We start from the raw sequence: 56,589 nt of genomic DNA on the forward strand, positions 1-56,589 counted from the left end.
AGCTAGGCTTTTATATTTCTATCTCAGGTATCGTAACCTTTAATAAGGCGACCGAGCTTAAAGAGGTGGTACGTCGTTTACCGCTAGAGCGCTTGTTGGTAGAAACTGACTCGCCTTATTTGGCGCCGGTGCCTTATCGCGGTAAGCAAAATCAGCCTGCTTATGTGCGGGAAGTTGCCGAGTATATCGCGCTGCTCAAAGGGGAAACGGTTGAGACGGTTTGTGATGTCACAAGCCGCAACTTTTTTGCGCTTTTTAGCGGCGCGAAAGCTAATTAATTCAAATAGCCCGGCAATAATGCCGGGCTTTTTCTTCTTTTGCCATTTCATTGGATATCGGGTGAGTAAAATAAAATCGTTTCACGCCGTATGATGCATGTAACCCACCTGACGACGTGCAGATACGGCTGTTATTTTTTGGTCAAAATCACGTCATATTGACGTCAAAGTGACCATGCCGACAATGTCGTTATCGATTTTTGATTTGAATCAATAATGCCATAAATGGTTGAAACTTAACAGTTAATAGGTGTTATTGCATCGCTATTACGCAATGTATTAATTCGTTACATAAAATTACTTTCCGCTTCGTTCTCACCGCACAGGTTGTACTTTTCCAATTTTTGCTTTTAAAAACAAAAAATACTTTTATATCAGTTTCTTATGGGTATTTTTGTTGATTTTGTCAGCATGTTTAATTGTGATCTATATTTACTTTTTAATCAGTAAAATCATCGTACGTAGGCAGGGTGATGATTCGCACCTTATAGTTTGGGTGAGTTCAATAATCACAAATCGCAATGACTCTCAGGCGTCCGACGTTTTCGGGCCACCTGTAGCGGGGGAGCCGAATGGTTAGCCACGAGAGCATGCATTGTTAACTTCCTTGTCAGGAGCAAGACTATGTCAAAAAACCTCTTTGCTAACCTGCAAAAAGTCGGTAAGGCGCTGATGCTACCAGTATCCGTGCTACCGGTAGCAGGTATATTGCTGGGTGTTGGTGCGGCCAACTTTAGCTGGATGCCAGATATTGTTTCTCATCTGATGGAACAAGCTGGTGGGTCTGTGTTCGGCCAAATGGCACTGCTTTTCGCTGTGGGTGTCGCGCTAGGCTTTACAAATAATGACGGTGTTTCCGGTCTGTCTGCGATTGTCGGTTACGGCATCATGGTGGCAACACTTAACGTGATGGCTCCTGTGATGGGCGCCGAAGAAATCAAGACGGGTGTACTCGGCGGTATTCTTGCCGGTGCTGTGGCTGCGTGGACGTTTAATCGCTTCTACACTATTCAGCTGCCTGACTACCTTGGCTTCTTTGCAGGCAAACGTTCGGTGCCAATTATCACCGGTTTCCTCTCTATCGCACTGGGTGTCATTCTTTCTGTTATCTGGCCACCAATCGGTGGTGCGATCGCTACCTTCTCTCACTGGGCCGCAGAGCAAAACCCTGTGACCGCATTTGGTATCTACGGTATCGTCGAGCGTGCATTGATCCCATTCGGTCTGCATCACATCTGGAACGTACCTTTCTTCTACGAAGCAGGTAGCTGTGTGAACAATGCAGGCGAGCAAGTGAATGGCATCATGACTTGCTTCTTGACCGCTAACGACGTGACTCGTGAAGCAGGCAACGGCTTCGGTCAGTTAGCCGGTGGTTACTTGTTCAAAATGTTTGGTCTACCAGCCGCTGCATTTGCGATTGCACACTCTGCAAAACCAGAAAACCGTGCCAAAATCATGGGTATCATGGCGTCAGCAGCACTGACTTCATTCCTAACGGGTATCACTGAACCTATCGAATTCTCGTTCTTGTTCATCGCACCTGTACTGTACGGTATTCACGCGGTGATGGCGGGCTTGGCTTATGTGTTGACCAACGCACTGGGCGTGGTACACGGCCATACTTTCTCTAACGGTTTCATCGACTTTATCGTACAAATGCCACGTGCTGAGAACGTGACCACATTGGTACTGCTTGGCCTGGGTTATGGTATTCTTTACTACATCGTATTCCGCGTGGTGATCCGTGCCCTTGACCTGAAAACGCCAGGTCGTGAAGACGAAACCACTGAAACCTCAACAGCGACTGGTTCTGAGCTAGCGGGTGACTTGGTTGCAGCCTTCGGTGGCAAAGACAACATCACAGGTCTGGACGCATGTATTACACGTCTACGTGTATCGGTGGCAGACACTGAAGTGGTTGACCAAGACAAGCTTAAGCAACTGGGTGCAGCGGGTGTTGTGGTTGTATCCGGTGGCGTACAAGCCATCTTCGGGACGAAATCAGACAACCTACGTACAGAAATGGATGATTGGATGCGTAGTCACTAACCAGTGACAACACCTTCCAAGAATATTAAGGAGAGCCGATGGCTCTCCTTTTTTTATGTGTATTTGCCCCGAGGAGAAAAGGTGAGGGGCGTTATGCGCCGAGGGAGAGAAAAAATAGCATTAGTACCGGAACCAACAGACTTAAAATAAAGCCGCTAACGATCGCAATCGGCACACAGCGAATCCCGCCAGTGCTTTGAATAATGGGCAAGGTAAAGTCCATCGCGGTTGCGCCACCATAGCCAATCGCCGTGAGTGGATAACGGCTAATAATCATGGGGATCAACATAATGGCTACCAGCTCGCGGGCAAGTTCGACAATAAATGAAGCGCCACCATAGACGGGACCGAGCCCATCCCCCATTAAGATCCCTGCCAATGAATACCATCCGAACCCGGATGCCATCGCAAGGCCGTGATGATAGGGCAGATCGAGTAACCATGCGGCCAATAAACCACCCGGCAGTGAGGTGATGACGATGAGCGCGGCGATCACCACGCCTTTTTTATTCAGCACAATTTGTTTAAGGGTCATGCCACTATTGCGTAATTGAATACCAATCAAAAACAGCAGAAGTAGCAGAATGATCTCGCTGGCGGTATCGACCCAAGATAAGTCCATTTCTACGATCAGGCCAACGGCGAGCCCCACGAAGACGGCGGCTATCAGTTTGCCAGATTCAGACATCATGGTACTTAGCTTTAGTTTGTGTTGATGGCCCTGCGTATCCGTCGGCCAGATTTTATCTAAAATCGGTAACGCGAGGAGGTTGGCTCCCCCAATACAGACAAAGAAGGTTGCCGCGTAGACACCAATAGTGGAAATGTTACTCCCTAGGTTGTCGAGAGCAGCTAAGCTCAGGCCCATCAGCAATAAAATCACGATCACCAGTCGGACGGTTAGCGTATTAACCCAATGAACATGCTGAGGCCGCTTAAGGGGTATGAGGTAGCCCACGATAAGGGGTAAAAAGATCAGTAACATCCCTGAGAACATCGATTTTGCTCACAATAAAGAAAGAGTCCATCGAGGTTATCAATCGGTTAATAGTCTGGTCAATAAAATCAGACAGCTGTGATATGGAATCACACCACAGCGTGATAGGCGTATTGATGTTAGATACTGCTCGCTTCGATGACAGCGTCAAGCTCACGGGTAAACTCCAACTCGTTCAAGTTAGACAGTTCATAAAGGGCTTCAGCCCCGGGCGCGGTGAGTTCAACGTCATGGTCGTCAATAGCGTCATCATGGTTACGGAACATGAGCAAGTGATTCGCCATGCGTGCAATATCTAAATAGGTAATGTCTGGGCGAGCCTGTGTGTATAGCTTGGTATTAATTGCCACTTCAATGTAATCACGCTCAAAGTGCCAGTTTTGAAGGATGAGTCGACTGCAATCGCCCGATAAGTTGAAGAATACTTGTTCGGCAATATCAAACTTAAGGTAGTGGCCTTCATCGAGAAAACGTTGGAATTCGCCAATGATGCTGTACAAACCAATATCAGCGAGTAGGCCAATGATTAAGGCTTTTTCTGGCTCAACCGACAAGGGCTCATCACAATAGCTATGGATTTTCTGAGTCACTAACGCCATAGCAGCCGCAAATTCACGGGATTTTTGCGCGCTTCGCTTCAAAATGTGATTGCACTGTGGGCCAAATTTGGCTTGGCTTTTTAATTGATAAATGGCTGCGGCGGTCACGATCCCTAGCACACGGTCGATTCCTAATCGGGAAACCGCGGTTTGGATATCTTTGCATTTGCCGGTGGCCCGCGGTGCAAATAAAGCGGAGTTTGCCGCCTTGAGTACCGCACCGCAGAGGCTAGGATCATCGATCAATAAGTTGGCAATGTCGCGCATCGTGGTATGAGGCTGTTTGCTGGCGCGCTGGATTGACAGAACGACATCCGGTAAAGGAGGAAGGGCAAGGCGATTGACACGGATGGTTTCAACGGCGCGTTTGTAAAACTCAGTTTCTATGCCGCGTAAGTATTTATCGCGATCGGGGGAGACCCAAAAGAATGACAGATGGTCCATAAGTCCTGATTCTATTTTTTACCGTCTTGTATGGTAATGCGGACGCACAGGAAAGAGAACCGCGAACACGTGGATTACTCGTTTTTTCCGTTCCTTTGTTGATACTTTGAACAACTTGGAGTGGGTGCTAGCGTTACTCGTCGTTTTCGAGCGGGTAACGTAGCAATTTATCGATAAACTCCGCGACCTGATTTGGGCTAGGTTGTGACAGCAATAGCTGTTTTTGTTTGACTTCAATAGGCAGCAGCTCGAGCCAACGCAAACACACCCATCCAAGTTCGTCATATTGCGCGAGGTTAAAATGGTGATGTAATGCAGGGTTGGAACGATAGTATTGCGCAAGTTTGTTGCTTAAATATTCATATTCCTGTGGTGTATTTTGCTGTCGCCATTGGGGGAGTGGCGAATACGTGCCTAGCTTTACGTCATTGTCACCCAGTGTAATCGATTCGACTTTTACACATTCGATGCCTTGCAGTGTTAGCGCCATATGATGGGTATCGTGGCGATCAAAATCCGCAACGTGGCAGAGGGTCACGATGGGAGAAATCGCACTGGGTGTCTCGAGCTCGCACCCTTCTTCTTGCATCGCAATCAGAAGTTCAGGCGGGTTACCCGCTTGCGATAGCACACTTAGGTAAAAGGCTTCTGGCACAATATAAGTGTGCAAGCCTCCGGGGAGTAAGTGACTGGTTTTAATTAATACGGGCTTCGTTGACATCGTATCCTCGAGTAGAAAACATCCTTTCTTTAAATTTAGCGCACTTAGCTAACTTGGTTAAGTCTTCATCACTATTCCTGTCTGTTTAAAACGAAATACGAATGCTTGTTAAAATACCCTTGATAATTCCATGTCTTTTTAGGGGTCAAATTTCTGTACAGTGATCTAATGCATAGAATTTCATATTCACATCATGCACTATTTCGCGTGTCGAATTATTAGGCTTGGTGACCGCGTTTTTGGTCACCACTTTTTCGCTCAGGAGAGAAATAGGAGTTACCGATGAGTGTGGTATTTAAAGCCCATATTGTTAAGTACTTGAGCAACTTCGGTGCAATGGAACAACGCTCAATGTTTGGCGGAACAGGGTTTTTCTACGACGGCGCGATGTTTATGTTGCTGACAGATAAGCGACTGTATTTGCGAGGCGGTGGCGCGTTATCAGAAAGACTACTCGATAAAACCTGTCGCAAATTTGTTCATGTCAAAAAGAGTTCAACCGCGGTTGTTAATTATTACGAAATTACCAGCTTATACATCCAAGACGATCCCGAATTAGGTCAGCTTGTCAAAACATCGATTGATATTGCCGTGGCAGATAAAAAACGCAAAGAGAGCTTAGAGAGCCGACGACTTCGCGACCTGCCTAACCTGCGATTGACCATTGAGCGCATGTTGAAGAAATCGGGCGTTGAAGATGTGCGCACATTTAATCAGCTTACGCCCGAGGAGCTGTTTCGTCGTGTGCAGATGACTCATGGCAAAGATGTGGACGTCAGTCTGTTGTGGAAATTTGCCGGCGCGCAACAAGGTTGTCACTGGAAGCTGATTGAAAAAGAAGAGCGCGATCGTTTACTTGCCGCTGTTTAATACCCATTTTTCGCGTACACAGCCGACCGAATAGGTCGGCTTTTTTATGTTTAGGGTCCAGCAAAGTGAGGCGGGTGGCGCGAATATACTCAGATTGTGCGAAAAATGTGACGCTTGGATAAATAATCGACGGTTAAACCATAAAAGTGCAATTTATACGTGACAGGCGAAAAAAGTTATGTAGAATTCAAACCACTTAGCCGAGAGGTGAAACGTAAAGGCGCGTTGGCAGAGTGGCTATGCAGCGGATTGCAAATCCGTGGACCTCGGTTCGACTCCGGGACGCGCCTCCATGCACTTGGCTAAAACAATACGGACGCGGGATGGAGCAGTTTGGTAGCTCGTCGGGCTCATAACCCGAAGGTCGTCGGTTCAAATCCGGCTCCCGCAACCAATTTTAGGTTGTAGAAATAGTTTGTCCGGTTGAAGTTTATTAAACACGACCTACGGTAGTCGCAATTGCATTGCGCGAATTGCATTCCGCGATAAATCCGGATACCGCAACCAGTTTTCTAAAGCGTTATAAAACGCTTGTTAAAAAGCGACATTAGCTCAGCTGGTAGAGCGCAACCTTGCCAAGGTTGAGGTCACGAGTTCGAACCTCGTATGTCGCTCCAAATTACAACAGTGGCGTAAGCGGCTGAAAGAATTGTGTGCCCCGGTGGTGGAATTGGTAGACACAAGGGATTTAAAATCCCTCGGCGTTCGCGCTGTGCCGGTTCAAGTCCGGCCCGGGGCACCATTAAAAAAGAAAACGGCGACCAGATTGGTCGCCGTTTTTGCGTTTAACGGACGGCGAGTTTGCACGCTGTGTTAAAAGCCCTATCCCAGTCACAATATTGTCTAAGTGATAAACATATCATCATTGAATTTGGATGCTTTTTTGCCTAAAATTTAACCATAACGAACGAGGGCAGTATGCACAGGCCAGTGATGCAAAAAAAAGCAAAACAAGTCACACAAAAAATGATTGATCGCGCGGTGGCAAGCTCGACGGCAATCGAAACGCAAGCAACTACGGAAGAAGTAGAAGCTAAATTAAAAGAAAACCGACAAAAGTACCAAGCGCTTGCATTGGCTGATTAGCCATTCACTGCAATAAGGATGGCGAGAAGCCAATGGTTATCGGCAATAGACGATGACCTTGTTAACCCTGTGGGGAGCTGGGTGGCAATATATCTTTTACCAAGCGTTCCATATGCTGGTAATCATGACCGACGCCCGCCTGAATAGCGGCAATATAAAAATCTTTGTTTTCCTCCCATAGTCGATAATCTAGCAACCCTATCCCTGCCTTTTGACACATCACATCAATCAATAAGCGAGAAATGCGTCCATTTCCCTCTCTGAATGGATGGATAAGAATGAATTCAACATGGCTTTGCGCTAAAAAGTGAATGAGCTCTGTGCGTGTCATCGTTGGTAAGTTGGGATAATCCGTTAAGTAATCTCGTTCAAACTGAGTGAGACAAGGACCAATTTGTTTCGGTGAAGTGAAGCGAAATCCCGCCTTGCTCAGTTCGACATTTCGCACCTGTCCGGCCCACAAATAGACGTTCCCGAGCCATTGCCGGTGCCAACTGGCCATAGTGTTAAAGCGCAGTGCGCGAGGAAAGTGTCCACCGGTAAAAACCCTTTCGTAGAGTTTAGACAAAAGCACTGCCTCAATATCTTCTATGTCGTGCAATTGTGTGATACCGAGTAAGTTACGCAAGACTTGCTCATTCGAGCCAGGTTGATATTGTGCCTCTGAGGCTTGCGTCTCATAACGTGTCATACCGGTCTTCCTTGCTTATCCACAACCATGAACGTTTGCCCTTATCCGCCCTGTTACGGTGGCGCCGGCTGTTATGCCATTGGCTTTAAGTATAGTGGATAGACAATGGGCTTTACGCTGGATACAGGAGTAAAAAAAGCAGCGTCGAAACGCTGCTTGAAAAGGGAAGGGGTTAGACCATGCTGAGGCAATGGATCTCATTGTGATGTGCCAAGCGATAATGAATATCGGCAGGATCCTGACAGGGGCACTGACGAACGATGGTCCCCCGTTTTATCCACGTTTCCATCATGGCGTCCACGCCGTCCGGGGTCAGACCATACTCTTTGGCAAGCGCCTCGGCACTAATGACACCCGCCTGAGTGACACTGGCTTTGAGCTTTTGCAGGATCATAATAGGTCTCCTTAAACCAATGAGGATGCTTACCGATGTAGCGCATTGCGGCAACTACCGCGATGAGTAGTGCCGAAATACCGCCAATATAGAGTGAAGCCGAAACCGGTGAAACACTGATCTGACTGAGTTGGAAGCATAGGGTCGCACCGCTGACGGCCAGTAACATTGACCAGCTGGCAATGAACATGGCGAAACGGCGACCAAACTCGCGAGTGTAAGCGCCCATCGCAGCCACACAGGGGGTATAGAGCAAAATAAACATCAAGTAGGCCAGCACGCTGGCGGTGGAGCTAAAGTGGTGATGCAGGTTATCGAATGTGGCGAGACTGACTTCTTGCTCTTCTGCCGCCAATTCGGGATTATCGATATCACCCACGCTCACCGCCAGTGGATCACTAAAATCAATATCAAACAAGTTGGCTGGAATGCTTTGTACCGCTTCTAGTAAGGCATCACCAATCGTGGTGGAGGCTTCCTCAACATCTGAGGGGGCGTAGAGGTTATTAAGCGTACCAACGACGGCTTCTTTGGCAAACAAACCGGTGACAAGGCCTACGGTAGCCGGCCAGTTATCTTCTTCGATACCAATCGGGGCGAGGGCAGGTGTCACGACTTGCGCGGCTTTAGACAGCACGGACGTGTCGCTGTCTTCGTGTCCAAATGTGCCATCTGTGCCGAGCGAGTTGAAGAAGGTTAAAATGGTTACCACCAGTACAATGGTTTTACCGGCACCCAATACAAAACGGCGTAGCTTCTGCCAAGTATTGCTCATTACATGGCGTAATCGCGGCAACTCATAGTCTGGCAGCGTCATGAGCAAGCTTTCACTGTGGCCGGGGTAAAGAGTGTGACGCAAAATCAGGCCGGTGATGATCGCCACCACAATGCCCAGTAAATAAAGGCCAAAAACCAAGTTTTGCCCTTGTTGTGGGAAGAACGCGGCCGCAAATAAAGCGTACACCGGCAGCCGTGCACCACAGGACATAAAGGTAGCCATGGTAGCCGCGGTTTTGCGCTCATTGATTTGTTCTAAGGTACGGGTTGCCATCACTGCCGGCACCGTGCAGCCAAAGCCCAGAATTAAAGGGACGAAGGCCTTGCCCGGCAAGCCGATCTTTTGCATCAAACCATCGAGTAAGAATGCGGCGCGTGCCATATATCCCGTGCTTTCGAGAACGGTGAGGAACAGGTACAAACCCGCAATGACGGGAATAAAGGTCGCGACAGTTTGTATCCCGCCGCCGAGGCCATCTGCGATAATGGTGACGATGGCGGTCGGAAGTACCCCATCCAGTAGCTGGTGGGTGCCATCGACGAGAATTGCGCCAGCGGCAATATCAAAAAAGTCGATAAATGCGCCGCCGATATTAATCGCAAACACAAACATGGCGTATAGCACGGCAAGCAAAATAGGCAGTGATAAGAAGGGGTTAAGAATAACCTTATCAAGCTTTTCAGTATTATTGCGACTTAAGTGGCGATGCTCACGACGGGTGTCATGCACCAAATCGCGGATATAGCTGTAGCGTGCATCGGCAATCAGAATATCGGTATCATGCTCGGCAAGCGATTGGCAGGCTTGCGCAAAGATATGTTGCTGCGCCTCGTTACTGCCATCAGGTAGGCGACCACGTTCGAGACATTCTAACAGGTGCGCGCGTTGGTTCACTTGTGCGGTTGCGGTACGAATAAAGCTGGCGCCAAGATGGGCTTGTATCCAAGCTTCGATGTGCTCACCATAGTTCAGTTGCATGGCGTCGCACTGAGGGATATCGCTCACAATATGGGACAGCTGGTGGCGAAACGTCGCGACGCTGTCGGCTTGGCACGCGGTGACGGTAAGGACAGGACAGCCTAACCACTCTTGCAGTTTAGCGATATCCAGTTGTTGTCCGTTCCGATCGAGCAGATCCATTTTATTGATCAGCACCACCATAGGCACACCGCGCTCGCGCAACTGCAGGGTTAAGTACAGCCCGCGCTCCAAGCTGTTGGCATCCAGTACGTTGATAATGACGTCACTGTCACGACTATCAATCGAAAAGGTAGCGATTTGCTCATCTAAACTCGCGTCAAAGCCAGCGTTTAGCGCGTATAGGCCGGGTAAGTCGGTGATCTCAGCCTCAGTATTATCGAGCGAGAGCTGGCCGACTTTTTTATCCACCGTCACGCCCGCCCAGTTGCCGACCTTTTGGCGAGAACCTGTCAATGCGTTAAACAAGGTGGTTTTACCACAGTTGGGATTACCGGCGAGAAGAATGCGTGTTTTACTCATGACATAGCCTCCACATCGATTAGCTTGGCGATTTCACGACGGACGATGAGTTGTTCGTTGTCGAGGCGTATTTGCAATGGGTCGCCCAAAGGTGCTCGCCGAACCAGCTCAACGGCGGTGCCCGGGATCAATCCCATGACGGCAAGGCGATGGCGGATAACAGCTGGCACATGATGGACACTGGTAATGCGTGCGGCTTGGCCGCGACCGAGAGTCGACAGTTTCATAGTGCGAGATCCAAATAAGAATGGTTTGCATTGGATATTACGCTTAAATTTCACGTGGTTTCTTGCTTAGGATCAAGCAATTTTTAGTGAGCATCTTGTCCTGAAAGTAAGACGATGAAAGAAATGGTGACAAAGAGGTAGGTATCTGAAGGGAAAAAGCAAAAATTAGCCGCTAACTTTGTAAGAAAATATTTCACTCGCTGGCAATCAAACGACTGCCAGCGAGTAATAGGTTAGCGTGCGTGATGCGATGATGACTCTTTTTGTGCTCTACGCCGCTGATCATTTAAGTTGGCTTTGGCGGTTGCAAGGAGGTTGTCTGTGGTGATTGCATCTGGGCCAAACCCTGCGTTTTGTCCGGTAAGCAGCGAGAGTGCTTCAGCCACATGGGAGACCGCATAGATATGAAACTCGCCTTTCTCAACCGCATGGACTACATCCTTTCGCAGCATTAGGTTTTGGATATTGGCGGCGGGAATGATCACCCCTTGCTGCTCCGTGGGACCTTTAATGGTGCATACATCAAAGAAGCCCTCGATTTTTTCGTTCACGCCGCCAATCGGCTGCGCCTCGCCAAATTGGTTCATGGAGCCTGTAATCGCCAGATCTTGACGCAAGGGCACGCCCGTAATCGCCGAGAGAATCGCACAAAACTCCGCCATTGACGCACTGTCGCCATCGACGCCCCCGTAAGATTGCTCAAAAGTGATATGCGTTTTGAGTGGGATTTGCTCTGTTTTGCCGAGGAGGGTGGCGAGGTAGGCGGACAAGATCATCACCCCTTTAGAGTGGATTCGTCCACCGAGCTTAACGCTACGCTCAATATCAAGCACTTCGCCTTCACCATAAGCGGTCGTGGCCGTTATTCGGTTGGGGAGTCCGAAGCTAAAGTCGGATGTGCTCAACACCGATAGGCCATTGATTTGACCGAGCGCAGAGCCGGTGGTGTTGATTAAGGTGACGCCGTTTTCGAAGTTCTGCATCATGCTATCGCGCACGCGGCTCACCCGCATATTGCGGCTTGCCAAGGCTTTTTCAACATGCAGAGCACGAATACTATTGGCGTTGGCTTGCGTGGCCCAGTAGTTGGATTCGCGCAAAAGGTTAGCAATATCAGCGGAGTGCAGCGACAAGCGATTTTGATCTTCGGCCTGTCGGGCACTGTGCTCAATAATACGCGCAATCGCACCGCGACTGCAGTGTAGCAAACCGCCGTCGTGGATAATGCTGGAGATAAACTTCGCGTACTGTTGTTCTGTGCTGTCGTTACGTGGCATGTCGTCTTCGAAGTCCGCGGTCACCCGAAATAGCTCGCTGAACTCGGCATCATAGCGTTGTAGCAACTGATAGGTTTGGTAATCACCAAATAAGATGATTTTCACATCAAGTGGAATGGGGGCAGGGTCGAGCGACACAGTGCCACTGAGGGTGACTTCGCGTTCAAGGGCGCTCACGCTGAGCTGCCTTGCGCTTAGGGCACGCTTGATGCCGTCCCAGACGTAAGGCTTTTCGAGTACCTTGATTGCATCCATCAAAAGTACGCCGCCATTGGCGCGGTGAAAACTGCCCGCACGGATCAGCGAAAAATCGGTAAACACCGTACCTTTAAAGGTGGCATTTTCAACATAACCAAATAGGTTGTGATAACTGGGACTGTCTTCCACCACGACAGGTGCTTGATTGTCGTCTTGGCTCACCAGCACATTAACTTGATAGCGGCGTGGCAGTTTTTTATCGAGCGCGGCGTAAGCAAGTGCCGCTTGATCCTCGCTGTCTTCGAGAAAGATATCCAGATGCTCTAGCATATCCGCTTGCATCGCCTCCAGAAATGCCAGCACGTCAGGAAGATCTGCAAACGCTTTGGTGACGGGTTTCATCTGGGCGGCAATCACATCGCGCGCCACTTCTTCATCCAGCGCTTGCTGCTTTTCCGCATAGTCTTCTTCCCATTCGCCGAGTTGACGCACAATACTGCGCAGTTCGGTTTCGAGTTTATCGATCACCTTGCCGAATGCCATTTGCTCTTCTTGAGAGAGTGCATCGAAGGTGTCTTCAGTGTGAGGCTCTTCGCCGTTCAGGGCAACAAATTGGTAATCGCCTTGCGGGGTGATCGTCAAACTAACATTGTTTTGTTCTGCACTATCGCTGAGTGCTTTTAACACGGTTTGTTGGCGCTCGGTGAGCTGGTTTTTGAGTGTTTCCGCACGCTGGTAATACATCTCGTTGTCGAATGCGAGCGGCAGCGCATTGGCGAGCTTTCCCATCAACTGCTCAACGTGCTTTTTGAGTTCATTTCCTCGCCCTGCTGGAAGCTTCAGAACTTCAGGCGCGCGGGCTTCTTGGAAATTAGCGACGTAACACCAATCATGGATCGGCGTATCATTTTTCCAATGGTGGTTTAAATAGCGCATCACCATGGTGCGCTTGCCTAATCCGTTCTGACCAATGGCGTAAATGTTATAGCCCTTTTCCTTGATCGACATGGCAAACTCAACGGCATGTCGTGCTCGGTCTTGGCCAACAATCTCATCCAACGGCGCAAGATGCTTCGTTGAGGTGATATCACTGTGTTTAAAGCTAGATTCGCGATACAAACGTTCGCTGTTCACCACGGTAGTCGCCATAATCGATCCTATTTGGCCTTTTATCGATTGATGCTTTCAGTGTAGCGAGTGTAAGTGACTGTTTTAGTGATGCTGGTGGAGAAAGTCGCGACAGGGTCACAGTTTAATACTGGGTGGTGAATAAATGAGCAGAAAAAAGGGCCATTGAAGGCCCTTTGAGTACGTTGTCAAAGTAGGACTGATTAGAGCGATTTTTTCATCGCGTTTATCAATGCGTCGATATCTTGGCGATTGACGTCTTTGTGGGTGACAAAGCGAGCCGGTGCGCCATTTAAACTCACTCGAAAGCCGTTATCCATCAGGCGCATATTGAGACGAACCCGATCGATGTTGTCGGCAATATCAACATACACAATATTGGTTTGCACCTCATAATTGTGGGTAGAAAAGCCTTCAATCTCATTGATTTTATTGGCTAAGTAATGGGCATTAGCATGATCTTCAGCGAGACGTTCGACATTTTCTTCGAGTGCTTTTTGTCCGGCAACGGCGAGAATACCGGCTTGACGCATACCTCCGCCCAGCATTTTTCGTAGCCGTCTAGCCTTTTCAATGAAGGCTTTCGAGCCCAATAGCAAAGAGCCAACCGGTGCGCCTAATCCTTTTGACAAGCAAACAGTCATCGAATCGAAATGGCAGCTTATCGCGGTAATATCGACATCCAGTGCCACAGCCGCGTTGTAAACACGTGCGCCATCAAGGTGAAGGCTTAGCTGATGCTTGTTGCAAAACATGCGGGCTTCGGCCAAGTAGGAAAGGGGTAGAACGCGGCCGCCGATGGTGTTTTCTAAACTGAGCAATTTGGTGCGTGCAAAATGAAAGTCATTAGGTTTAATGGCTGCGGCAAGCTTCTCAAATGGCAACGTACCGTCTGGGGCATTTTCAATGGGTTGAGGCTGAATAGAGCCTAATACTGCTGCACCACCGGCTTCATATTTGTAGTTATGTGCTTGCTGACCACACAGGTATTCGTCACCGCGCTCACAGTGCGACATCAGCGCTAATAGGTTGGCTTGCGTACCTGATGAGGTAAAGAGGGCGGCATCAAAGCCATGGCGCTCTGCGGCCCAGCGTTCTAATGCATTGATACTTGGGTCATCACCATAGACATCATCGCCGACGGGGGCATTGGCCATCGCGTCTCGCATGGCTTGGTCGGGTTTGGTGACGGTATCAGAGCGAAAATCAATCATGTATTACATCCTTGCTGAGTGAGGGTCGTCAAGCGTGTTGCCTAATAATACACACAATGCTTGTTGGTTGGCAGTCGAGACCGGCGATTATCTTTGAGGCCCAACGAAAAAGAATAGACAAATATACGCGCACGAAAAAGGCCATACCCGTGGGCATGGCCTGATTAATTACTGGGGGAGCTTCCTAGACATTTGGTGAGAATACCAAAGAGGTGAGGCTCTCCGTCGATGATTAGCTTTTTAGCATCTGCCAGTATTTTTGGTAGATTTTCACCGCTTCACCTACATCGTCGGTGAATTCGCCACTGTTGACCGCATCATCAGTAGGGAAAATGGTGGTGTTTTCTTTCAGTTCGTCATCCAAGTACTCTGCCGCACGTGTATTAGGGGCCGGATAGCCAAACTCTTCGACCAATTTGGCTTGATTTTCAGGACGATACATAAAGTCGATGAACTGATGAGCCAGCGTCTTGTTCTCCGCATTTTTAGGGATAATATAGTTATCCATCCAGAGAATCGCGCCTTCTTGCGGATAAACAAACTCGATGCCATCAATTTCTTGCTGTGCCATGTAGGCGTTGCCGTTCCATTGCTGACCAATAGTCACTTCACCGGTCACAAAAGGAACGTGAGGCGCATCTGAGTTATAGACCACAACGTTGTCACGCAATTGACGAAGATACTCGTACGCTTGCTTGATCTCGTCTTCGTCTTTGCTGTTGATACTGTGTCCTTGCGCTTTTAACGCCATGCCAAAGACATCACGAACATCGTTGAGAAGCATCACTTGCGCGTTGAAGTCATCACGCCATAGATCGGCCCACTTAGTGACTTTGCCCCCGTCGACATACTGATTGTTATAACTGATACCCGTCACACCGAAAACATAGGGTAGGGAGTAGTCATTCGCTTTATCGAACGGCTGACCCAGTAGGCCGGGACGTAGCTCATCGAAGTGGCTGATCTTTGATTTATCAATTTTGGCCAGCATGTCTTCTTTGATCATGCGATCGATGAAATAGGTTGAAGCGAAAGCGAGGTCATAGCCTTTTCCATTCAGTAGCTTCAACTTGGCATACATGGCTTCATTACTCTCAAAGGTCGAGTAATTGACCGTCACCTTATATTCTTCTTCAAACGCATTGATCACATCCATGGGCATATACTCCGCCCAGTTGTAGATATTCAATACTTTATCGTCAGCGCTGACCCCAGTTGCAAATACAGCTGAAAGTGCGAGTGCGGTCGCGGTAATTCCGTGAGTGATTTTGTTCATTATCATGGTCCTTCAATGGCTTGCTGGCCGAGTACACGTCGGGGCGCATCATATTGCACCCAGCCCTTGTGTCAATGACTTTTTTTTAACCAAAGCACGTTTCGTGAAACGTTCCGCTAACGGTAGCATAACCCTTGCGTGACCCCCCAAATTATTGGGCAGTATCCGGTCATTTTTGGCTTGCGAGTCGCGCACGACAATGCGACTATCAGCGCGCTTTGTGTGCAAGCTTTACACTGACACCTTGAGCTTGTACCCCATTTATTGAATCACCTAAATGAGTAACCATTGAGAGCATGGTCAAAACGTACCGCCCTGACACCAATTACTATGTTGCGACGCAAAACCAGTCGTTATCTTTTCCGCCTTTAACCGGTAGTCACCAAGCCGATGTTTGTATCATTGGCGCCGGATTAACCGGATTAAACGCCGCGATTGAATTACGCCAACGCGGCTATCAAGTGATTGTATTGGATGCTAAGACGATTGCGTGGGGTGGCTCTGGGCGTAATGGCGGCCAATGCTTAGTGGGATATTGTCTCGGGCTCAGAGAGGTACATGAAACCTATGGCGCGCAGTGGGGTAAGCAACTTTGGGACCTTTCCGTTGAAGCGGTTGATATCGTGCGTGAAAGGATTCATACCCATCAGATAGCCTGTGACTTCCAACCGGGATACATTGAGCTGGCGTTAAACAAAGCACAACAAACCGAGTTACAAAGTTGGCATGCCTTAAAGCAAGGTGACTATCAGTATCCGATAGCGCAATGGTGGGATCAGGCTAAGGTGGCAGAAGTGGCGAATACGGAGCGCTATTTAGGGGGATTATACGACCCGAATAGTGCGCATATTCACACCCTCAATTACACACTCGGGTTGGCGAAAGCTGCGCAGGATTTAGGGGTGCAAATCTTCGAGCACAGTCCGGCGCAGTCGATAAAGAAGGGGCCGACTCACTGCGTTCGTACGCCTCAAGGTGACGTGAATGCTCCCCGCATATTGCTGGCATGTAATGCATATCTCGATGGCCTAGAACGTAAGGCGCAAGCGAAAGTCCTCCCTGTTGCTTCCTTTATTGCGGTGACCGAGCCATTAGGCGATCGCATGCCCATTACTAATCGCATGGCCATGTCTGATCTCAACAACTGTCTTGATTACTACCGTCCCACCGCAGACGGACGTCTCTTATTTGGTGGCGTGAACCACCCGTTTAATCGTGAGTATAAAGACTCCGCTCAACGTCTACACCAACGAATGACAAAGGTTTTTCCTCAGTTAGGCGATGTGAAGATGGACTACCATTGGGGCGGGTTGTTTGCCGTGACGCGCAGTTACATGCCACACATTGATCACCTCGGCCAAGATATTTATACCGCACATGGATACACAGGTCATGGGGTGGGACTGACGAATATTGCAGGACGCGTGATAGCCGAAGCGATGGACGGACAAGCCAGTCGCTTTGATGTGTTTGCACGTTTGAAGCATGGTTGGATCCCGACCCCGAAAATGCTGCGTAGCCCTGCATTGGCTCTCGCGATTTGGAAAGCGAAGCTTGCCGATCTACTCGGTGGATAACCACGACGCACAAACCGTTAACGATTAAAAATACTTGTCGTCACGATAAAGATCTCGTGTTGCTCCCCGCTAGGAAGACAGTAAGGTAGCCCTTCAAATAGCGGGGGGTAAGTGCTTGAACACTCTGAGCATCATTGATGATTTAGCGACACACGGACTAAGCGTGTGCGACCAATTCTTAACAGCACAAGAAGTGGCTGATTTACACGCATGTTTGCCAGAGCAGTGGACGCAAGCCAGTATTGGGCGCGAGCAGAAGCAACATACCAATACCCAAATCCGCACCGATAAGATCCATTGGTTAGAGCGCGGCCATGCCCCAGCCATTGATGCGTTACTCGATAAGATGTTTGAACTGCAACTTGCGTTTAATCGTCATCTCTTTCTTGGTCTTTTTGAATATGAAGCGCATTTCGCCAAGTATAACCCCGGTGATTTTTATGCCAAACATGTGGATGCCTTTAAAGGCCGCTCTAACCGAAAAGTCACTACAGTGCTCTATTTGAACCATGACTGGTGTGAAGAGGACGGGGGCGAAATCGTTATTTACCATGCTGATGGGAGCCACCTGAAAACATTATGGCCTCAGGCCGGTCGCCTTGTGACCTTCTTATCGGAAGAGTTTCCTCACGAGGTACTACCCGCGAAACGACAACGGTTTAGCATTGCGGGTTGGTACCGCATTAACGGCATGAGTGGTCATCGGGTTGATCCAATTCGCTGACAAACTGCATACTGACAGCTACGAGTGATAACCAGTARGCGGTCAGTATGAGGGGTTCTCCGCAACAGCAAAGCTTTTTTAACCATGCCGAGTTCGACGCTCAGCAAGCCGTTGCTATGCCACAAGCGACTGTCCATTGGCAGCCAGATTGGTTGCCATTGGCCGATGCCGATAACCTAATGGCGGCATTGCATCAGCACACACCTTGGCAACAATTACCCATTTCGATGTTTGGTCGTACCGTGATGCAGCCGCGTTTATTAGCTTGGTACGGCGATCATGCATACACCTACAGTGGACTCACATTATCTCCCCGCTCTTGGACACCTGAGCTATTGGGTTTGAAAGCCCGTGTTGAAGCTGCCACGCATGCTCGTTTCAATACTGTATTACTCAATCTCTACCGAGATGGCAGTGATTACATGGGATGGCACAAGGATGATGAAGCCGAATTAGGGGAGCAGCCGACGATAGCATCGGTGAGTTTGGGCGCAAGTCGACGGTTTTTATTCCGTCATACCCAAAGTAAAGCAAAACGCGAGCTTTTGTTGAGTCATGGCGCGTTATTGGTCATGGCAGGGCAGACACAAACGTATTGGCAACATGCGCTACCCAAAACACAAAAAAACGTGGGCGCTCGGATTAATTTAACCTTCCGGTGGATAACGCCATCTTCAGCAAGAGAATAGAACCACTGCCGCTCAGCGGCAGTGGTTATGGGGTTACTCGACAATCAGACTGACGTTGTCATAGGTACGGTACCCTCGTAGCATGACCGCATAGTTACCGGGCGTTGCATTGTCGAATCGGCAAACCTCATCATTGCCGCTGCGATAAGGGCGGCAATCCCAGTTCCCGGTACTGACATCGCCATTGGCTTTGACATACAAGTCCACGTCACCTGAGCCGCCGTAGGTTCGGATCACCAGCTCACCGGATTGATCTAACCGGTAGTTGAAGTACTTTTCATTCCCACGAGCGCCAGAGAGTCCATTGATGGGCTCTCCGAGTTTCAGCTCGTTACCCGGATTGGGCGAGCTGTCGGCGTTCGCGAGCTCCACCGTATAGGCCAAACCGAGTTTAGTGAACTTCGCGGCGTGAGCCCCTTCGCTATCGCTGTTTGCCAAGGTGTCTTGCGGCGTATGAATGTTAGGGTTGTAGTCATTAAATTTGGCTTCAAACGGCATAGCAGCTGGATAGCCGACTTGGTGCCACGAGGCATGATCGGAACAGGCATAGCCACAAGTATCGAATCCGTAATTTAAGGTAGGCAAGTATTCGTCAAGCAACTGCGTGAGATACTGAGTGAGCTGATTGTCGGTATAGTCGGTGATAAAGACAATGTCTTCAGCAGACCCTTGATAGTTTGTCATGTCCAGTTGTAAGACACCGCGAACATCTTTACCCGCTTGCTTAAATTGGTTGGCAACGTCTTGCGAACCACGCAATCCAACTTCTTCTGCTGCATAGGCAACAAATGCGATACTCCGCTTGGGCTGGAAGTTGTTTTGAGCAAGTACGCGGATCACTTCTGTGACAGCAGCAATCCCCGAGGCATCATCATCGGCGCCAGGCGCAATACTTTGCTCATTGGTGCGTGAGCCAATCGTCGAGTCGAGATGCCCGCCAACGACGACCCATTCGTCGGGTGATTCTGAGCCCTCTATGGTTAACATCACCGACGCTTGATTATACCCACTGTGTGAAATTTGAGTGACGGACGCACCGGCTAACCCTGCACTGAGTGATTGCCAACGTTGTTTTATCCAATCGGAAGCCTGTGCACCTGATGTAGTGGTGTAGAAACGGTTGGGGAAATCGGTAAGGCGATCAATGGTATTAACAATGAGTGCGCTATCAATTTGGCTAATCCAAGGGGTCACTAACGCTTGCTGGCTAATTGCTGGAGCGATAAAGCTTGCGCGCGAAAGTGGCATGTTACTCGCTGCCATCGCACTTTGGGCGGATGAATGCACGATATAACCACCGCAGCGGTGATGGTTTTCGTGCATTTCGTGGGAGAGGGCGGCTAACTCAGATTCACTGACTTCACCAATCCATGCTTGACCATTATGAGCAACTGACTGTGCTAATAAAGGCTGTGCCCCAGAAGACAAAGCAGTTTGTTGTGCATCTGCGCCGATCGAGATCCAGACTTTTTTATCTTCAGCCTGCGCGAAGGTGCAGCTTGTTGCAAGGACAACGGCCAGAGCCGTGCGTTTATAATGCATAGTTCCTCCTTGAGTGAATAAGGGTCGCTAAACTCCATGCGACCTTCTTACTGTAGAGGAAAAACATAACTTGTTGATAAATTGATAAAACCATTAGTGGATAGTTTAGTTGTCACAAAATTGTTAATAGTGATGATTTTGTTTTTTAACGTAGGAGGAGGTAGGAGGACAACTTTATGCGAGTAGAGGTAATTATCCCTAGAGTTGTACAAAGGAAACGCGGACTGAGCTGATAACAACAGAGATAAAATGCTGAAAACTGCATCAAATCGCGCGAAGTTTGGCTTTTTCGTTTACAAAGCAGGCAGTTGAAACTTTTCTTAAATAATAAGTGTTGACTCGATCACGTTAATCCGTAGAATGCCTCCCCGTACCGCAGCGGCGGAAACAAAAAGAAAGGCGCGTTGGCAGAGTGGCTATGCAGCGGATTGCAAATCCGTGGACCTCGGTTCGACTCCGGGACGCGCCTCCATGTTTCCACTAGGCGGAGTGAAAATCGGACGCGGGATGGAGCAGTTTGGTAGCTCGTCGGGCTCATAACCCGAAGGTCGTTGGTTCAAATCCAGCTCCCGCAACCAATTTTATAAAGCGTTATAAAACGCTTGCGACAAAGCGACATTAGCTCAGCTGGTAGAGCGCAACCTTGCCAAGGTTGAGGTCACGAGTTCGAACCTCGTATGTCGCTCCAAGTTTTGCCCACATCAAGCAATGATTGATGTTACGGACGCGGGATGGAGCAGTCTGGTAGCTCGTCGGGCTCATAACCCGAAGGTCGTCGGTTCAAATCCGGCTCCCGCAACCAAATTTTAGGTATGTGAAGTCATTAACGTAGGCAAGGTTATCRATAAGACCTGCGGTCGTCGCAATTRCATTGCGCGAATTGCATTCCGCGACAAATTCGACTACCGCAACCAAGTTTYTAAAGCGTTATAAACGCCTGTMACAAAGCGACATTAGCTCAGCTGGTAGAGCGCAACCTTGCCAAGGTTGAGGTCACGAGTTCGAACCTCGTATGTCGCTCCAATTTCCTTATTTAGCACTTATCTTTCTCTTGGTAATGGGTAATGTCTTACTTCATTGCTAGCATCGAGCAACATAGTTTCCAACGTGACCGTATGGTCAACGGCACTGAAGTGCGCAAGCCCTGCGGTATAACTAAATGGGTACCGATACGAAGAAAGCTGTTGTGAGAGTCTGCTATATAGTTGTTCTAGCTGATTATCAACGGCATCTGCATCTTGTTGTATCAATAACGCAGCAAACTCACACCCCTCTATACGTCCTATCCAGCCCACATCATCAAACACATCATTCAGACAACGCGCAAAGGTTTTGAGAATCTGATCGCCGGCGAGCTTACCATAGTCATGATTAAGTTGGTGGAGTTGGCGAACGTCGAAGTGCAATAGGGTGTAGCGATCCTCGATCACCAAGTCGTCATTGAGGTATTCGCTAATTTCTCGCTTAAAACCGCGTCGGTTTAACAGGCCGGTTAAGGGGTCCAGTACATTCTGTTGGGTCATGGTCAACTCGTGCTCGACAATGTGCGCAAGATCTGCCAATGCGCGCTGGCAGGGGCCATCGAGCTCACGAGGTTGTCTATCTATCACGCAAAGGGTGCCGAGAATGTGCTCGTTATCCAAACTAAATGGGAAGCCGGCGTAAAAGCGGATAAAGGGAGGGCCTGTGACTAAGGGGTTGTCGGCAAAGCGCTCATCAAGGTACGTATCATTAATCACCAGTGGCTCTAGCTGGTGGATTGCGTGTCCACAAATGGACTCTGAACGTCCTGTCTGATTTACCGCCAGTCCACGCTTTGCTTTGAACCACTGACGATGCTCGTCTACCAAGCTGATCGCCACAATGGGGCACTCTGATATATAGGCAGCAACGCGAACAATGCGCTCAAATCTGTCTTCACGACCAGTATCCAAAATACCTAGATCGTGCAGTAAATGAAGCCTTTGTACCTCATTGGCAGGTGGCCTAGCCGGTATCATTATTCATCCTCCGTCCTTGAATTTTTAGTATAGACCCCAGTGCAAAATCCAAGTGAAAAACCTATCGCTGTTCTCCAGTTCTGCATTAATGATCACTCAATCAATTACATTGAATTACCGTCAGTATTTTTAATATCACCAAGAGGTTTAATCATTATTTGGCTACATTAATAAGACGATAGATAAGAGGTTTTTCAATGAAAGCGTTGATTTTAGGTGTTGTCTTGGCTTTGGGAGTGTTTAGCCAAGCATCGGCTCAGGCACATAAGCTGCTAATCATTGATAGCTACCATAAAACATTTTCGTGGACCGAGAGTTATACTCTTGGTCTGAACAAGGTACTCGACAAAAGTATCCATGTATCGCGTTTTGAGATGAACGCTAAAGAGCTACCTGTATCGGCGCACCAACGCAAAGCAGACGAAGCTTTTGCCTTTTATAAAAAGGTAAAGCCTGATGTAGTATTGCTTTGTGATGACATTGCACTAAATCATATGCTGCCTAGGTTGCAGAATGAGAATGTTGATGTCATTTTTCTTGGCGTAAATGGTAATCCCAAGCCACTCATAGAGCAGCTCAACGGACCTATTCGTGTGACTGGTGTACTGGAGCGGCCTCATTTCTATCGCTCATTGTCTGATGTGATTCAGCTATACAATCAACCGATAAAAAATATCAAAATCATCTTTGATGATGGCCCCACCGCGCAGATAAATACTGTCTATCTAAGACAGCAAGCGGATCTTATCTCCAAACTTAATCAAACAGTCACTAAGATTAAGCGATTTAAAACATTCCCAGATTGGAAGGAAGCAGTCTTAGAGGATGACTATGATGTGCTTTTTGTGGGTAGCTACCAAACATTACGCGATGGGAAGGGAAGAAATATCGATGCAAATCAAGTGATTGCTTGGACGAACCAAAACGCGAAGCATCCTGTTTTTGCTTTTTGGAAAGTGGCGGTCGGTGAAGGTATGGCTGCTGGTGGATATGTGTTAGACGGTGAAAAGCATGGCATTCACGCTGCGGTCTACATCCATAAAGTGTTTGCTGGTATGCCTGCTGATCATATCCCTATCTCTGTCGGGCACCAAGGCACCGGTATTTACAGCAGAGCGGAGTTTGCTCAGTTGGGGCTAACCCCTCCTCGAGAGTGGGTGCCGATTCGTTGACGCTACCTTATAGTTACTTTGACGGTGCACTAACGTTGGGCGAATACTGATTCAGTTCAGAAACCACACAATTACGCCCCTTTCGCTTGGCTTCGTAAAGTCTAAAATCAGCGATAGAGAGCATTTCGCTGCTTGTCGCGGGATATGTAAAGGTTGCGACACCTGCACTAATAGTGATGGATTTCCCTTCGCCATTAAAAGAGTGTGATTCAACCGCCGCGCGAATAGTTTCGGCCAATTGGCTGCATTGGGGGCTAGTGACATTGGAACAGATCACTAAAAAACTTTCGCCTTCCCAACGAACAACAGTATCAGTTCGTCGCGCATGATAGGAGAGCAAGCTACCGACCTCTTTTAGCATCATATCGCCTTCTTCTTGCCCATAGGTATCATTAATACGTTTGAAGTTATCAATATCGAATAAAATCACCCCAAATGGCGTGTTTTCTTTCATTGCCAATTCAATGTGATGCTCGAGAATATGATTTCCTTTCAAGCGATTATACAGGCCTGTCATTGCATCAAATTCTGCTCGACGAGCAAGACGCTTGCTATCGGTGATGTCATTAGAAATGGCGAGATAGCTGATGGTGTTGCCTTGTTCATCCTTGTTATGCGTGATGTGTGTATACAACCAAAAATCGTCTCCTTGCGCGGTCTGATTTTGAAATTCGCCTTTCCAGTCCGAGCCGCTATTCAATGTATCCCAAAGATCATGAAAATCCTCCGGCTTTGCATCTTTATGCTGCAAGATAGACACGGATGCTCCCAGTAGTTCTCTTCGCTTGTACCCAGAGAGGTTGATCATGGCTTCATTGCAGTCTTTAATCACGCCTTCTTTGGTGGTCTCTAGAATGGGAATATAGCGATCAATAATAGTGGCAAACCGTTCTTTTTCTCTAATATTGGAGCGAAGCTTCATTGCCATTTTTGTTAATGAAGAAGAAAACAAGATAGCGATAGGTAGCGATGCCAAAAGCAGTAAAGCAATAGACTGCAACGCACTGGTTGCGGCTTCTCTATGGAGTGCCTCGACATAACCCGAAGAGGCCCTAGCATAAAGCGTGAGTTGTGCATCGTTAGGGATAAGATCCGTGAGTGTAAAGGTATAAATGTCTTGACTAGGGGAAAGCAATTCACTGCTCACGCGTTCGGCGCGCCGTTGTGTTTCCGTCGACTTATTGATAAACCTGTTGAAGTTGAGTTCACTATCGCTAGAAGCAATAAAGAACCCATCTTTATCAAGTATATAAAGATCTAAGTTTTCATTGCTGACCCAAATGCTGAGCAAATATCTCGCATCCATGTTCGCGATCACATAACCTGCTCGTCGCGCATTCTCACCGACAGAAACAGGGGTAGCGATGCGCAATGTTGGTCGGATAGGGCGCTCGAGAGCACCAAACTCCTTGTTGAGATTGATAGCAGAGTAATAAAACTCTCCATCAGGAGTGCGTAACATTTCGCGCATGTAATTACGATCGGATTTGCTTTGAAGCTGTTCGGGTAGCTCGATTTTGTAATTGTTCTCAGTATTTGGTCGATAAACATCAACAATTTCATTGCCATTGGCATCTAGGAAGCGAAGTTGAAAGATGCTTGGATTTGCCTTGGCTAAACCCAGCATATGTGCTTCGAGCGGTGCTTGCGTGACTTCAGATTTGGCGTTGATATATTCGGACAAAAAGGGGCTGGCCGCTAAGCTAGACACGGCTCGTTCTGTGGTACCGACCAACGACTGTGTTGCGCTCTCCACACGACCAAATTGAAAATCTATCTGATCGCGCAGGATGCTTTGCGACATTAGGTTGAGATGATAATAGTTAATTACATTCGTCATGCTGACGACAAAAAGCCCGAAGAAACAGAAGACGGAAAAATACTTATAAAAGGTCAGATCCTTGAAAATTTTGTTCATGCGTCATGGCCCAGCTCGAAAGCACGTATTGGTACAGCATAGCAGGCTTATCTGCCTAATGGAGCGTGCATTGAGACCTCGCGTTAGCCCCTGATGATATTTCGAGGTGTAATGCCGGTAGCTATGGCATAAATCCAACACGAAGCCGGCAATATCGCCGCATTTCGCGTTATCAGGCCGCATCAAAAAAACTCCGTTTGTAAAAGAGTTGTTTCAATGATATTTTCCTGCGGTTATCAAATTTATCAAGCATTCTGGCCAGTGTGCACTGACAAGTGATCGTGTACGCGACAGGCCATCTATACTCTTTTAATCATGTTGTTTTGGAAGGTTTGCTTATGGCGTTTTTAGCGAGCTGCGATACCCAATATCCGCTTACACATCCACACGCAGCGTCTGCGGTGGTCATGGTGCCACCTGTGCACTTTAAATTTAATGCACAAACCAGTGAAGATAATGGTTTCCAGCATGCGTTGGCTTTGCCTGATGAGGAAGTGAAAACGCGCGCCATGGCAGAGTTTAATAATATGGTGATGACGCTACGTCGCCATGGTATTGATGTCGTGGTGATGGAGTATCCAGACTCCGACCCAGCCACGCCTGATGCCGTGTTTCCTAACAACTGGTTTAGTACATTGCCAAGCGGTGAACTGTATCTGTACCCGATGGCATGTCCTAACCGTCAACTTGAAGTGAAGCCTGAGCGTTTGATGGCGGCCCTTGATAAAGCGGGTTACGCCGTTAACCATGTGCACAAAGTAAAGTGTCATGACAAAGACGAAGCGTTTTTAGAAAGTACGGGTGCGATGGTGATTGATCACCTAAACCAGCGTGTCTATGCAGCGCTTTCTCACCGCTGTGACAGCATTTTGTTGACCGAATGGGCTGCCAAAGTGGGAATGCGTCAAGTTGTCAGCTTCAACACGGAAATGAGCGATGGCAACCCTGTGTATCACACCAATGTCATGATGGCGGTGGGGGAAGCGTTTGCAGTGGTGTGTGACGAGGTTATCGAGCCAGCTCAACGTGAGCTCGTGTGTAATACGCTCGCCGAAGACAAAACCTTGGTTTCAATCAGCGAGGCACAGATGAATCAACTGTGTGGCAATATTTTGCAGCTACGTAACCGTCACGGTGAGTCGTTAATTGTGATGTCCCTTTCTGCGTATAGTGCGTTTACTGAAGATCAAAAGCGCACCTTACGTCAATTTGGCAAGCTGGTGCCGATTGATGTAAACACCATTGAAACCGTCGGCGGAGGGAGTGTGCGTTGTATGATGGGTGAAATCTTCCTGCCTCGGCACCAAACTGTTTAGATTGTCACGAAGCATGCAAAAACGGCGATCATTTGATCGCCGTTTTTATGAGTTATGAATGCACACCTGTTTTCGCTTTAAGTGGCATCTTGTCGAAGTCGACACCTTTCCAACCGGTGACCATAAAATTACGGATGTTTTGGTGGTCGTTGCCTGATGGGTTGCTGAGCACATCCTCACGATAATACCCGCCAAAACACGCAAGGGTTTGCTCTTCGGTTAACTCGTGCAGTTGGCAAAATGCCAATACTTTACACGAACCGGTATTTTGGCCCGCTTTATTGGCGAGATTGCCATTAGTAAAGCGCGTCGGGGCGTAATCGTAATGTGCATCGATCACGGCCAAGGTCTCATCAAACGTCACCATCTCGGGTGTCTTTGTGATTTTGACGAGAAAACTATCTATGGTCATGTCTGTTCCTGAGTTATTAAAACGCGGCCTCTTCATGGAGGATAGACACGTTGTACCAACTTGCTCCTCCGATGTGAAGTCACTGCGTGCGAATAATGGATAAATATCCATCACTTAAACGAAAAATAGTGTTGCAGTACTTTACATTGCGAAAGGCCATCATTAATATACAAACCTGTTCGGAGGGATGGCTGAGCGGTTGAAAGCACCGGTCTTGAAAACCGGCAAGGGTTAATAGCCCTTCTAGGGTTCAAATCCCTATCCCTCCGCCACATACCGAAAAGCCGCTGATTACTCAGCGGCTTTTTTGATCGTGTAAAGACAGATCCCATCAACATATTCCGCACCTTGTTCCGATCCTACATCTTCCTATTTGATACCGTAAGACGGGTATTACACTGCTTGGCCGCGTTTTTGATTTAGACAGGAAACCTGATTACAAGCTACAAGGAGGAATTGATGAGGGTAACGCTACCGCCACCAGAACTGCAGGACTCCGATTCGCTAGTTCATTGTATTTTGTCGCGTCGCAGTATTCGGGAATATTCAGACGGCGCGTTACCGCTTAGTGTGCTCTCTCAGTTACTTTGGGCTGCGCAAGGAGTCACGGACGCCAATTGTAAAAAAGCGACCCCCTCAGCCGGAGGCCTGTACCCGCTCCATATTAGACTTGTCGTCAGTCGTGTTACCGGGCTGGCCGCTGGATTGTATGATTATCATGGTGACAGCCATTCGCTTGAACAAGTAGAGAGCGGTGTGCCGCACGATATGCATAGCATTGGTATCGGAAACCAGCCTTGGTTAAGTGAGGCGTCGGTCGTTATGGGAGTAGCGGCAACGCTTGAAGAGGCCACGCAGCATTTTTACTCGCAGCATCCTTTGGGCGAACGTGGTACACGCTATGTGTATATGGAAAGTGGCGCATTGGCGCAAAATGTTCACTTACAAAGCACGGCACTAGGCGTCGGCTTTGTGCTGGTTGCTGGGTTTGACGATTCGTTGACTAAGCGTGCGCTGAAACTAGCCGATAACTTGGCCCCCACTGCGTTACTGTGTATCGGCCATTTGGATGCGTCTTTTTAATCGATAAGCTGTGACGCTCGGGAAGGTGAGTTGGTTCGCTTTCCCGAGCGGCGCCTATCATGCTATTTCCGTCGTTCTTTCACGGAATGGTAGCCAATTCCCCAATTGTTCAGATTGACCTCCTCAATGATCACGAACGTTGTCTCTGGATTTTTGTTGAGTGTATCGACAAGTAACTGTGTCGTGCCTCGGATTAGCTGCTGCTTTTGTGCGTCTGTTACACCTTCATCGGTGATTTTGATGTTTACGTAAGGCATATCATGCTCCTATGTCATGAGGGATAGTCTGCATACATCTTGCTGACAATTGTCCATTGATTGTTTTCTCGAACCAGCCCGAGGTAGTCTAGATAGTGTTGGTCGAGCAACGGGCATGAGACCTTAACCATTGCTTGATTGCCCATTACTTCAATGGCTAACACTTGGTACGCGAATGGATAGCCTGCGTCCCGAGGAGTAGGGCGAGTGCGCACCAGCTGCAACCATTGATCGCGTGTGCGACGAATACCGGGTGACATCAACACTATTTGAGGGTCAAAAATGCGTGCCAACTTCTGCGTATCCGCGTGATGTAATCCCTCAAAGTACTGCTGTACGACATCTAACACGGTAAGAAAAGCGCCCGACTCTTGTGTCATAGGAACTCCTTATTGGCTATTTTGTTGTTCAGCGTTGACTGAAGCGATAAAGCTTGGTCTGGATTGTACGCGAGCCAACATCGCTTGGGTGTTAGGGCTTAGTTGAATATCCACTGGGAACAGTGCGCCCCATTGCGCATAAACGGTTAGCATAATATCTGCTGCAGAGACCTCATCGCCGCCCAAATAAGGCTGAGATTGCAGGCGTGACTCTACAATGTGCCATAGTCGAGATATCTCTTGCGCGGCCGCAGAAAACAAGGTGGTGAAAGGCTCGGATTCTGTCGCGTGCTGGTTAAGAAAAAACAGACGGCCATAGGCGGGATGCATAGTCGCATTAGCGAACATGATATCGGTTAACGCTTTTTGCTGATTATCGGCATCCGTTGGCATGAAAGGGGAAGGATAGGTATTAAGTAAGTGCCACATAATCGCGGCGCCTTCGGTTAACACGTTCTCTTTGTGCAATAACGTCGGGACGGAATTGACTGGATTAATCTCGCTTATCGAGTCAACGTTCATTTTATTGATCAGTTCAAAAGGTTGGTCTAGTTCGCGCAAGATGACTTGTGTCGCAAGAGAGCAGGCGCCAGGAAGATAATAGAGTGTATACATTGAAAAGCTCCATTGATTGTGTGATGGGTTGTCGTTGTTGACATAACGACTATAGAGCTTGAGGTTGTGTGAATATATGCGCGCAATGAGAATGCATTGTGCTTAATTTGAGAATAATAATGGATAAACTACGAGCGATGAGGCTGTTTGTTCGCGTAGTGGAAATGGGCAGTTTTACACAGGTAGCCGATGAGTACAGCCTAGCTAAATCACTCGTGAGTAAAGAAATAAGCCGTCTTGAATCGTCGCTAGGTGCGAGGCTGTTACAACGCTCAACGCGCCGATTAAACCTTACGCATGTTGGCGAAGCGTATTTACAACAGTGTCGAGAGATCCTAGATAAATTGGATCAAGCTGAGTCGTTGGTCCAGCAAAGCCATACCCAGCCCAGCGGAAAGCTAAAAGTGACCGCCTCGATGACGATGGGGGTGACCATATTAGGAGAAGCATTTGCTGAGTTTATGCGGTGTTACCCGGCCGTTGAGCTGGAAACTGTCTTAAGTGACGACACGCTTGATCTTATTACCAACGGCTTTGATATCGGGTTTCGAGCCGCAAGCCGGTCGTTTGACTCGAGTTACGTTGGAAAACCGTTGACGACATTCCGTTATCGAATTTGCGCATCACCTGCATATCTTCAGGCCAACGGTGGCATTGAGCATCCTGAGCAGCTTACAGAACATAACTGCTTTGAATATAGCTATTTTCGGGGCCGAAATACTTGGCCTATTGGCACTGATGGCGGGGTAGATATTGGTGGGACGCTCAAAGCGAATAGTACGCTATGGATTCTTGAGGCGATTAAAAAAGGTCTTGGCGTAGGCTTTTTACCCGATTTTGTTTGCGATAACGCGATACAGGATGGCGAGATTATCGAAGTGCTCGACGACTTTCCACGTCCAGAATTAACGCTATATGCGTTATACCCCAACCGACAATTTGTGCCTCCACGCGTGATACATTGTATTGAATTTATGGAACAATGGTTCAAGCAACGAAGGGGATAATTAGCTCCCCACAAGCGCCCCTATGAGAGGGCTATTGGGTCGGGGTTACATATTGTTCGTGTTGAAAACACACATGTTGGATGAATGCTTAACACCTGACGAAATACAGGGCACTGATTAGCGGCGTGTGGCGCGAGTGTATGGTTGACCCCTATATCAAAGAGTCAGTATTTCACTGGCAACTATTTCCCCCTTGTTCTTTACTTTGTTTTCTGCGGATTGCGAATACAAAGAGGAACGTCCATGAAAACATTACTCTGTCTTTTAGGTTTTTTCTTTAGCTTTGGTGTGTTGGCCGATGCGCAACCCAGCGTTGTAAACGGGCAAGTAACGGACATCGCAGAAGACCACATGATGGTATCCACCAGTGATGGTCTTTATAAAGTTGTGGCTGACCCTGACATGCTTGATGAGCTTGAACCTGGCATGAACGTTGAGGTCACTGGCGAGCATCACATGCAGGCCAGTGAGGTGCGTATAGATCATAAAAACCGCAAAAACCCATTGGGGTAATAACCTTGCCTGAAAAGTTGGGCGATGGCGTGCTAGAATTCATCTTAATGCGCAAATATATGAATATTCGCGTTTTTGTTTGAGCATTATGAACACGGAACTGTCATGTCTGAATTTACACGTACGCCGTTGCCTTTGCCGCCTGACTTTGATCGCGACAACGACCAGTTACTGCTTCACTCTTGTTGTGCCCCTTGTTCGGGCGAGGTGATGGAAGCCATTGAAGCGAGTGGGATCCGTTACAGCATCTTTTTTTATAATCCCAACATACATCCTGCTAAAGAATACGAAATTCGCAAGCAGGAGAATATTCGTTTTGCAGAAGACCATGACGTGCCGTTTATCGATATGGATTACGACACCGATAACTGGTACGCCAGAGCAAAGGGGATGGAGTTTGAACCCGAGCGCGGAATACGATGTACCATGTGCTTTGATATGCGGTTCGAGCGTACCGCGCTATATGCCGCCGAACATGGTTTCCGGTTTATCAGTAGTTCACTGGGTATCTCGCGCTGGAAGAACATGCAGCAAATTAATGATTGTGGCCATCGCGCAGCCGCTCCCTATCCAGATGTCCAATACTGGGATTACAACTGGCGCAAGCAAGGCGGTAGCCAGCGCATGATAGAAATCAGCAAGCGCGAGCGTTTTTACCAGCAGGAATACTGCGGGTGTATTTATTCGCTACGGGATACAAATAAACACCGCCTAGCGCAAGGACGTGAGCGAATTAAGCTCGGCGTGCAATACTACGGCGACGATTAAAATTAAACTGCTGACAATAGCGAAAGGCGCCGTTTGGGCGCTTTTCACCATTGATGAAGAACACCCACCACATTGCAATGTGTGCGCAAACTAACAGCTTGGTGATGCTTTTCCTTACAGGTTGGGCAGAACCTCCTAACATGTTAATAATTTGTACCGTACGATAAAGGCCCCGTGACCGAACTGATCTCCCACCCCGAATGGCTACTGCTTGTACTGGCTCCCGTGTTTTTCTTATGCATGTTGGGAGAGTACTGGGTGGCGCTGCGCCGAGGAAAACTGGGCGACAATGCCCGTTATTACGTGCCAGAAGTGCTTTGCAATTTTACCTTAGCGGGGTTGCATCAAGCTACAGACTTACTGACCGGGTTGCTGATTGCCAAAATTTATTTGTGGTGGTTTGGCTGGCGGCTGTTCGATATTGAGATGTCGGTAAGTTTGTTCTTATTACTGATGGTCGCGCAGGATTTTTGTTATTACTGGTTTCACCGCGCTAGCCATCGTGTGCGCTGGATGTGGGCGGCGCACGTGGTGCACCATAGCTCAGAGCGGATGAACTTTAGTACCGCGTTTCGCCAAAGCTTAATGTACCCGCTGGCAGGGATGTGGCTGTTTTGGCTGCCGCTGGTGGTGATCGGATTTCCGCCGCAATGGGTGGTGTTTGTTGTACTGCTGAATTTAGGGTTACAGTTTTTTGTTCACACTCAATGGATAAAGACACTGGGACCTGTGGAGTGGATTTTTAATACCCCGTCTCATCATCGCGTTCATCATGGCGTAAATCCTCAGTACATCGACAAAAATTACGCGGGCATTTTAATCATTTGGGACAAGCTATTTGGCACCTTCGAGCCGGAATCTGAGTCGGTGCGCTATGGGATCCCCAAGCCAGTGAACAGCTTTAACCCTCTGGTGGTGACTTTTGCAGAATGGAAACAAATGTGGCGAGACGCCACGCAGCCCAATCTGAGTTTCCGACAACGATGGCAGTGCTTGTTTGCACCACCAGAACAAGCACAAGGTCACACGATAGACGTGGAAGCATCACGTGAGAGATAGCGGTTTTCCATCGTGTGGGCAAGCTAACATATTCTAAGAAAATAACCCTTTATTCTCATAGGGTTATTTTTAGAACTCAGCTTGTCAGGAGCCCCGCATGACAGACGCTATGCATGCCATTGTTACCCATCCGCACTTAACCCCATCGCAGAAAACGTTAGCGCTCGCTGCGCAAGCCGATGCGGCTTTGCCCTACGTACCTTGCAGCCGAGCGCTCGTGGCTGCGATGGAGCAGGGTGTGATTGGCGATATGTTTGAGGGTCACGCTCCCTTTAAACCGCGTTATGTGTTGCCTGATTATGCCCGCTTTTTAAAACGCGGGTCGGAGTATTTGGCGTTAACGCCGGCAACCGATCTAGAGGATGCGCTGATGAAGCTCATGGTGCTTTACCATCATGTGCCTTCGGTGACCAATATTCCGGTGTTTTTGGGCTACCTCGATCAACTCTTGCTGCCATATTGCGAGGATGTGAGTGATGAACATTTGTATCAAGCGCTGAAGCGATTCTGGATCCAGCTCGATAGAACACTGCCAGACGCATTTATGCATGCCAATATTGGCCCAGATGATAATCGTGTTTGTCGCATGATTTTGCGCATCGACGCAGAACTGCAGCAAGTCGCTCCAAACCTGACCTTAATGGTGGATCCGTCTCGTACCCCGCGCACCCTAGTTCGGCAGGCGACAGATAACATCATTGCCTGTAGCAAGCCACATATTGCTAACTGGCCGGTACACCAAGCCACATTTGGTGATGCAGAGGCTCACTCGCCCAATATGGGGATTGTGAGCTGTTACAACGCGCTACCGATTGGAGGCGGTGCGAACACCTTGGTGCGCCTTAATTTAAAAAAAGTTGCAGAAGAAGCCAATGATCTCTCGACATTGCTCTCGCACACCTTGCCACATTACGGTGCATTGATGGTGGAGCTGATCGATGCACGCAGTCACTTTCTGCATCAAGAATCGCACTTTTTTAATAGCTTTCTGGTGCAGGAAGGCTTAATTGATGAGAAAAAATTTGTCCCCATGTTTGGCGTGTACGCGATGGCTGAAGCGGTCAATACTCTAATGGCACGCCAAGGCCTACGTGGCGAATATGGTCACGATGCAGCGGCGAATGAGATGGCACACGATATCACCAAAGCATTGAGTACGTTTGTAGCAGAGACTCCAGTGAAGTATGGCTGGCGTGGGCGAGCGTTGCTGCATGCGCAAGGTGGGTTATCCATTGACCAAGGGACCACTCCGGGGGTGCGGATTCGTTACGGTTATGAACCGGATCCTGTCACCCATTTACAGGCGCTTGCGCCATTACACCCTTACTTTGAAGCGGGTGTGAGCGAGATCCTGACATTGGATGACACCATTAAAGGTAATCCTGATGCATTAACCGATTTATGTTTAGGGGCGCTGCAATCCGGGCTGCGTGAATTCACTGCGAATACAGATGGGAATGATCTTGTGCGTATCACCGGCTATATGGTGAAAAAGTCGGAGATTGCCCAGTTTAAACAATCGGGCTCTCGCACCAATACCACGGTATTGGGCGCAGAAGCTTCTGAGATGACGACAGTGACAGCGCGGCAGCCAAGAGTCGTGAGTGCGGAATTTCTCGCGGGCGCGCGTTGGACAGACACACATGAGCCATCCTAAGCAGGAGAAAATATTGGGGCCAGTGGCTCGGGTGGCGAGTGTGTTGCCCTATTCCTGTGTCGATGGTCCCGGTAATCGGATGGTGTTTTTTCTGCAAGGTTGCCAATTTCGTTGCCCAGGGTGCCACAACCCTGAAACCATTGAACGTGACAGTGTAAGCGCATTCGATATGTCTTTGGCCGAGGCGGTGACGGCGATTTATCAACAACGGCACTTTATTCGTGGCATTACAGTCAGTGGTGGTGAGGCCAGTCTGCAATGGCGCTTTGTCCGCGCGCTTTTTCACGCGGTCAAACAGCACCCTGAATTAGCCCACCTTACATGCTTAATCGACACTAATGGCGGTGTGTCATGTCAGCGTTGGCAGGCGTTGTCATCCTACATGGACGGTGCCATGGTGGATATGAAAGCATGGGGTGATGACACGCATCGGGCCTTGACCGGACATTCGTCCCGCCGTGTGCGTGACAGCCTAAGTTGGCTGGCGAAGCAGGGAAAATTGCAGGAAGTGCGGCTGTTACTGATCCCCGGGTATACCGACTGGCAAGCTAATCTGTCGCCACTCTGTGCCTATTTATATGATTTGCAGCAAATGCAGTTGGCGCAGGGAAATGTGTTTTCCGTGCGTTTAAATGGCTTTCACCGCGCAGGTGTGACGGGTGATGCCAGTAATTGGCCAGAGGCAACACACGCGCATCTCGATACCATAAAAACCGCCTTGCAAACGGCAGGACTGCAAACCGTGACCATGCCACCACCTGAGTTACTGACGACTGAGGCAAGTAAATTCAACGTTTAATGAAGAAGTGGGATATTTAGAATATTGCTAAACTAGGTACTTTTGCACTTTGTCGCTACTGAGTGAGCGCTTTGGCGTAGAATCCCAATTTGAATAACGATAGCAACGGCCGTTACCGCGGCGGCAGCGTAGACAAGCTGAGTCACCGAAAGACCGTGGCCGAGCCACAAACCACCTAATAGGGTACCCACCGCACCTCCTAAATAGTTTGACGAACTATTCAGTGCAACCACCGCGGCGCTGTGCTCCGGTTGGAGGCTAATCAGCGTATGTTGCTGTGGCGCAAGCGACGACCAACCAGCGGCGCCCCACAAGAAGAAGGGTAAAAAGGCCATTATTGCAGTTAACGACAAACTGCTCGGAATACTCAAGCTATTAGGAATGCTAAAGATAGCCACACACATCAGCGTCAGTACGGCGAGCAGGATTGCCTTTGGATGTTTTACCCAGTCGATGATATGGCCGATGGTGAAGCTACCCACCATGCCGCCTAGCCCCCAAACCCATAAATAGGGTGTGAGGTTAGTGTGTTGTGTGATGCCCGTAATCACAGGTGCGAGGTAAGCGTAAAGCCCCAAGCTAGCGACAGCAGTCAGGAAGGTGACAGCAATGGTGGCAGACACCGAGCGATTGGCGAGCAATGCGACACGCGCTTTCAGCGATGGCGGTGGCGCGACACAGATATGGGGCACCCCAAGCAGCACCCCAATCAAGCCAATAAGCGCGATACCGACTACAACGGCGAAAACGCCTTGCCACCCCAGCCAAGTGGCGAGAGCAAGACCGGCTGGTACGCCGATGACAGTACCTGCGCTCATGCCACCCAGTAACAGTCCTAGTGCGCGACCTTTCTTTTTTGCAGGTACCAAAGAGGCGGCACTCGCCGCCGCTAAAGGTGAGAAAATACCGGCGCCGATACCGGCCAGCGCGCGGCTTGCCAGCAACATGTTTAAGTGCGTGCTGAATATCGTGACAAGGTTAGCGAAGATAAACACCAGCATCGATAGCACGAGCGCCTTTTTGGTTGGAAAGCCGGCTAATAATGTCGCGAGTACTGGTGCGGAAAGGGCGTAGCACAACGTAAAAGCCGTCACCATCTGTGCGGTTTGTGCTTCTGTGATCTGAAAACTGGTCGAAATGTCCGGAATAATTCCTGCCACGACATAGGCATCCATCCCGAACGCAAACATGGCAATGGGTAAAAATAAAATGTTTTTCATGGGCATCCTAGCGCGTGAGTTTTTGAAAAGTCGCGTATGTGTCGCCATTTAGCGTGCGATGGCGAGGGGATAAAAGCGAGTACCTGTGTTATGCGTTAGGAATGTAACAAAATGTGACTAGAAGCTTCAATAACAACCCATTGAAATAGATTGTGATGGAAAGGCAACTATTTTTGACAATATAAACAAAGCTTTATGCGGAAGGGGAACGGACTCGACCACCGGATGAGCCGGTGGTCGACTTACTACTTAAACGTTAGAAGTGATAGCTAATCATCGCTTGGGCTGCCCATTGGTTCGCGCTATCTACGATTGGCGAATCGGCAATGTCGCTGCCTAGGCGGGTATATTGAGAACTTTGGCTAATATCCCATTTCTCGCCAAGTGGCATCACGAGTTTATAACCAACATTGTAAGCAAAACTGTCATCACCTTTGTACGCGGCGCGTTGTGCGGTGGCTTCGCTGTCTTTCACGCCAAAGTAGTGGTCAACATAGTCTTTGCTCAACCAATCAACACCTGCATAAGGTACAAAGTCCACTTTACCGATATGGGTGAGGTGCATGTACTTCATGCCTGCGTTATAGCCTTTGTATTCGCCGGTAATATCGTGTCCAACATACGTAGACAGCACACCACCTTTACCGGTATTGATGTCTAAGTTCAGGCCAGCATCAATGGCTGGATCGCGTGTTTGCATGCCTTTTAGGCTATCGGCATCTTTGCTTTTGTAGCCAGGGGTTAAATGACCGATATAGGCGTTTAGGTTAAAGGTGTCATCATTTTTACCTAAAAAGCGATAATTGAGTCCATTGTTGAGGTCAGCGTTAAAGTTCTCACCATGATAACCAATGTTAAATTGTGGATAGGTAACTAAATCCTGATCTTTGTAAAGATCACTGGTGGTGCCAATGCCCACGCCAACAACCGCTTGACCTTCGTGTGAGTAGATGTTTCCGTTACGAATATAGGTGTCGCCAGCATATGCAGTACTAGAGGCGATCGCTGCGATAACAATTGCAAGTTTTTTCATGATTACTTCCTTTAATAATGTATTGACCGCTTGGGTGATGAAGAATGTAATCGCAGCCGTGGCAAGAGAGTATCCTCAGTTCGTCCAGACATTGTCTGACCTCTGTCAGAGTAGGAATCAGTTGAATCAGCTAGGCAATTGGTATACTTGTTACCTTTTAGTGATGATGTGACGAATCAAAATGGAAGAGAAACTGCACCTGTTTGTGGTCGAGGATGACCCCAAAATGCGCGCATTGTTAACGGAATACTTCGAAGCGCAAGATTATACCGTAACCGCATTGGCAGAGGGCACAGGCGCGGCAGAGCAAATATTGGCAGCACAGCCTGATTTGGTATTGCTGGATCTCATGCTGCCCGGCGACGATGGGCTGACAATTTGCCGACAGATCCGCAATGGTTATCACGGTAGAATTTTGATGTTAACCGCCAGTGATGACGATTTTGATCATGTGGCAGCGTTGGAAATTGGGGCCGATGACTTTGTCAGTAAACCGATTAAACCCCGCGTGCTTATGGCGCGTGTGCGTATGCTGTTGCGTCGTCAATCAGAGGCAGCTATGCAGTCTACGCCGTCAGGGCTACTGCAATATGGTGGCCTCGTGCTCAATCAAGCGCGCCGGCAATGCCAACTGGATGAACAAAGTATCACGTTAACGGAAAGTGAGTTTGATCTTCTCTGGCAATTGGCCTCGCACCCCGATGCCGTGCAGTCGCGAGATACGCTTACCCAAGCACTACGCGGGATTGAGTACGATGGTATCGACCGAACTGTGGACAACAAAATCGTCACGCTGCGCAAAAAACTGATGGATGATTCTGCCAGCCCCCGCCGAATTATTACGGTACGGGGCAAAGGCTATTTATTTGTGCCCGACACCTGGTAATAACAACCAGGTTGCGATTTGGGTTTGGATTGAGGTAGGGGCATGCGCCGCATTTATTTGGAGTTCTTCTTTGGCTTGGTCATCATTTTCTTCGCGAGTTTGGTGACGTATGTCGTTTTAGTCTATGAAATAGCAGAAGATCATGAGGCGATCCTTCTTCAGCATCGCGCAGATGGTCTGGTGGATATGCTCGATATCATAGAGGCCACCTCTGGCACGGATGCCGCGCTTGATGCACTCAATGTGTATACCAATAAAGCAGAATTTAAGCTAGAAACCCACTCAGCGAGTGCGCTACCAAAAGCCGTGAAAGCGTTTTTTGACCGTACGGATAGGCAGTTCGATGTCTACTACGATGATGACGATAAATTATGGTTTCATCTTGCGGATCAACAGACGTTTTATGCGATGCAAGAGGACGCTGAATCGCCGCTTTACCGAGATATTGAATTCGAAGAGAACCTGTTGATCGTCTTCCTCTTTATCGGATTTGCGATTTATAGCTTTTTTATGGTGTGGTTTTTAAGTCGACGCGTTCGTGCGCTGGAGAAAACGGCATTGCAATTCGCCAGTGGTGATTTAACTGCCCGCGCGTCGACACGGAGCCATCTTCGCGTTGGATCGCTGAATCGCACCTTTAATCATATGGCTGAGCGTATTGCCAACCTTGTCAGCAGTAGCCGTGCCTTGACCAACGCGGTTGCACATGAATTGCGTACTCCCGTGTTTCGTATCCAGTGGCAAGCAGAGCTGTTGAGTGAGAGTGCGCTGGACAATAAGCAGCAACAAAAAGTCGCCAGTATCATTGAGGATACCGATGAAATGGCATCATTGGTTGATGAGCTTCTGTATTTGGCCCGTGTCGATCATCCTAATACGCTCTTTACGCCGCAAACGCTGGAGACGTCTGTGTGGATGAAAGAGCAATGGCCACGTTGGCAAACGTTGAGCACCAAGTCCATGAGCTTGGATGCACCGCAGGACTTGCCGCGTGTTGAGGCGGATCCGCACTTGTTAAAACGGGTGATCACCAACTTAATTGGTAATGCAGAGAAGTATGCGACCAGTCAAATAGCTGTGCGTGTGTATTGTGAGGACACACAGCTGGTGATTGCGGTCCACGATGATGGTGAGGGCGTGGAATCATCACACTGGCCGTTTATCTTTGATGCCTTTTACAGTGTGGATCGTTCCCGCGATAAAAAGCGTTCCGGCTATGGCTTGGGGTTGGCGATCGTCAAGCAAATTGTCATTCGTCACGGCGGCCATGTTGAGATTGACCATAGTGATTTAGGCGGCGCATGTTTTCGGGTCATCCTATCCCTACAAACATGATGTCACCCTGCCAGTGCTAAGTTGAGAGGGCGGTATTCGTCGCCAACGGGTATTTCGCGTATAATACCGCCCACATCGACAACATTAGGGGCACTATGAAACACCGTACCTTCGTCTTTATCGGCATGGCGATTCTTGCTGTGACCGTCACCATTTTGATCTCGTGTCAGCGCCCCCAAGCTCCCCTTGTTCCTGATTTCCAATCGTTTGCTGCGGGGGCAGAGCGCAAGCAGGCGTTTTTTGATTATTTCACCCCTGTGGTTAATGCAATCAATAGCCAAATACTGGCGGATCGCACCGCATTAATGGCATGGCATGCACGTAAGAGTGAGTTAAGTAGCCGAGAAATAAAACGCGTCCAAGCGCTTGCTGAACAGTATGAGCTGGCAGACTTCGATGTCGGTCACGACGCGGATTGGATGGCATTGATCCAAAGGGTGGATATCATTCCGCCGTCGTTAGTGTTAGCGCAGGCAGCCAATGAGAGTGCGTGGGGCACGTCGCGGTTTGCACGGGAAGGGAATAACTACTTCGGCCAGTGGTGCTTCAGTAAAGGCTGTGGACTGGTGCCCAAGCAACGTGCGGAAGGGAAAGTGCACGAAGTCGCAGCCTTTGATAACCCGCAAACCTCGGTACAAAGCTACGTCAACAACTTGAATACCCATGCCGCGTATCAAGGGCTACGCGAGATCCGCGCCAACCTGCGTGAGCAGAATAAACCGCTGTCTGGCACAGCACTTGCCAATGGATTAGTACGCTATTCAGAGCGAGGCCAAGCCTATGTGGACGAGTTACAAGCGATGATCCGCCACAACCAACTGGACATGCTCGACCAGCCATCTTCCTCATCCAATAACGACTAGGAAAGCCAATGATTACCCGTTTGCCTCGGTGGGTTGAAGCCGGGGCGTTTGTGTTAGCACTGATCGCCGGTACCATCAATGCGATCGGTTTGTTGGGCTTTGAACATCAAGCTGTGTCGCACGTGTCAGGCACCGCAACGCAATTTGGCTCGGGGTTGTTTGCAGGCCAATGGACACAAGTTATCCAATTGGGTGGCTTATTGTTGGCTTTTTTCCTCGGTGCTGCGATTTCCGGATGCTTATTGCATGGCAGCACGCTTAAATTGGGCCGCCATTACGACTCGGCACTGTTTGTCGAAGCTGGGCTGATTATGGTGGCGTTTTATTTTCTTTCTCGCGGGTTTGCCATTGGTCAGTTAGCCGCCTCGGCAGCGTGCGGCTTGCAGAATGCGATGGCGACCACCTACAGCGGCGCGATTGTGCGATCAACCCACTTAACTGGCATCTTTACCGATTTAGGATTGATGCTAGGGGGGAAGCTGCGCGGCAATCCAGTGGATAAGCGCAAACTGATGCTCTTTTTACTGATCGCGTCTGGCTTTATCGTCGGCGGGGTAGTGGGCGCAGCGCTCTTTGCGCACTTCCATTTTGCTGCCCTGCTGTTTCCCGCAGGGTTATGTTTTGTGGTGGCTCTGTGTTATCGCGGGTATATGACACGCCAGCGTTTAGTGACCGGCACTAGCAGCAAGTAATTATACAACCTATTAACAATGCGCGTTTTCGCGCATTTTTTAATGTATTTGTTGTGCATCGCATCGATTTTGATCATTTCACCCACTCTTCACGGTGATTGTCGAGCCAACTCCTTGTGGCGATGGTTTCCCGTGTCACCATTCGCGCGTCTTTTGGCGGCTAAAAGTTTGTCTTAAATCAAACAAGTGTGAGTTTGCGTTTCGAATTCGCGCATTATGTGATGATCTCGCCGTCTTTGTGACACGGAAAATGCCACACTCCCGTTACGATACAGTAACAAGGAGGCCCCATGCCAAATAGCCAGTATATTGAAACGGATGTGGTCATCATCGGTGGGGGTGCAACCGGCACCGGCATCATGCGAGATTGCGCACTGCGTGGCATCTCATGCATTTTGCTCGAACGTGACGATATCGCGGCTGGGACATCGGGGCGCAACCATGGCTTGCTGCATTCCGGGGCTCGTTACGCGGTCACAGACACCGAATCGGCCCGTGAATGCATTCAAGAAAACACCATCCTTAAATCCGTTGCTCGCCACTGCGTGGAAGATACCAGCGGACTCTTTATCACCTTGCCGGAAGATGATTTAGCATACCAAGACACCTTTATTGCCAGTTGCGATAAAGCCGGTATTCCGACCCGAAAACTGACACCACGTGAAGCATTAGCGTTCGAACCCAACGCGAATCCGGCGATGATTGGTGCAGTGCAGGTGCCGGATGGCATTATCGATCCGTTTCGCTTGTGTGCCGCGAATGTGTTGGACGGCAAAGAGCACGGCGCCAAGGTGTTTAACCATACCCGAGTGATGGGATTAATTCGTCAAGGGGCGACGGTGCAAGGCGTCCAGTGTTTGCATACCCTCACCGGCGAGCGTTTTGCCATTATGGCCAAGCAAGTGATCAATGCCGCAGGGATTTGGGGACAGACAATCTGCGAGTATGCCGATCTGAATATCAAAATGTTCCCCGCCAAGGGCTCATTGCTGATCCTCGACTATCGGATTAACAACCGAGTGATCAACCGCTGTCGTAAGCCAGCAGACGCTGACATCTTGGTGCCTGGTGACACCATTTCTTTAATCGGCACCACCTCTGAGCACATCGAGTACGATCAGATTGATAAGCTCGCGGTGACGCCACAAGAAGTGGATGTGCTGATGCGTGAAGGGGCTAAACTCGCTCCCATTATGGCCAATACACGCGTGTTGCGCGCCTACGCGGGCGTACGGCCGTTGGTTTCGGTAGATGATGATGGCAGTGGCCGTAATATCAGTCGTGGCATTGTGTTAATCGACCACCAAGCACGCGATGGGCTGGAAGGCTTGATCACTATCACTGGTGGTAAGCTCATGACCTATCGTTTGATGGCCGAGCAAGCCACAGACTTGGTGGCTGAAAAGCTGGGTAACCGCAACCGCTGCCAAACTGCGACCCGTCCGCTACCGGGCTCTGAGCCTTCTAAAGGGATCCGTAAAGCCAGCGCCAGCTTGGTAAAACCTGTCTATCAATCCGCCTATTACCGTCATGGTGAGCGCGTTAGCCATTTTTTAGATGAAAGTGACGACAGCCAAGCGGTGATTTGCGAATGCGAAATGGTGACCAAGGGCGAGGTGAACTATGCGATTCAATCGCTGGATGTGAAAAATCTCACCGATCTGCGTCGGCGCACCCGTCTGGGCATGGGGCCTTGTCAGGGTGAGCTGTGCAGCTATCGTGCCGCCAGCTTATTCAGTGAATTGGCTGGAGTAGATGGCCAAGCCAGCGCAGGGCTGCTGGTGGACTTTCTCGAAGAGCGCTGGAAAGGCGTGAAACCCATTTTTTGGGGTGATGCGCTACGCGAAGCCGAATTTAGTTATTGGATTTATCAAGGATTATTTGGCGCCGGTGAGGTGTCAACGCCGCCGAAGACACCACACAGTAGCGCTGAGATAAAGCGTGCTACATCGTCGATGTCAGCGGCTGATCAGGAGGTATCACAATGATCCACTACGATATCGCAGTGATTGGTGGCGGCATTGCCGGGTTTACTGCCGCATTGCGGTCACTGGAAGCGGGCAAGAAAACCGTGATGATTAGCGCCGGACAAAGCGCGCTGCATTTTTCTTCAGGCTCGATTGATGTATTGGGCCATTTTCCCAATGGCGAGCCGGTCAGTCAGCCTTTTGAAGCGATTCCGAAACTGGTGCGCCAACATCCTGAGCATCCGTATGCCAAAGTCAGCCTAGATGAGATCACCCAGTCACTCGCTTGGTTCCAACACCAACTGAGTGCGCAAAAGGTGTGTCTGTATCATCAAGAAGATAATGCCAACCACGGCCGTATTACGCCTCTGGGCACTGTGCGGCCGACGTGGCTGTCGCAAGGGCATGTGTATCAGCATCGCGGCCCGCGACGTTTCTCTGGTTTGTGTTTTGTCGTCATTGAAGGCTATCGCGATGCACAGCCGACCTTAGCGAAAGATACCATTACCGCCCAGCGTGATTTTGCATCCTGCCCAAGTCGCACCATTACTTTGTCGATTCCGGGTGCCGAGCGATTACGCCGCAACCGCAACGAGCTGCGCTCGGTGGATCTTTCCCGTTTATTGGCTGAACCTGAGGCCTTTGACAGCCTGTGCGAGCAGTTAATTGCGCAATCCGGCCCAGATGAGCTGGTGATTTTACCCGCCATCATTGCCGATGTGGCAGGTGAGCGAGGTATGGATGCGCTGAAACAGCGCACCGATCGTTGTTTTCACGAAGTGCCGACCATGCCGCCCTCGCTGCTGGGGATCCGTATTGAGCGTGCGTTACAGCGGGCCTTTGCTAGCGCGGGTGGAGTATTGCTGCGTGGCGATCAAGTGACCGGTGGCGAGTTTGACGACAACGGTCGCCTTACCGCCTTGCATACGCGTCAGCTCGAAGATATTCCCTTAACTGCAGAGGCGGTGATCTTGGCCACGGGTAGCTACTTTAGTCGCGGTCTCAATGCCGATCGCACTCAGGTGAGCGAACCGACGTTGGGGTTAGATATGGTGCAAAGCCCTGATCGGAGCGAGTGGCACAACGACGACTTTTTCAGTCAGCAAAGCCACCCCTTTATGGCGTTTGGCATTAACACCGACAACCAACTGCGGCCCACCGCACGCGGCAAACGTTGCCAAAACCTGTTTGTGTGTGGTGCGGTACTTAGTGGTTACGACCCCGTCTATGAAGGCTGTGGCGGTGGTGTCGCGATTGCAACCGGCTACGCCGCCGCGCAACGTGCTCTCGCTGTGATGGCGAACGCTAAGGAGGCGTCCCATGCTAACTGAATGGCTGAAACAGCGTGACTATAGCGACCATGCGCCGCAACCCACCAGTTTTGACCAATGCATTAAATGCACGGTCTGTACTGTGTATTGTCCGGTATCAAAAGCGAACCCAGCGTATCCTGGCCCCAAAGAGTGCGGCCCAGATGGTGAGCGCCTGCGGATCAAAAACCCTGAGTATTATGATGATCTGCTCAAGTTATGCACCAACTGCAAACGCTGTGAGACCGCCTGTCCTTCCGGGGTAAAAATTGGCGATATCATTGCGGTGGCGCGCGGCAAGCACGGCAAGAAAAACATCAATCCTAAGCTGATGCGTGATTACGTGCTGAGCCATACCGACTTGTTTGGCACGCTTGCTAATCCAGTCGCGCCACTGGTCAACGTGATGACCGATCTGAAACCGGTGAAAGCGGTGATGCATGCCACGATTGGGGTGGATAAACATAAATCTCTACCCAAGTATTCTTTTGGCACCTTTCGGCGCTGGATGAAAAGCCAAGCGGCGGCACAAGCGGATTATCCCAAACAAGTCAGTTACTTCCACGGTTGCTATGTGAATTTTAACAACCCGCAGCTTGGGAAAGACTTAGTGAAAGTGATGAATGCGATGGGGTATGGCGTGCAATTGCTCGAGAAACATAAGTGCTGTGGCGTGCCTCTAATTGCCAATGGCTTTTACGATAAAGCGCGCCGCAACGCGACCGCCAATACCGCGATGATTGCCGACGCGGTTGCCGAAGAGCGCCCTGTGATCGCCACTTCATCATCGTGTGCGCTGACGTTAAAAGAAGAGTATCCCCATGTACTGGGAGTAGATAACGCTCATGTGGCAGGGCAAATCAGTTTTGTGACCCGCTTTTTACTCAAAGCGGCCATGAATGGCGAGATGCCCAAGCTCAACCCAATTAATAAACGGGTGGTTTACCATACCCCTTGTCACTTGGAGCGCAGTGGTAATGCGATGTTTACCATTGAGCTATTGCGTATGATCCCGGGATTAGAGGTGATTGTGCTCGATAGCGAGTGTTGTGGCTTGGCAGGTACCTATGGGTTTAAAACCGAGAACTATCAAACCTCGATTGCCATTGGCAGTGGCTTGTTTGCTCAGATTGAAGCCGCGCAGGCGGATTTTGCGATCACTGACTGTGAAACCTGTAAATGGCAAATTGAAGAAAACACGTCGCTGGAAGCCTTGCATCCGGTGAGTGTGCTAGCGATGGCCGTTGGAGAGCCAGCAGCGTCGTAGTATTCGTCGCAAAGAAAAACGCCACCCAATGCGGTGGCGCTTTTGTTACGTGCCCAGTCAGATTTACTGCTTAGCTTGCGATGTGCTCGATGCAGTCGATTTACCCATCGACTCTTCAAGCAAAGATTTCAGCACACTGATTGTCATGAGGATCAGAAGAATACTGATAGGTAATGCGGTGACCATATTGGCCGTTTGCAGTGCTTTCAAGCCGCCTGCGACCAACAGCACGGCGGCAACCGCCCCGATCATCGACCCCCAAAAAATACGGAAACGCTTCGGTGGATGCTCATTGCCCATTGAAAGGATCGTGGTAAGCACCAGCGTGCTAGAGTCCGACGAGGTGATAAACCAGCTAAATAGCAAGAAAATCATCATGGCATTGAGGATCCATCCCGTGATGCCACCGCCGGTGATCCCATCGGCACTGGCAAAGAGTGCAGCGGGTAAGTCCCAGCTATTCACCAAATCAATGATCCCTGCGCTACCAATCCCAGTGTCAGCGACAAGCTCTTGATGTAGGGCATTACCACCAAAGATAGCGAGCCAAGCAAAAATCATCAGTGTCGGCGCGCACAGCACACCAAAGATAAATTCGCGTAGGGTACGACCGCGTGAAATACGCGCAATAAACAGGCCAATAAAGGGCGCCCACGCAATCCACCATCCCCAGTAGAAAATGGTCCACGCGTTTTGCCATGCAGAAGGGCCTTGCTCATCAGGGAACCACAGTCCCATTGGCATAAAGTTCACCAAGTAGTCACCCAGCGAGACGCCAAAAATCTGAATCAGCCAAGCTGTCGGGCCACCAAACAGGAAGTAGGCGATCACAAGGGCCGAGACAATAATGTTCCATTCAGAGATAATCCGAATCCCTTTACCCACGCCAGATAGCGCAGACATAATGGAAGCCACAGAGATCAGCGCAATGAGTATTACCTGAGTGACTACGCCGGGATCAATCCCAAATAAACGATCCAGCCCCACGGCAATTTGGCTGACGCCTAACCCCAGTGAGGTCGCAACCCCAAATACACAACCCAGCACGCCAAGAATATCGATGGCATGCCCCATCGGGCCATAAATACGCTCACCAATGAGTGGATAGACGGTCGAACGTAGGGCCAGAGGCAGTTTCTTACGAAACGAAAAATAGGCCAACGCGAGCCCGACAATCACATACACCGCCCAGCCATGAAAGCCCCAATGGAAATAGGTAACTCGCAACGCATCGGCGGCACGGTCAAAGCCCATGGTGGTCGCCCCAGCCATATCGGCATACGGGTTGTTGGGGTAGCCGAACGCACCACTTGTATCAAAGTAGAACGTGGGTTCGGCTACCCCAAAAAACAGTACGCCAATCCCGACACCAGCCGAAAAAAGCATGGCTAACCAAGAAAACGTGCTGAACTCGGGGCGATCGTCATCATCTCCCAGACGGATGCTGCCTAAGCGCGTGACGGCAATGATCAAACTGGTCGTGAGAAGCAGCACTAGCACCATCATGTAGTACCAACCAAAGGTGGATTCGACCCAGCCTCGTGCAGTTGCAAAAATCGTGGCAGCAAGATCGGTGTTAAAGCCTGTAAACAGAACGAAGGCGAAAACCAGAAGGGTAGCGGCGATCATCATATTTTTGTGAACGCCTTTGAAAAGGCCGCTTTGGGTTACGCGGTTTTCAAATGGGTGGTAAGTCGGGCGCATTGATTCGGCGCCGGGTGTACTTCGTGTACGTTGCGTTGACATGAATAACTCCTCTTTCAAACGCGAAAAATTAGGGTAGCGGTAAGCGCTAATGGTGCTCCTTAAACAAGCGGAAAAATTGACGAACTATCGGCTCGCCGCATGGCTGCTGTCGGCAAAAATTGGCAGCCTGTGAAAACGAATTCGGGCAGCAATGTACTCAATATTCGCTATTTTTGCAAAAAAATGAGGGAACCTTATTTGGACTCAGTGGTGAGCAGCTATTTTTAAGCTACAGTGCGGTGATTTTAAGTTTCTTATCTGGCGTGTTGTGGGGCAATGGTATCGACCATTTTTCCCATAAACTCAGTCGTAATGCATTATTGCTGAGTAACTTATTCGCTCTACTGGCATGGGGTGCGCTCATTCAAGGGGCAACGCAATACGTGATCGCCACTGGCATTCTCACTGCGGGTTACTTGGCGGTGTGGTTGGCTGAAAAATGGATTCGAAAGAGCGAACGAGAGGAAGAGCAGCCCGCCGCTTACCAAGTGATGCGCGGCCGTTTGACTGCGGGTGTTGTGGGCTGTCATGGTTTACTGTTACTGGTGGCATAACGTCTGCTTTTGGCTTACTACAGTCAAGAGTTTTTGTGACAATGAAAAATGGACTTAGAGTGAACCTATCACAGTGATTGGTCGTACCCGTTAGCCTACTGACAAAAGAATAATTAGTCTTTTATCAATGCCAATAGGTGTAGCGGGGGGCAAAATGACGATCATTCAATACCTACGAGTAATCTTTCTCACATTAGGCGTCGCAAGTCATTGAAGCTTTGAGCGCAGACAGTGAGAGTATCGGCAAAGTGTCTGAAGTGATCAGTACAATTGCAGAACAAACCAACCTGTTGGCATTGAATGCTGCGATTGAAGCGGCGCGAGCGGGGGAGGCCGGCCGTGGCTTTGCGGTGGTCGCTGACGAGGTTCGTGGATTAGCCACTAAAACCCAGTCATCCACGGATGAGATCAATCAAATCATTGAAGGATTGCAAACCAAAGCGCGTCAGGCCTATCAAGTGATGACGGATAGCCAAACGCTTACCCAAAAAAGCTTGGATGATGCGAAACGCGCGGCAGAAGCAATTGAAACGATTAATGCAGCGACACAGCAAGTGTCCGAAATGACCGGAGCGATTGCGACCGCGACCGAAGAGCAAACCACGGCGGCGGGCGATCTGAACCAAAATGTGTCGGCGATCCACCGTGCCGCGGAGTCGCTCGCAGAGACTGCAGAGAAAACGCGGGACGCCTATGAGCGACTGGAGAAAGAAAACGCCAGCATTCGCGAGCAAGCCCAAGCGTTTCGACTCTAACATCTCACAGTAGTCATAAATGCAAAATGCGCCTAACTGGCGCATTTTTTGTGGGATGAGCTGAATTAGCGAAATAAATAAAGAGACAGAAAGTAATTCACGTTGTGATTGATGGTTCGTAACACCGCGGTTGTGCTGGCGTTGGTCTGCTCGGAAACATCCCAGGGTACAAACTTGCCATAGCTGGGCAGTGCAAGGCCCGATTGCACTGCGGCGGGCGAAAGGGCGACTAAATAGTCAACATAGTTTAACGATAAGCCGGCCAAAGGCACCGGCACAATGTCCGCGGTTGAGATTTGAAATTGAATCAACGCCCGTGCGGCCGGCTCGGTTGCCATGTCAGGGCTGGTGTGACAGCACACGATCTCAAAAAAAGCTCCGGCTTTGTTCTGCATAATGGCGCTTGCCATTAACGAGGCGCCTTGAAACCCATCACACAAAAATAGAACCGACGGTTTACTGGGTTGGGATTGGGTGTTTTTTATTCTCGCTCGATGCGACTTAATTGAGCGCGCGAGGCTATCGTTTGGCTCCGCCATGATGAATCCTTACGGCTGTTTCCTGTTTTACACCAGGATGTTGTGCAGCCCCATGCCGCACGACTTAATTGGTGCTTTTACCCGCTTATAATCGGTGTTGCAGCACGAAAAAGCTTAGCTATATCCTAGCGATACCGCCGCGCAACGCGAGCGTGTGAGCGCCAATTTTTGCGTTGCTTACCAAAGGATCGGCCTGTCATTAAAGCTTCATCGTCTCATCAAGGAAGTGTCACGAACCCTGCTTAAGGTGTTTCACAGCTAACCGAGTTCTTCGTCATGTGCAGGTTGGACAATTTGCACAGCACTAACTTAAACAATCGACTTGGAGGTTGATGTGAAACTCAAAGCTCTCTTTGCTGCTACTACAGTATCAATGGCCGTATTGGCCGCGGGTAGCGCAACGGCCGCAAACCGTGACTACATTAGCATCGTTGGCTCTTCTACCGTTTACCCTTTTGCTACTGTGGTTGCTGAGCGCTTCGGTCGCACGTCGCAATACTCAGTACCCAAAATCGAATCAACTGGTTCAGGCGGTGGCTTGAAGCTGTTCTGTGCAGGTGTGGGTGAAAATACACCAGATATCACGAATGCATCACGCAAAATCAAAAGCTCTGAGATTGAGCGTTGTAAAGCCAATGGCGTAGACGACATCGTCGAAATCAAAATTGGTTATGACGGCATCGCCTTTGCGAACTCAAAAGCATCGCCACAATATGACGTATCACTGAAAGATCTTTACACCGCACTGGCTAAAACCGTGCCAGACGGCAAAGGCAACTTCATCGACAACCCACACAAAACGTGGAAAGACGTGAACCCATCGCTGCCGAAAACCAAGATCGAGGTGCTAGGTCCACCACCAACGTCAGGTACGCGTGATGCGTTTGTTGAACTCGCCATGGAAGCAGGCTGTTCTCAATATCCTGAAATCGCCGCGCTAGAAGACAGTGATGAAGATAAATTCAAAGCCATTTGTCACGGTATGCGTGAAGATGGTGCCTTTATTGAAGCGGGCGAAAACGACAACTTGATCGTGCAAAAGCTTGAAGCGAATCCAGATGCGTTCGGTATCTTTGGTTACAGCTTCCTCGAGCAGAATGCCGATAAAGTTCAAGGCGCAAAAATTGCCGGTGTTGAGCCGACGTTTGATGCGATTGGTAGTGGCGAGTATCCCGTATCACGCTCACTCTACTTCTATGTGAAGAAAGCGCATGAAGATGTGATCCCAGGCTTAAAAGAGTATGTGAATGCCTTTACAGCGGAAGATGCCATCGGTGAATTGGGCTATTTGACCGACCGTGGCCTGATCCCATTGGCGAGCAAAGAATGGAACAACGTACGTACTGCAGCGGTGAACCTAAACCCGAATCTGTAATTGCAGTGTGAACGCGAAAAGGTGGCACACAGGCTGTGTCACCTTTATTCGTGTTCAGGAGGAACAATGACCACATCCATGTTGATGACCGTAATTGCGCTGATTGCAATTTCAGGCTTCTTTCTTGCTCGAACACGTTCAATCAAACTGGCTGATATGGCTGGTGGATTGAGCAAGCTTCACTCTCGCCCCAATTACTATGGCTCCTATGTTGCGATTCTCGCTGCTATTCCGGCGTTAATATTACTGCTGCTATGGCAAGCCGTGGAGCCGAACTTGATCCACAGTTTGGTGATGGCACAGATCCCAGATAGCTACCTTGTGCGCATCAATAGCCATGATTTGGTCTACAGCCAAATCGGTAACATTGCCAGTGGCATCACCCAAACTGACGATGCTGTCTTGTTAGCAGCGGCTGAACACTATCAATCCCTCCATGCGTTAGGGAACACCTTGCGTTTTACCGCCATGACAACATTGGCGTTGGCCGGGTTTGCCTTTGGATGGCGCTCGCTGCGGCCGCGGCTAAGGGCCCGCAACCGTGTCGAGAACGTGATGCAGGCGTTTTTGCTGCTGTGTTCGACGTTAGCCATTCTGACCACGCTAGGCATTGTGCTCTCAGTGCTGTTTGAAGCACTGCGCTTTTTCCAGATGATCTCGATTACCGACTTTATCTTCGGGACGGAATGGTCGCCGCAAATTGCTTTACGCGCAGACCAGCAAGGGGCAAGTGGCTCTTTTGGCGCGATTCCACTGTTCACCGGCACCTTAATGATCTCTTTGATAGCCATGTGCATTGCGGCGCCTGTGGGGCTGATGAGTGCTATCTATCTCGCTGAATACGCCTCACCGCGTGTACGCAGTATCGTGAAGCCGATTCTTGAAATTCTCGCCGGTATTCCGACCGTGGTGTATGGCTTTTTTGCCGCATTAGTCGCGGCACCGGTGATCCGTGACGTTGCACAAGCGATCGGGGTTGAGAGTGCATCCTCCGAAAGCGCACTGGCGGCAGGGTTTGTCATGGGTGTGATGATCATCCCATTTGTGTCTTCATTATCCGACGATGTGATCACCGCCGTGCCGCAGTCATTGCGCGATGGCTCGCTCGGGCTGGGGGCAACGCCATCTGAAACCATCCGCCAAGTGGTTATTCCGGCCGCGTTACCGGGCATTGTCGGGGGGCTCTTGCTTGCCGTATCCCGTGCCATTGGCGAAACCATGATTGTGGTCATGGCCGCTGGCCTTTCGGCTAACCTCACCGCGAACCCACTTGATTCGGTCACCACGGTTACCGTGCAGATCGTGACTCTTCTTGTGGGCGACCAAGAGTTTGATAGCCCGAAAACTCTGGCCGCATTTGCATTGGGTTTGACGCTCTTTGTTGTGACGTTAGCGCTGAACTTTGTTGCGCTCCGTATTGTGAAGAAATATCGAGAACAATATGACTGATAAAATTGCACAGATCGCGCAAAACAAGCGCGCGCGAGTAAAAGCAGGCCTTGCCAAACGACGCGGACGCGAAGGACGCTTTCGTTGGTATGGCATTGGGTCGATTTTGTTGGCGTTTACGTTTTTGGTGGTATTGCTTGGGTCAATCATCTCGCAAGGCTATACCGCCTTCTACACCACAGAAATTCGCCTCACGGTCGATTTAAGCGCCGAAAAGCTTGGCATTGAGGGTAAACCGCTCAATGACGAAACATTGCAATACCTGAGCTATCGCTCGGTACTGGCCGATGCCATTTTTGCTACCTTGCCAGACGTGACGTCACGTACAGATAAGCGCGAGCTATTCCGCTTCCTTTCCACGGGGGCGGAGTACGATTTGCGCGACCGCGTAGCTGCAGATCCTAGCCTTGTTGGACAGCAAATCGATATTTGGGCGCTTGCTGGAGACAACGTCAACCAGTTCAACAAAGGCAATATCGACGGCAACTTACCGGAGTCTTATCGTCAGTTTAAAGACAAGCACATTGGTTGGTTTAAGCAACTGCAAAGCGATGATCGGATCCGTACCGTGTTTAACACCCGCTTTTTCACCAATGGTGATAGCCGCGATGCCGAACTCGCTGGAATTTGGGGGGCGACGGTTGGATCCTTCTACACCTTATTGGTCACCTTAGTGCTGAGCTTTCCGATTGGGGTAGCCGCGGCGATTTACTTGGAAGAATTTGCGCCACGCAACCGCATTACCGAGATCATTGAAATTAACATCAATAACCTTGCGGCCGTGCCTTCGATTGTGTTTGGTTTGCTGGGGCTGGCGGTATTCCTCAACTTTGCTGACTTACCGCGTTCTGCGCCGGTTGTGGGCGGCTTGGTGCTTACCCTTATGACGCTGCCAACCATCATTATCTCCAGCCGTGCCTCTATTAAAGCGGTGCCACCCTCGGTCCGTGATGCTGCGTTAGGGGTAGGGGCCTCTAAGATGCAAATGGTGATTCACCATGTGCTGCCATTAGCGATGCCAGGCATGCTCACCGGCACTATCATTGGGATGGCACAAGCGCTGGGTGAAACCGCACCGCTTCTTATGATCGGTATGGTGGCGTTTATTGTCGACATTCCATCTGGGCCACTCGATGCGGCTACCGCGCTACCTGTACAAATCTATTTATGGGCAGAGAATCCTGAAAAGGGCTTTGTCGAAAACACCTCTGGCGCAATCATGGTGCTGCTGGCATTCCTTGCTTTTATGAATGCCTGCGCCGTGATTATGCGTAAGCGTCTCGAGCGACGCTGGTAAGTCGGGAGAGAAAACCATGACGACAACAACCATGACTAACGGAACTCTTACAGAGCAAACAGTGAACACGACGCCCCAAAATACCGCAGCCCCCAAAGAAACCTGTGGTGTACCCTTTGTTGATAATCCGCGAATGACGGCGCGCAATGTCTTTGTGAACTACGAGCATGGCGCAAAACCGGCGATTGCAGACGTGAGCCTTGATATTGGCGAGAAAGAAGTTCTCGCGATGATCGGTCCATCAGGCTGCGGCAAATCCACTTTTTTGCGCTGTTTAAATCGAATGAATGACACCATTCCCGGCTGTGTGGTGACCGGCGACATCATTCTCGACGGTGAAGATATTCACCACAAAGAGACAGAAATTGTGGAACTGCGCTCGCAAGTGGGCATGGTTTTCCAGCGTCCTAATCCGTTCCCTAAATCGGTGTATGACAACGTGGCCTATGGCCCGAGAATTCATGGACTGATCGACAGCAAAGCCGATCTCGATGAGTTAGTGGAGCAATCGCTGACTCGAGCCGGGCTATGGAACGAAGTGAAAGATCGCCTCGACCAGCCTGCCACAGGTTTATCTGGTGGTCAGCAGCAGCGGCTATGCATTGCTCGCACCATTGCTGTCGCGCCAGAAGTGATTTTGATGGATGAACCATGCTCAGCCCTTGACCCAATTGCCACCGGTATTATTGAAGAGCTGATTGCCGATCTGAAGAAAAACTTCAGCATAGTGATCGTCACGCACTCCATGCAACAAGCCTCGCGTGTGTCTGATCGCACGGCCTATTTCCACTTAGGGAGCTTGGTTGAGGTGAACAGTACCGAAAAAGTGTTCAACGACCCAGAACACAAGCTGACTCATGATTATATTAATGGCCGATTTGGCTAAATAAACGACGGGGCATAGGGTAGAAAAGCGCTGAAAATAGGCTTTTGCTGATAATTTCAGCACTTAAGTGCGAAAAAGTAAAAATAGACTTTACATCGTTCTTAGCAGCCTCTAGTATACGCCCCGTTCCGGAGAGATGGCTGAGTGGTTGAAAGCACCGGTCTTGAAAACCGGCAAGGGTTAATAGCCCTTCTAGGGTTCAAATCCCTATCTCTCCGCCACATACCGAAAAGCCGCTGATAAGTCAGCGGCTTTTTTGCATCTATGCCCCCGCAAACATCCAAATCCTGACCTCACCAACATTTTAGGCGCTTGTGTCTAAACAGCTATTCTGCACTCTGGTACGCTAGTTCTTTATATTTCTGTCTCTTACATGGCCTTTTGGACGCCGCCAACCGAAGGGCGGTAGCGTGGAACGCAACAAAAACGCCCACATGGATGCACGCTTTCTCATGACCGATTCACACTTTTCCTAGGCGAAAAAATAAAAAACACGAATAATCAATCGGTTAAAAGTACAAGCGCGGGGATAATGTGAATACCTCAACCGAGATAGGCGGCATGCATACTATCACCGAAGAGAGATTGATGGGATAGATGGAAAAACCACATGCGTATCATGAGGTTATGGATAAAACAGGACGTACAACGATTTTGACAAATCGAGCACGCGCACTAATACAATGTTAGCTTCATTCTACATTACAAGATATAAGGATTAGTCGTGAAGTACAGTGAAGTATCGGTACAAACGTTTAATAAGTATGCAAAAGAGTATCAAGATAAGTATATGGATTATGCTTTGTATACTGTGACATACGATCATTTGATTGAGTATTTGCCTACAAATAAGACATTGTCTGTATTAGAGCTTGGTTGTGGTCCAGCAAACATCTCAAACTATCTGATAAAGAAAGATTTATCCATAGATGTGTTTGGTATAGATTTAGCTCCCAATATGATTCAGCTTGCAAAAGAGAATATACCTTCTGGTCACTTTGAAATAATGGATTGCCGTGAAATTTCTTGTATTAAGCGGAAGTTTGAACTAATAACCTGTGGCTTTTGCACTCCATATTTATCTAAGATGGAATCCAAAAAGTTAATTCAAGACACACGAAATTTACTTGACGATGGTGGGTTGCTTTATTTAAGTACTATAGTAGGGAATGAGAGCTTATCTGGTTATCAAGAGTCTTCAACCGGTGACCGTGTTTATATTCATTATCACAATGATGAGTTTATAGCTGATAGTTTGAAGGAATCAGGTTTTGAGGTTCTCGATATAGAACACAAAATATTTCATCGTGAAGGTCATGATCCAGTAACGGAAATGTTTATTTACGCAAAAGTCATATAAAGCTAACACATATGAGCCCTTCTCTGGTCAATAGGCACTAGCATTTTTTTGGCTGCGCAGCAGCCAATGCTCTCGAACAACAAAGTCGTCTACTTCGTTCTGTCATTTCCGCCATTAAGTCATTGCTTACGGCAAACACATATAGAAGGTCTCTTACTGCGGTCTCACCGCTGCCTGCCAATCATGTGGAAGGGCCATTAGACATTATTCGGTTAACCCAAGCAGGCGCTATTCAAAAAGAAGGCTAAACGTTTGTTTTCCAGTTATCTTCAGGCTCAGTTTGGGTGTAAGCAACTTTGTTGTTCGCTTGTGTGCGCAACAATGGGGCGGCTAATCAAAGCAAAGGGGCTTGGACAACCATTGGCACAGCAGACCATTGGGGCTTAATGCCCAGTGAACTCAGTCAGCAGCGTGCTCCTTCTCAGCACCAGTTAGACGTTCAGCTCACCCCATTGTGCGACTTACTCGGGTAAGAACTTGTGTTCGTCAAACACGGTTTTGTTCTTCAACATGAAGTAAACGCAGCGACCCAGCTTGTGGGCGAGTGCAGAGAGTGCTTTGGCTTTACTCATGTATATCTCAAATGAGGGGATTCGCTAGTGTGCGGCGTTATGCGCACCGGAAAATAATGAAGCTTCATAGGAGGAATTATAAGTGGACGATTTTTACATAGATCCAAAAGGATTAGCGGCATACTATGAAGTTCAATGGCTTGATAAACTTCGCTTAAGTGGAGTGTCTGAAAAATTAGAGAGTAAATCTAAGTACGTACCTGAATCGTTTATCTCCTCAAACCACACACAACGTGTAGCTAAGTTTATTATTGATTCCCTCGAA

At 49.1% G+C, this 56,589-nt stretch carries 52 protein-coding genes, 11 tRNA genes and 1 pseudogene (2 of these 64 running past the window's edge); 42 read left to right on the top strand and 22 right to left on the bottom strand.

Annotation, left to right across the window (positions count from 1 at the left end):
• Window positions 1-278, top strand: the 3' end of a protein-coding gene (locus tag BZJ17_RS04545) for a YchF/TatD family DNA exonuclease (RefSeq protein ID WP_077639917.1). Its footprint begins 502 nt before the window's first position; 278 of the gene's 780 nt are visible here — the last part of the coding sequence; its start codon lies beyond the left edge, outside the window; its stop codon occupies window positions 276-278.
• Window positions 279-902: 624 nt separating this feature from the next.
• Window positions 903-2,330 (top strand): PTS glucose transporter subunit IIBC, encoded by a 1,428-nt coding sequence (gene ptsG, locus BZJ17_RS04550; protein ID WP_077639918.1) that lies wholly within the window; start codon window positions 903-905, stop codon window positions 2,328-2,330.
• A 91-nt stretch (window positions 2,331-2,421) separates the two neighbouring features.
• Here the strand turns inward: ptsG and BZJ17_RS04555 are convergent, their stop codons facing one another.
• From BZJ17_RS04555 to BZJ17_RS04565, 3 genes are all read right to left on the bottom strand, one after another.
• Complete coding sequence (locus BZJ17_RS04555) at window positions 2,422-3,327, bottom strand: lysine exporter LysO family protein (RefSeq protein WP_077639919.1); 906 nt, start codon at window positions 3,325-3,327, stop codon at window positions 2,422-2,424.
• 119 nt (window positions 3,328-3,446) lie between these two features.
• Window positions 3,447-4,370 (bottom strand): HDOD domain-containing protein, encoded by a 924-nt coding sequence (locus tag BZJ17_RS04560; protein ID WP_077639920.1) that lies wholly within the window; start codon window positions 4,368-4,370, stop codon window positions 3,447-3,449.
• Window positions 4,371-4,503: 133 nt separating this feature from the next.
• Complete coding sequence (locus tag BZJ17_RS04565; protein ID WP_069589113.1) at window positions 4,504-5,091, bottom strand: LON peptidase substrate-binding domain-containing protein; 588 nt, start codon at window positions 5,089-5,091, stop codon at window positions 4,504-4,506.
• Window positions 5,092-5,373: 282 nt separating this feature from the next.
• Between BZJ17_RS04565 and BZJ17_RS04570 the strand changes: the two genes are divergently transcribed.
• The 6 genes from BZJ17_RS04570 (at window position 5,374) to BZJ17_RS17275 (ending at window position 7,047) form a co-directional block, all read left to right on the top strand.
• The gene (locus BZJ17_RS04570; RefSeq protein WP_077639921.1) at window positions 5,374-5,961 is read left to right on the top strand and encodes a TfoX/Sxy family DNA transformation protein; all 588 of its coding nucleotides are present in this window, start codon (window positions 5,374-5,376) and stop codon (window positions 5,959-5,961) included.
• Between the two features lie 219 nt (window positions 5,962-6,180).
• A tRNA-Cys gene (locus BZJ17_RS04575) sits at window positions 6,181-6,254 on the top strand.
• Window positions 6,255-6,278: 24 nt separating this feature from the next.
• A tRNA-Met gene (locus tag BZJ17_RS04580) sits at window positions 6,279-6,355 on the top strand.
• 147 nt (window positions 6,356-6,502) lie between these two features.
• Window positions 6,503-6,578 (top strand) — tRNA-Gly (locus BZJ17_RS04585).
• 38 nt (window positions 6,579-6,616) lie between these two features.
• A tRNA-Leu gene (locus BZJ17_RS04590) sits at window positions 6,617-6,703 on the top strand.
• Window positions 6,704-6,894: 191 nt separating this feature from the next.
• Complete coding sequence (locus tag BZJ17_RS17275) at window positions 6,895-7,047, top strand: hypothetical protein (protein WP_198534092.1); 153 nt, start codon at window positions 6,895-6,897, stop codon at window positions 7,045-7,047.
• Window positions 7,048-7,108: 61 nt separating this feature from the next.
• On the opposite strand, the gene BZJ17_RS04595 is transcribed toward BZJ17_RS17275, so the two are convergent.
• From BZJ17_RS04595 to BZJ17_RS04625, 7 genes are all read right to left on the bottom strand, one after another.
• Window positions 7,109-7,738 carry a Fic family protein gene (locus BZJ17_RS04595; RefSeq protein ID WP_077639922.1) on the bottom strand — a complete coding sequence of 210 codons (630 nt, stop codon included), beginning with the start codon at window positions 7,736-7,738 and terminating at the stop codon, window positions 7,109-7,111.
• 172 nt (window positions 7,739-7,910) lie between these two features.
• Window positions 7,911-8,132, bottom strand: a complete 222-nt coding sequence (locus tag BZJ17_RS04600; protein WP_069589117.1) for a FeoC-like transcriptional regulator — start codon at window positions 8,130-8,132, stop codon at window positions 7,911-7,913.
• Window positions 8,083-10,410: a Fe(2+) transporter permease subunit FeoB gene (gene feoB / locus BZJ17_RS04605; RefSeq protein WP_077639923.1), complete on the bottom strand. Its 2,328-nt coding sequence runs from the start codon at window positions 10,408-10,410 to the stop codon at window positions 8,083-8,085. Before feoB ends, BZJ17_RS04600 begins: the two co-directional genes overlap by 50 nt.
• Window positions 10,407-10,637: a FeoA family protein gene (locus BZJ17_RS04610; protein ID WP_077455986.1), complete on the bottom strand. Its 231-nt coding sequence runs from the start codon at window positions 10,635-10,637 to the stop codon at window positions 10,407-10,409. Before BZJ17_RS04610 ends, feoB begins: the two co-directional genes overlap by 4 nt.
• A 233-nt stretch (window positions 10,638-10,870) precedes the next feature.
• Window positions 10,871-13,261: an ATP-binding protein gene (locus BZJ17_RS04615; protein WP_077639924.1), complete on the bottom strand. Its 2,391-nt coding sequence runs from the start codon at window positions 13,259-13,261 to the stop codon at window positions 10,871-10,873.
• A 182-nt stretch (window positions 13,262-13,443) separates the two neighbouring features.
• Window positions 13,444-14,454: a low-specificity L-threonine aldolase gene (gene ltaE / locus BZJ17_RS04620; protein WP_077639925.1), complete on the bottom strand. Its 1,011-nt coding sequence runs from the start codon at window positions 14,452-14,454 to the stop codon at window positions 13,444-13,446.
• 232 nt (window positions 14,455-14,686) lie between these two features.
• The gene (locus BZJ17_RS04625) at window positions 14,687-15,730 is read right to left on the bottom strand and encodes a spermidine/putrescine ABC transporter substrate-binding protein (RefSeq protein WP_077639926.1); all 1,044 of its coding nucleotides are present in this window, start codon (window positions 15,728-15,730) and stop codon (window positions 14,687-14,689) included.
• Window positions 15,731-16,026: 296 nt separating this feature from the next.
• Between BZJ17_RS04625 and BZJ17_RS04630 the strand changes: the two genes are divergently transcribed.
• From BZJ17_RS04630 to BZJ17_RS04640, 3 genes are all read left to right on the top strand, one after another.
• Window positions 16,027-17,307, top strand: coding sequence for an FAD-binding oxidoreductase (locus BZJ17_RS04630; RefSeq protein ID WP_077639927.1), 1,281 nt, complete (start codon window positions 16,027-16,029; stop codon window positions 17,305-17,307).
• Between the two features lie 115 nt (window positions 17,308-17,422).
• On the top strand, window positions 17,423-18,031 hold the full coding sequence (locus tag BZJ17_RS04635; RefSeq protein ID WP_077639928.1) for a 2OG-Fe(II) oxygenase: 609 nt from the start codon (window positions 17,423-17,425) through the stop codon (window positions 18,029-18,031).
• A 116-nt stretch (window positions 18,032-18,147) separates the two neighbouring features.
• The gene (locus tag BZJ17_RS04640; RefSeq protein ID WP_198534095.1) at window positions 18,148-18,720 is read left to right on the top strand and encodes an alpha-ketoglutarate-dependent dioxygenase AlkB; all 573 of its coding nucleotides are present in this window, start codon (window positions 18,148-18,150) and stop codon (window positions 18,718-18,720) included.
• Window positions 18,721-18,753: 33 nt separating this feature from the next.
• Here BZJ17_RS04640 and BZJ17_RS04645 read toward each other — a convergent pair whose 3' ends face one another.
• On the bottom strand, window positions 18,754-20,262 hold the full coding sequence (locus BZJ17_RS04645) for a M28 family metallopeptidase (protein ID WP_077639930.1): 1,509 nt from the start codon (window positions 20,260-20,262) through the stop codon (window positions 18,754-18,756).
• A gap of 398 nt (window positions 20,263-20,660) precedes the next feature.
• On the opposite strand from BZJ17_RS04645, the gene BZJ17_RS04650 reads away from it, so the two are divergent.
• From BZJ17_RS04650 to BZJ17_RS04670, 5 genes are all read left to right on the top strand, one after another.
• A tRNA-Cys gene (locus BZJ17_RS04650) sits at window positions 20,661-20,734 on the top strand.
• A 29-nt stretch (window positions 20,735-20,763) separates the two neighbouring features.
• Window positions 20,764-20,840: transfer RNA gene (locus tag BZJ17_RS04655), tRNA-Met, on the top strand.
• A gap of 34 nt (window positions 20,841-20,874) precedes the next feature.
• Window positions 20,875-20,950: transfer RNA gene (locus tag BZJ17_RS04660), tRNA-Gly, on the top strand.
• Window positions 20,951-20,987: 37 nt separating this feature from the next.
• Window positions 20,988-21,064, top strand: a tRNA-Met gene (locus tag BZJ17_RS04665).
• A 145-nt stretch (window positions 21,065-21,209) separates the two neighbouring features.
• Window positions 21,210-21,285, top strand: a tRNA-Gly gene (locus BZJ17_RS04670).
• 17 nt (window positions 21,286-21,302) lie between these two features.
• On the opposite strand, the gene BZJ17_RS04675 is transcribed toward BZJ17_RS04670, so the two are convergent.
• On the bottom strand, window positions 21,303-22,262 hold the full coding sequence (locus BZJ17_RS04675) for a sensor domain-containing diguanylate cyclase (protein ID WP_077639931.1): 960 nt from the start codon (window positions 22,260-22,262) through the stop codon (window positions 21,303-21,305).
• Between the two features lie 197 nt (window positions 22,263-22,459).
• Between BZJ17_RS04675 and BZJ17_RS04680 the strand changes: the two genes are divergently transcribed.
• Window positions 22,460-23,434 (top strand): hypothetical protein, encoded by a 975-nt coding sequence (locus BZJ17_RS04680; RefSeq protein WP_077639932.1) that lies wholly within the window; start codon window positions 22,460-22,462, stop codon window positions 23,432-23,434.
• Between the two features lie 13 nt (window positions 23,435-23,447).
• On the opposite strand, the gene BZJ17_RS04685 is transcribed toward BZJ17_RS04680, so the two are convergent.
• Window positions 23,448-25,352 (bottom strand): diguanylate cyclase, encoded by a 1,905-nt coding sequence (locus BZJ17_RS04685; protein WP_077639933.1) that lies wholly within the window; start codon window positions 25,350-25,352, stop codon window positions 23,448-23,450.
• 338 nt (window positions 25,353-25,690) lie between these two features.
• Between BZJ17_RS04685 and BZJ17_RS04690 the strand changes: the two genes are divergently transcribed.
• The gene (locus BZJ17_RS04690) at window positions 25,691-26,668 is read left to right on the top strand and encodes an arginine deiminase-related protein (protein WP_077639934.1); all 978 of its coding nucleotides are present in this window, start codon (window positions 25,691-25,693) and stop codon (window positions 26,666-26,668) included.
• A 52-nt stretch (window positions 26,669-26,720) separates the two neighbouring features.
• Here BZJ17_RS04690 and BZJ17_RS04695 read toward each other — a convergent pair whose 3' ends face one another.
• Window positions 26,721-27,080 (bottom strand): HopJ type III effector protein, encoded by a 360-nt coding sequence (locus BZJ17_RS04695; RefSeq protein WP_077455976.1) that lies wholly within the window; start codon window positions 27,078-27,080, stop codon window positions 26,721-26,723.
• 181 nt (window positions 27,081-27,261) lie between these two features.
• Between BZJ17_RS04695 and BZJ17_RS04700 the strand changes: the two genes are divergently transcribed.
• Both BZJ17_RS04700 and BZJ17_RS04705 read left to right on the top strand, forming a co-directional pair.
• Window positions 27,262-27,352: transfer RNA gene (locus tag BZJ17_RS04700), tRNA-Ser, on the top strand.
• 187 nt (window positions 27,353-27,539) lie between these two features.
• The gene (locus BZJ17_RS04705) at window positions 27,540-28,163 is read left to right on the top strand and encodes a SagB/ThcOx family dehydrogenase (RefSeq protein ID WP_077639935.1); all 624 of its coding nucleotides are present in this window, start codon (window positions 27,540-27,542) and stop codon (window positions 28,161-28,163) included.
• Between the two features lie 62 nt (window positions 28,164-28,225).
• On the opposite strand, the gene BZJ17_RS04710 is transcribed toward BZJ17_RS04705, so the two are convergent.
• The 3 genes from BZJ17_RS04710 to BZJ17_RS04720 are packed head-to-tail and all read right to left on the bottom strand — an operon-like array spanning window position 28,226 to window position 29,415.
• Window positions 28,226-28,420 (bottom strand): 4-oxalocrotonate tautomerase family protein, encoded by a 195-nt coding sequence (locus tag BZJ17_RS04710; protein ID WP_077639936.1) that lies wholly within the window; start codon window positions 28,418-28,420, stop codon window positions 28,226-28,228.
• A 14-nt stretch (window positions 28,421-28,434) separates the two neighbouring features.
• The gene (locus tag BZJ17_RS04715; RefSeq protein WP_077639007.1) at window positions 28,435-28,800 is read right to left on the bottom strand and encodes a nuclear transport factor 2 family protein; all 366 of its coding nucleotides are present in this window, start codon (window positions 28,798-28,800) and stop codon (window positions 28,435-28,437) included.
• 9 nt (window positions 28,801-28,809) lie between these two features.
• Entirely contained in the window at window positions 28,810-29,415 is a 606-nt protein-coding gene (locus BZJ17_RS04720; RefSeq protein ID WP_077639937.1) for a glutathione S-transferase family protein, read from the bottom strand.
• Window positions 29,416-29,534: 119 nt separating this feature from the next.
• Between BZJ17_RS04720 and BZJ17_RS04725 the strand changes: the two genes are divergently transcribed.
• The 6 genes from BZJ17_RS04725 (at window position 29,535) to BZJ17_RS04750 (ending at window position 35,218) form a co-directional block, all read left to right on the top strand.
• Window positions 29,535-30,422: a LysR family transcriptional regulator gene (locus tag BZJ17_RS04725; RefSeq protein ID WP_077639938.1), complete on the top strand. Its 888-nt coding sequence runs from the start codon at window positions 29,535-29,537 to the stop codon at window positions 30,420-30,422.
• Between the two features lie 243 nt (window positions 30,423-30,665).
• On the top strand, window positions 30,666-30,935 hold the full coding sequence (locus BZJ17_RS04730) for a hypothetical protein (RefSeq protein ID WP_077639939.1): 270 nt from the start codon (window positions 30,666-30,668) through the stop codon (window positions 30,933-30,935).
• Window positions 30,936-31,040: 105 nt separating this feature from the next.
• Window positions 31,041-31,703, top strand: coding sequence for an epoxyqueuosine reductase QueH (locus tag BZJ17_RS04735; RefSeq protein ID WP_077639940.1), 663 nt, complete (start codon window positions 31,041-31,043; stop codon window positions 31,701-31,703).
• Window positions 31,704-31,877: 174 nt separating this feature from the next.
• Entirely contained in the window at window positions 31,878-32,762 is an 885-nt protein-coding gene (locus BZJ17_RS04740) for a sterol desaturase family protein (RefSeq protein WP_077639941.1), read from the top strand.
• Between the two features lie 97 nt (window positions 32,763-32,859).
• On the top strand, window positions 32,860-34,419 hold the full coding sequence (locus BZJ17_RS04745) for a YjjI family glycine radical enzyme (protein WP_077639942.1): 1,560 nt from the start codon (window positions 32,860-32,862) through the stop codon (window positions 34,417-34,419).
• Window positions 34,406-35,218 (top strand): 4Fe-4S cluster-binding domain-containing protein, encoded by an 813-nt coding sequence (locus BZJ17_RS04750; RefSeq protein WP_198534094.1) that lies wholly within the window; start codon window positions 34,406-34,408, stop codon window positions 35,216-35,218. Before BZJ17_RS04745 ends, BZJ17_RS04750 begins: the two co-directional genes overlap by 14 nt.
• 32 nt (window positions 35,219-35,250) lie before the next feature.
• Here BZJ17_RS04750 and BZJ17_RS04755 read toward each other — a convergent pair whose 3' ends face one another.
• Together BZJ17_RS04755 and BZJ17_RS04760 are read right to left on the bottom strand one after the other, a co-directional pair.
• On the bottom strand, window positions 35,251-36,438 hold the full coding sequence (locus tag BZJ17_RS04755) for an MFS transporter (RefSeq protein ID WP_077639943.1): 1,188 nt from the start codon (window positions 36,436-36,438) through the stop codon (window positions 35,251-35,253).
• Window positions 36,439-36,694: 256 nt separating this feature from the next.
• Complete coding sequence (locus tag BZJ17_RS04760) at window positions 36,695-37,471, bottom strand: MipA/OmpV family protein (RefSeq protein ID WP_077639944.1); 777 nt, start codon at window positions 37,469-37,471, stop codon at window positions 36,695-36,697.
• 181 nt (window positions 37,472-37,652) lie between these two features.
• Here BZJ17_RS04760 and BZJ17_RS04765 point away from each other — a divergent pair, with 181 nt between their 5' ends.
• The 7 genes from BZJ17_RS04765 to glpC all read left to right on the top strand — a co-directional run bounded on the left by BZJ17_RS04765 (window position 37,653) and on the right by glpC (window position 45,791).
• Window positions 37,653-38,357 carry a response regulator gene (locus tag BZJ17_RS04765; protein ID WP_077639945.1) on the top strand — a complete coding sequence of 235 codons (705 nt, stop codon included), beginning with the start codon at window positions 37,653-37,655 and terminating at the stop codon, window positions 38,355-38,357.
• Window positions 38,358-38,399: 42 nt separating this feature from the next.
• Window positions 38,400-39,692, top strand: a complete 1,293-nt coding sequence (locus BZJ17_RS04770) for an ATP-binding protein (protein WP_077639946.1) — start codon at window positions 38,400-38,402, stop codon at window positions 39,690-39,692.
• A gap of 95 nt (window positions 39,693-39,787) precedes the next feature.
• Window positions 39,788-40,555, top strand: a complete 768-nt coding sequence (locus BZJ17_RS04775; protein WP_108743777.1) for a glucosaminidase domain-containing protein — start codon at window positions 39,788-39,790, stop codon at window positions 40,553-40,555.
• An 8-nt stretch (window positions 40,556-40,563) separates the two neighbouring features.
• Window positions 40,564-41,247 carry a YoaK family protein gene (locus BZJ17_RS04780; protein WP_077457854.1) on the top strand — a complete coding sequence of 228 codons (684 nt, stop codon included), beginning with the start codon at window positions 40,564-40,566 and terminating at the stop codon, window positions 41,245-41,247.
• Between the two features lie 290 nt (window positions 41,248-41,537).
• Entirely contained in the window at window positions 41,538-43,235 is a 1,698-nt protein-coding gene (gene glpA / locus BZJ17_RS04785; RefSeq protein WP_077639947.1) for an anaerobic glycerol-3-phosphate dehydrogenase subunit A, read from the top strand.
• Window positions 43,232-44,545: a glycerol-3-phosphate dehydrogenase subunit GlpB gene (gene glpB, locus BZJ17_RS04790; RefSeq protein WP_077639948.1), complete on the top strand. Its 1,314-nt coding sequence runs from the start codon at window positions 43,232-43,234 to the stop codon at window positions 44,543-44,545. Before glpA ends, glpB begins: the two co-directional genes overlap by 4 nt.
• The gene (glpC, locus tag BZJ17_RS04795) at window positions 44,535-45,791 is read left to right on the top strand and encodes an anaerobic glycerol-3-phosphate dehydrogenase subunit GlpC (RefSeq protein ID WP_077639949.1); all 1,257 of its coding nucleotides are present in this window, start codon (window positions 44,535-44,537) and stop codon (window positions 45,789-45,791) included. The genes glpB and glpC overlap by 11 nt, the downstream gene beginning before the upstream one ends.
• A 63-nt stretch (window positions 45,792-45,854) precedes the next feature.
• On the opposite strand, the gene BZJ17_RS04800 is transcribed toward glpC, so the two are convergent.
• Window positions 45,855-47,537, bottom strand: a complete 1,683-nt coding sequence (locus BZJ17_RS04800) for a BCCT family transporter (protein ID WP_077639950.1) — start codon at window positions 47,535-47,537, stop codon at window positions 45,855-45,857.
• 173 nt (window positions 47,538-47,710) lie between these two features.
• On the opposite strand from BZJ17_RS04800, the gene BZJ17_RS04805 reads away from it, so the two are divergent.
• On the top strand, window positions 47,711-48,091 hold the full coding sequence (locus BZJ17_RS04805; protein WP_241836760.1) for a DUF3429 domain-containing protein: 381 nt from the start codon (window positions 47,711-47,713) through the stop codon (window positions 48,089-48,091).
• 218 nt (window positions 48,092-48,309) lie between these two features.
• Window positions 48,310-48,846: a methyl-accepting chemotaxis protein gene (locus BZJ17_RS04810; protein ID WP_241836761.1), complete on the top strand. Its 537-nt coding sequence runs from the start codon at window positions 48,310-48,312 to the stop codon at window positions 48,844-48,846.
• A gap of 65 nt (window positions 48,847-48,911) precedes the next feature.
• On the opposite strand, the gene BZJ17_RS04815 is transcribed toward BZJ17_RS04810, so the two are convergent.
• The gene (locus BZJ17_RS04815) at window positions 48,912-49,385 is read right to left on the bottom strand and encodes a hypothetical protein (RefSeq protein WP_077639953.1); all 474 of its coding nucleotides are present in this window, start codon (window positions 49,383-49,385) and stop codon (window positions 48,912-48,914) included.
• Between the two features lie 334 nt (window positions 49,386-49,719).
• Between BZJ17_RS04815 and BZJ17_RS04820 the strand changes: the two genes are divergently transcribed.
• The 6 genes from BZJ17_RS04820 (at window position 49,720) to BZJ17_RS04845 (ending at window position 55,752) form a co-directional block, all read left to right on the top strand.
• A complete protein-coding gene (locus BZJ17_RS04820) occupies window positions 49,720-50,760 on the top strand; it encodes a substrate-binding domain-containing protein (RefSeq protein WP_077639954.1) in 1,041 nt (346 codons plus the stop codon).
• Between the two features lie 66 nt (window positions 50,761-50,826).
• Window positions 50,827-52,209 carry a phosphate ABC transporter permease subunit PstC gene (pstC, locus tag BZJ17_RS04825; RefSeq protein ID WP_077639955.1) on the top strand — a complete coding sequence of 461 codons (1,383 nt, stop codon included), beginning with the start codon at window positions 50,827-50,829 and terminating at the stop codon, window positions 52,207-52,209.
• Window positions 52,202-53,506, top strand: a complete 1,305-nt coding sequence (gene pstA, locus BZJ17_RS04830; protein ID WP_069588288.1) for a phosphate ABC transporter permease PstA — start codon at window positions 52,202-52,204, stop codon at window positions 53,504-53,506. The genes pstC and pstA overlap by 8 nt, the downstream gene beginning before the upstream one ends.
• Before the next feature lie 133 nt (window positions 53,507-53,639).
• Window positions 53,640-54,392: a phosphate ABC transporter ATP-binding protein PstB gene (pstB, locus tag BZJ17_RS04835; protein ID WP_232112143.1), complete on the top strand. Its 753-nt coding sequence runs from the start codon at window positions 53,640-53,642 to the stop codon at window positions 54,390-54,392.
• 130 nt (window positions 54,393-54,522) lie between these two features.
• Window positions 54,523-54,613 (top strand) — tRNA-Ser (locus tag BZJ17_RS04840).
• 503 nt (window positions 54,614-55,116) lie between these two features.
• On the top strand, window positions 55,117-55,752 hold the full coding sequence (locus BZJ17_RS04845) for a class I SAM-dependent methyltransferase (protein ID WP_077639957.1): 636 nt from the start codon (window positions 55,117-55,119) through the stop codon (window positions 55,750-55,752).
• A gap of 461 nt (window positions 55,753-56,213) precedes the next feature.
• Here the strand turns inward: BZJ17_RS04845 and BZJ17_RS17035 are convergent.
• Window positions 56,214-56,324 (bottom strand): annotated as a pseudogene (locus BZJ17_RS17035) (IS110 family transposase); the annotation flags it as partial.
• A gap of 82 nt (window positions 56,325-56,406) precedes the next feature.
• On the opposite strand from BZJ17_RS17035, the gene BZJ17_RS04850 reads away from it, so the two are divergent.
• A protein-coding gene (locus tag BZJ17_RS04850; protein WP_077639958.1) for an SAM-dependent methyltransferase crosses the window boundary here: on the top strand, window positions 56,407-56,589 show its 5' end (the start). It continues 600 nt past the right edge of the window; only the first 183 of its 783 coding nucleotides appear in the window; the start codon lies at window positions 56,407-56,409; its stop codon lies off the right edge, out of view.

The organism is Salinivibrio sp. IB574 (assembly GCF_001996205.1).
In the GTDB taxonomy this organism is placed as follows: Bacteria; Pseudomonadota; Gammaproteobacteria; order Enterobacterales; family Vibrionaceae; genus Salinivibrio; species Salinivibrio proteolyticus.

What these genes read in the sequence shown, in the direction of transcription:
- ptsG (WP_077639918.1), top strand. Translation starts at nt 903, where the DNA reads ATGTCAAAAAACCTCTTTGCTAACCTGCAAAAAGTCGGTAAGGCGCTG.
- BZJ17_RS04555 (WP_077639919.1), bottom strand. Translation starts at nt 3,327, where the DNA reads ATGTTCTCAGGGATGTTACTGATCTTTTTACCCCTTATCGTGGGCTAC.
- BZJ17_RS04560 (WP_077639920.1), bottom strand. Translation starts at nt 4,370, where the DNA reads ATGGACCATCTGTCATTCTTTTGGGTCTCCCCCGATCGCGATAAATAC.
- BZJ17_RS04565 (WP_069589113.1), bottom strand. Translation starts at nt 5,091, where the DNA reads ATGTCAACGAAGCCCGTATTAATTAAAACCAGTCACTTACTCCCCGGA.
- BZJ17_RS04570 (WP_077639921.1), top strand. Translation starts at nt 5,374, where the DNA reads ATGAGTGTGGTATTTAAAGCCCATATTGTTAAGTACTTGAGCAACTTC.
- BZJ17_RS17275 (WP_198534092.1), top strand. Translation starts at nt 6,895, where the DNA reads ATGCAAAAAAAAGCAAAACAAGTCACACAAAAAATGATTGATCGCGCG.
- BZJ17_RS04595 (WP_077639922.1), bottom strand. Translation starts at nt 7,738, where the DNA reads ATGACACGTTATGAGACGCAAGCCTCAGAGGCACAATATCAACCTGGC.
- BZJ17_RS04600 (WP_069589117.1), bottom strand. Translation starts at nt 8,132, where the DNA reads ATGATCCTGCAAAAGCTCAAAGCCAGTGTCACTCAGGCGGGTGTCATT.
- feoB (WP_077639923.1), bottom strand. Translation starts at nt 10,410, where the DNA reads ATGAGTAAAACACGCATTCTTCTCGCCGGTAATCCCAACTGTGGTAAA.
- BZJ17_RS04610 (WP_077455986.1), bottom strand. Translation starts at nt 10,637, where the DNA reads ATGAAACTGTCGACTCTCGGTCGCGGCCAAGCCGCACGCATTACCAGT.
- BZJ17_RS04615 (WP_077639924.1), bottom strand. Translation starts at nt 13,261, where the DNA reads ATGGCGACTACCGTGGTGAACAGCGAACGTTTGTATCGCGAATCTAGC.
- ltaE (WP_077639925.1), bottom strand. Translation starts at nt 14,454, where the DNA reads ATGATTGATTTTCGCTCTGATACCGTCACCAAACCCGACCAAGCCATG.
- BZJ17_RS04625 (WP_077639926.1), bottom strand. Translation starts at nt 15,730, where the DNA reads ATGAACAAAATCACTCACGGAATTACCGCGACCGCACTCGCACTTTCA.
- BZJ17_RS04630 (WP_077639927.1), top strand. Translation starts at nt 16,027, where the DNA reads ATGGTCAAAACGTACCGCCCTGACACCAATTACTATGTTGCGACGCAA.
- BZJ17_RS04640 (WP_198534095.1), top strand. Translation starts at nt 18,148, where the DNA reads ATGCCACAAGCGACTGTCCATTGGCAGCCAGATTGGTTGCCATTGGCC.
- BZJ17_RS04645 (WP_077639930.1), bottom strand. Translation starts at nt 20,262, where the DNA reads ATGCATTATAAACGCACGGCTCTGGCCGTTGTCCTTGCAACAAGCTGC.
- BZJ17_RS04675 (WP_077639931.1), bottom strand. Translation starts at nt 22,262, where the DNA reads ATGATACCGGCTAGGCCACCTGCCAATGAGGTACAAAGGCTTCATTTA.
- BZJ17_RS04680 (WP_077639932.1), top strand. Translation starts at nt 22,460, where the DNA reads ATGAAAGCGTTGATTTTAGGTGTTGTCTTGGCTTTGGGAGTGTTTAGC.
- BZJ17_RS04685 (WP_077639933.1), bottom strand. Translation starts at nt 25,352, where the DNA reads ATGAACAAAATTTTCAAGGATCTGACCTTTTATAAGTATTTTTCCGTC.
- BZJ17_RS04690 (WP_077639934.1), top strand. Translation starts at nt 25,691, where the DNA reads ATGGCGTTTTTAGCGAGCTGCGATACCCAATATCCGCTTACACATCCA.
- BZJ17_RS04695 (WP_077455976.1), bottom strand. Translation starts at nt 27,080, where the DNA reads ATGACCATAGATAGTTTTCTCGTCAAAATCACAAAGACACCCGAGATG.
- BZJ17_RS04705 (WP_077639935.1), top strand. Translation starts at nt 27,540, where the DNA reads ATGAGGGTAACGCTACCGCCACCAGAACTGCAGGACTCCGATTCGCTA.
- BZJ17_RS04710 (WP_077639936.1), bottom strand. Translation starts at nt 28,420, where the DNA reads ATGCCTTACGTAAACATCAAAATCACCGATGAAGGTGTAACAGACGCA.
- BZJ17_RS04715 (WP_077639007.1), bottom strand. Translation starts at nt 28,800, where the DNA reads ATGACACAAGAGTCGGGCGCTTTTCTTACCGTGTTAGATGTCGTACAG.
- BZJ17_RS04720 (WP_077639937.1), bottom strand. Translation starts at nt 29,415, where the DNA reads ATGTATACACTCTATTATCTTCCTGGCGCCTGCTCTCTTGCGACACAA.
- BZJ17_RS04725 (WP_077639938.1), top strand. Translation starts at nt 29,535, where the DNA reads ATGGATAAACTACGAGCGATGAGGCTGTTTGTTCGCGTAGTGGAAATG.
- BZJ17_RS04730 (WP_077639939.1), top strand. Translation starts at nt 30,666, where the DNA reads ATGAAAACATTACTCTGTCTTTTAGGTTTTTTCTTTAGCTTTGGTGTG.
- BZJ17_RS04735 (WP_077639940.1), top strand. Translation starts at nt 31,041, where the DNA reads ATGTCTGAATTTACACGTACGCCGTTGCCTTTGCCGCCTGACTTTGAT.
- BZJ17_RS04745 (WP_077639942.1), top strand. Translation starts at nt 32,860, where the DNA reads ATGACAGACGCTATGCATGCCATTGTTACCCATCCGCACTTAACCCCA.
- BZJ17_RS04750 (WP_198534094.1), top strand. Translation starts at nt 34,406, where the DNA reads ATGAGCCATCCTAAGCAGGAGAAAATATTGGGGCCAGTGGCTCGGGTG.
- BZJ17_RS04755 (WP_077639943.1), bottom strand. Translation starts at nt 36,438, where the DNA reads ATGAAAAACATTTTATTTTTACCCATTGCCATGTTTGCGTTCGGGATG.
- BZJ17_RS04760 (WP_077639944.1), bottom strand. Translation starts at nt 37,471, where the DNA reads ATGAAAAAACTTGCAATTGTTATCGCAGCGATCGCCTCTAGTACTGCA.
- BZJ17_RS04765 (WP_077639945.1), top strand. Translation starts at nt 37,653, where the DNA reads ATGGAAGAGAAACTGCACCTGTTTGTGGTCGAGGATGACCCCAAAATG.
- BZJ17_RS04770 (WP_077639946.1), top strand. Translation starts at nt 38,400, where the DNA reads ATGCGCCGCATTTATTTGGAGTTCTTCTTTGGCTTGGTCATCATTTTC.
- BZJ17_RS04775 (WP_108743777.1), top strand. Translation starts at nt 39,788, where the DNA reads ATGAAACACCGTACCTTCGTCTTTATCGGCATGGCGATTCTTGCTGTG.
- BZJ17_RS04780 (WP_077457854.1), top strand. Translation starts at nt 40,564, where the DNA reads ATGATTACCCGTTTGCCTCGGTGGGTTGAAGCCGGGGCGTTTGTGTTA.
- glpA (WP_077639947.1), top strand. Translation starts at nt 41,538, where the DNA reads ATGCCAAATAGCCAGTATATTGAAACGGATGTGGTCATCATCGGTGGG.
- glpB (WP_077639948.1), top strand. Translation starts at nt 43,232, where the DNA reads ATGATCCACTACGATATCGCAGTGATTGGTGGCGGCATTGCCGGGTTT.
- glpC (WP_077639949.1), top strand. Translation starts at nt 44,535, where the DNA reads ATGCTAACTGAATGGCTGAAACAGCGTGACTATAGCGACCATGCGCCG.
- BZJ17_RS04800 (WP_077639950.1), bottom strand. Translation starts at nt 47,537, where the DNA reads ATGTCAACGCAACGTACACGAAGTACACCCGGCGCCGAATCAATGCGC.
- BZJ17_RS04815 (WP_077639953.1), bottom strand. Translation starts at nt 49,385, where the DNA reads ATGGCGGAGCCAAACGATAGCCTCGCGCGCTCAATTAAGTCGCATCGA.
- pstC (WP_077639955.1), top strand. Translation starts at nt 50,827, where the DNA reads ATGACCACATCCATGTTGATGACCGTAATTGCGCTGATTGCAATTTCA.
- pstA (WP_069588288.1), top strand. Translation starts at nt 52,202, where the DNA reads ATGACTGATAAAATTGCACAGATCGCGCAAAACAAGCGCGCGCGAGTA.
- pstB (WP_232112143.1), top strand. Translation starts at nt 53,640, where the DNA reads ATGACGGCGCGCAATGTCTTTGTGAACTACGAGCATGGCGCAAAACCG.